This window comes from Pseudomonas sp. S37 (genome assembly GCF_016658545.1).
Lineage (GTDB): Bacteria > Pseudomonadota > Gammaproteobacteria > Pseudomonadales > Pseudomonadaceae > Aquipseudomonas.
In genome coordinates, this window is record NZ_JACVZC010000030.1 from 1 (window position 1) to 51,723 (window position 51,723).

The window sequence follows — 51,723 nt, forward strand, 5'->3', positions numbered from 1 at the left end:
GTAGGAGCGGCTTTAGCCGCGAAGCGCCGCGCGGGCGGCGCTCGATCTCACTGGCGCTGAAAATGCTCCGGCGAACGCTTCGGCGCTCGATCTCGCAGGCGCTAAATATGTCGAGGCGAACGCTTCGGCGCTCGATCTCACAGGCGCTGAAAATGCTTCGGCGAACACCTGCCAGCCCTTAAACCACCTCAAGCCGAATCTTGTACTGATTGAGTAACTGGGTAAGGGCAGGCGTCGGCGTCTGGTCGGTGACCAGGCAATCGACCAAACTGATCGACCCCAGGCGCACCATGGCGTTGCGCCCGAACTTGCTGGAGTCGGCGGCAAGAATCACTTGCCGGGCGTTGGCGATGATCGCCTGGGACACCCGTACTTCCTGGTAGTCGAAGTCGAGCAGGCTGCCGTCTTCGTCAATACCGCTGATACCGACCAGTGCAAAATCGACCTTGAACTGGTTGATGAAATCGACGCTCGCCTGGCCCACCACGCCGCCATCACGGCGCACGGTGCCGCCGGCCACCAGCACTTCGAAATCATCCTTGGCCGCGAGAATGGCGGCCACGTGCAGGTTATTGGTGATGACCTTCAGGTGGTTGTGGTTGAGCAGTGCCCGGGCAATGGATTCGGTGGTGGTACCAATGTTGATGAACACCGAGGCATGGTCAGGAATCTGCCGGGCCACGGCTTCGGCGATGCGTTGCTTTTCGTCGCGCATCTGATCGGCGCGCATGGCGTAGGCGGTATTTTCGACACTCGAGTCATAAGCCGCACCACCGTGGTAGCGACGCAGCAGGTTGAGCTCGGCCAACTGGTTGATGTCACGGCGGATGGTTTGTGGCGTCACGACGAACAGCTGCGCCATTTCTTCGATACTGACATAACCGCGCTCGCGCACCAGTTCGAGGATTTGTTGTTGGCGTGGGGGCAGATTCATGGGCGGTCCTTTGGGGCTGCCGGACAAATTCTGCAATGATGCCGTAGGAAGGGGACTACGGCCAGTAGACGATGGCGCATTGGCGCGCACGTCGGGGGCAACTTTCTTGTGCTGCCTGAACTGGCCTCATCGCCGGCAAGCCGGCTCCCACAGGTTTTGCGTTGCCTTCAGGTTGGCGCGGTCCCTGTAGGAGCGGCTTTAGCCGCGAACACCGGCGTAGCCGGTGCCATCCACCGAGTCGCCAGCAGTATTGCTCAGGCGTTTCAGGCCTCGTGATCTTCCCAGTCACGAGTACGTTCGACCGCCTTCTTCCAGCCGGCATACAGCTTTTCTTTCTGCGACTCATCCAGCTGCGGGCTGAACTCACGCTCGATGATCGCCTTGTCACGCAGCTCGTCCAGGCCACTCCAGAAGCCACAGGCCAGGCCCGCCAGGTAGGCGGCACCCAGCGCCGTGGTTTCGCGCATTTTCGGCCGCTCCACGCAGGTGCCGAGGATGTCGGCCTGGAACTGCATGAGGAAGTTGTTGGCTACCGCACCGCCATCCACGCGCAGTTCGGACAGGCGCTGGCCACAGTCCTGTTGCATGGCATCGAGCACATCGCGAGTCTGGTAGGCAATCGACTCCAGTGCGGCGCGGATGATGTGGTCCACCTTCACGCCCCGGGTCAGCCCGAACAGCGCGCCACGGGCATACGGGTCCCAGTACGGCGCACCCAGGCCGGTAAAGGCTGGCACCAGGTACACACCGTTGCTGTCTTTGACCTTGCTGGCAAAGTACTCGGTGTCCAGGGCGTCGTTGACGATCTTCAGCTCGTCACGCAGCCACTGCACGGTGGAACCACCGTTGAACACAGCACCTTCCAAGGCATAGGCCACTTCGCCGCGGGGGCCGCAGGCGATGGTGGTGAGCAGGCCGTGGGACGACTTTACCGCCTGGTCGCCAGTGTTCATCAACAGGAAGCAGCCGGTGCCATAGGTGTTCTTGGCCTGGCCAGGCTCCACGCACATCTGCCCGAACAGGGCCGACTGCTGGTCACCGGCGATACCGGCGATGGCGATGCCGCTCTTGGTGTGGCCATACACTTCAGACGACGGGCGCACCTCCGGCAGCATCTGCCGCGGGATACCGAGGATTTCCAGCAGCTTGTCGTCCCACTGCAGGCTGTGGATGTTGAACATCAGCGTGCGCGAGGCGTTGGTGTAGTCGGTGACGTGCACCTTGCCGCCGGAGAATTTCCAGATCAGCCAGGTGTCGATGGTGCCGAACAGCAACTCGCCACGCTCGGCGCGCTCACGGGCACCTTCGACGTTGTCGAGGATCCACTTCAGCTTGGTACCCGAAAAGTACGGGTCGGTGACCAGGCCCGTGGTTTCGCGAATGTAGTCTTCATGGCCGTCACGCTTGAGCTGGGCACAGATCTCGGTGCTGCGGCGGCATTGCCAGACAATTGCGTTGTACACCGGGCGGCCGGTTTCCTTGTCCCACACCACCGTGGTTTCACGCTGGTTGGTGATGCCCAGCGCAGCGACCTGAGCGTGGCTGATACCCGCCTGGGCCAAGGCTTCGACCATGGTCGCGCTCTGCGTGGCAAAGATCTCCATCGGGTCGTGTTCAACCCAGCCCGCCTGCGGGTAATGCTGGGCGAACTCGCGCTGGGAGGTGCCCACCACATTGGCGTCACGATCGAAGATGATCGCTCGCGAACTGGTGGTGCCCTGGTCCAGGGCGATGATGTAGTTCTTATCCTGGGTGTCTGTCATGGTCGTAGGCCTTGCAAGAATAGGGGTCAGGGCTGGGCGTGATGCCGGCATCAATTGGCTTGAGTATCGCCCTGGCGATTGTCATTTGTCTCAGGGTTTGTGGCGGCTGCCGTTGGCAGGTTGCGGGCAATCAGGCCGCGATAGGTCGCGGCACCCACACAGGCGCCAAGGATCGGTGCGAACACCGGAACCAGGAAATACGGAATGTCCCGTCCGCCAGTGAAGGCGATTTCGCCCCAACCGGCCAGGAAGGTCATGAGTTTCGGCCCGAAATCGCGCGCCGGGTTCATCGCAAAGCCGGTCAGCGGGCCCATGGCACTGCCGATCACGGCGATCAGCAGGCCGATCAGCAGCGGTGCCATGGCGCCGCGTGGCAGGCCGTTGTTGTCGTCTGTCAGGGCCATGATCACCGCCATCAGGATCGCGGTAATCACCACTTCCACCAGAAAGGCCTGGCCGGTGGACAGCGAAGGGTGCGGGTAGGTGGAGAACACTGAGGCCAGCTCCAGGCTTGCTTCACTTCCGCGTAGCATGGCGTGGGCTTGTTCGAAATCGAAGAACAGGTTGCTGTACAGCGTGTAGACCAGCGCCGCGCCACAAAATGCGCCGCACACCTGGGCCAGCATGTAGAACGGCAGCTTGCGCTTGTCGAACCCGGCGAACAGGGTGAGGGCGATGCTTACGGCCGGGTTCAGGTGCGCGCCGGAAACACCGGCGCTGAGGTAGATGGCCATGCTCACACCTACGCCCCAGATGATACTGATTTCCCACAGGCCGAAGCTGGCGCCTGCAACCTTGAGTGCAGCGACGCAGCCGGTGCCGAAGAAGATCAGCAGGGCAGTACCGAGGAACTCGGCCAGGCATTGGCTGGACAGCGTGGGTTGGCGTAGAGCAGTCGTCATGTATGACCTCGTTTTTTTTGTTGTGAGGCGCGTGGCGCTCGACAGCAAAGCCCGGTGTCGATCCCCATTGACCCCGGGCAGATGTTGGAAATGCACCTTAAAAGGGCACCATTTATTCAGAAACGAAAAAATATAGACAAGAAACGCTGATGTCAAAGGTCGAAAGTGAACGACCAGTCACGAAATGGTCGCTAAAATCAGCCGGGGATGCCCGTGGTAGAGGTGCGCGATTGCGGTGCGCTGGCTGCGATGTGGGAATTGTCCTAAAGTAGCCGCCGAGCCGTCCCAGACCGGAGCCCTTGCATGACCCCCGCCCTAGATCTGTTGAAAAAGCACCGCGCCGAGCACCGCGTGCACAGTTATGAGCATGACCCCAAGTCGGCGTCGTATGGCCTGGAGGCGGCGGAGAAGCTCGGGCTTGACCCGCAGCAGGTGTTCAAGACCTTGCTGGCGAGCAGCGAAAAGGGTGAGTTGCTGGTGGCGGTGGTGCCGGTAGTGGGCACGCTGGACCTCAAGGCTTTGGCACATGCGGCCGGGGTGAAGAAGTGCGAGATGGCCGACCCGGCGGCGGCGCAGCGCGCTACGGGTTACCTGGTGGGTGGGATCAGCCCGCTGGGGCAGAAGAAGCGCCTGCGCACCTTCATCGATGATTCGGCGCAGAATTTTGCGACCATCCATGTCAGTGCGGGGCGGCGAGGGCTGGAAGTGGAGTTGGCGGCGGCGGTGCTGGCCGAGCATACCCAAGGTAAATTTGCCGGAATTGGTAGGGGCTGAGATTGTTGGGGCTGCTTTGCAGCCCATCGCGACACAAGGCCGCTCCTACAGGAGAGCGCGATCCATGTAGGAGCGGCCTTGTGTCGCGATCGGGCCGCAACGCGGCCCCAAGATTTTGGGTCAGGTCGCCGAACTGTACCGACGAACACCATTCTCCTGCCGCGCCAACTGCGCCGCCACACTGCCCGGCACCGCGAACAGCACCAGGTGGTCGGCCTTCACCGCAATCCCCACATCCTCACCCACCTGATGGTCGTTATGGCTCGGGAAGATCGCTTCCAGCTGACTACCGGTCGGCAACTGCAGGCGGTACAAGGTCGAAGCGCCAAGGAAACTCTTGCCTACAACGTTCGCCCGCAGAGGGCTGTCTGGCGCATGCACGATATCGTCCGGGCGCAGCAGCACGTCCACCGAGCTGCCCGGCGCCATGATGTACGCACGGTTACCGCGCAGTTCACCCAGTTCGGTATTGACCGCCTCATGGCTGCTCATCTGGCCGCGGATGAAGTAACCCTGGCCAATGAAGCTGGCCACGAACGGCGTCTGCGGCTCATGGTACAGGTTGTACGGCGTGTCCCACTGCTCCAGGCGGCCTTCCTTGAACACACCGACCTGGTCGCTGACGGCAAAGGCTTCTTCCTGGTCATGGGTGACCAGGATGGCACTGGTGCCACGGCTCTTGAGAATATCGCGCACCTCATGGCTCAGGCGCCGACGCAGCTCCACGTCGAGGTTTGAGAACGGCTCGTCGAGCAGCAGCAGCTGTGGCTCGGGCGCCAGTGCACGGGCCAGGGCGACCCGTTGCTGCTGGCCACCGGACAATTCATGCGGATAACGCCCGCCCAGGCCGCCCAGCTTGACCAGCTCGAGCATCTCTTCGATGACAGCGGCCTGGCGTGGGTGCTTGGCGATGCCGAAGGCGATGTTCTGTGCCACGGTCAGGTGCGGGAACAGTGCGTAATCCTGGAACACCATGCCGATCCGGCGCTTCTCCGGGGCCAGGGTGAAGCCGGCGCGGGAGATGACTTCACCGGCCAGCTGGATTTCACCGTCGTGCACCGGCTCGAAACCGGCAATGGCGCGCAGGGTGGTGGTTTTGCCGCAACCAGATGAACCCAGCAGGCAACCAATGTCGCCTGCATTCAGGTGCAGGTTGAGGTTCTGGACGATGCGCTGGTCGCCGTAGCCGCAGGCGAGGTTGCGCAGGTTGAGCAGTAGGGGTTGACTCATGCGTGGTGGTAAGCCGGTTCTACAAGGAATTCGAGAAGCGCCTTCTGTGCATGCAGGCGGTTTTCAGCCTCGTCCCAGGCGACCGAACGTGGGTCGTCGAGCAGGTCCTGGCTGATTTCCTCGCCACGATGGGCAGGCAGGCAGTGCATGAAGAGGACATCGGGTGCCGCCAGGTCGAGCAGTTCGCGGGTGACCTGGTAAGGCGCGAAATGCGCCAGGCGCCGTGCAGTTTCCTCCTCTTGGCCCATGGAAGTCCAGACATCGGTGACCACAAGGTGTGCATCACGCACTGCTTCCTTGGCGTCGCGGATGATCTGCACGCGGTCACCACCCAGCGCCATGAAACGCTGATCCGGCTCGTAGCCTTCAGGGCAAGCTATGCGCAGCTGGAAGTCGAACTGCCTGGCGGCCTCGATATAGGAGTTGCACATGTTGAAACCATCGCCGATCCAGGTCACGGTCTTGCCCTGGATCGAGCCGCGGTGCTCAAGGAAGGTCTGCATGTCGGCCAGCAGCTGGCACGGGTGCGATTCGTCGGACAGGCCGTTGATTACCGGCACGCGCGATTTGGCGGCGAACTCGGTCAGGGTGCTGTGGGCGTGGGTACGGATCATCACCACGTCGAGCATGCTCGACAACACGATGGCGCTGTCGCCGATCGGCTCGCCACGGCCCAGCTGGGTGTCGCGCGGCGACAGGAAGATGGCCTGGCCACCGAGCTGGATCATGCCGGCCTCGAACGACACGCGGGTACGGGTCGAGGACTTTTCGAAGATCATGCCCAGCACCCGGTTCTTCAGGGGTTCGAACAGCACGCCTCGTTTGCGCAGGTCCTTCAGCTCGATGCCGCGGCGGATCACCCCGAGCAATTCGTCGGTGGTGAAGTCCAGCAGGGAGAGAAAGTGCCTAGCGCTCATGATTGACTACCTTATCTGCAACGGTATGCAGGTCGACCGTATGGTTTTTTTTGACAACGGGAGTGACCTGCGGCGTAAGCCGCACGGGGCGGACGAAATAGGGAAAGGCGCAATACTATAAGTAAATGTCGCCTGAAGCCAAGGGGGGAAACAGCGGGCGGATCGCAAAGGGTGTTGCAAAGGGTGTCTTTACCCGTCGGGCCGTGCTGTTTTTTATTTGCTACACAGGGTTGTACACGGCTTGCTGGCGATTTGGCAAATGGCCGTCGCAAATCGTGCGCCTGATGTCGGTGGATTCACGCGGCGAAGCGCGCTGGCAGGGGGGAGGGGCGAGGCGCATAGTCACCGTTCCACTCCTCACCATAACAACGCAGAGGCGGCCATGACCAAGACCCTGCATCACCGTGCCTGTCACCTGTGCGAAGCGATCTGCGGGTTGAGCATCGAAGTCAGCCACGAAGACGACGGGCGGGCGCTGATCAGTTCGATCAAGGGTGACCCCCAGGACCCGTTCAGCCGTGGCCATGTCTGCCCCAAGGCGGTGGCCTTGCAGGATATCCAGAACGACCCTGATCGCCTGCGCCAGCCGTACAAACGTACAGGTGAGCAATGGCAGGCCATTGGCTGGGATGAGGCCTTCGCCCTGGCTGCCGAAAAGTTGTGGGCGGTTCAGCAAGCCCATGGGCGCAACGCCGTGGCGGTGTACCAAGGTAACCCGAGCGTGCACAACTATGGGTTGATGACCCACAGCAACTACTTTCTCGGCCTGTTGAAAACCCGTAATCGCTTCTCGGCCACTTCCGTGGACCAGCTGCCGCAACACCTGGTCAGCCACCTGATGTATGGCCACGGCCTGCTGCTGCCGATTCCGGACATCGACCATACCGACTTCATGCTGATCCTTGGTGGCAACCCGCTGGCCTCCAACGGCAGCATCATGACCGTGCCAGACGTGGAAAAGCGCCTCAAGGCCCTGCGTGCGCGGGGCGGGCGGCTGCTGGTGGTTGACCCTCGGCGTAGCGAAACGGCGGCCATGGCAGACAGCCATCTGTTCATCCGCCCCGGTGGCGATGCGGCACTGTTGTGCGGCCTGCTCAACACGTTGTTCGCAGAAGGCTTGGCGCGTGACTCGCACTTGTCCGTCAGTGGGCTGCAGCAGGTACGGGAGGCCATTGCGCCATTCAGCGCCGATGCCATGAGTGCGCATTGTGGCATCGCAGCCGCTGAGATCCGCCAGTTGGCACGGGATTTTGCCGCTGCCGACAAGGCCGTGTGCTATGGGCGCATGGGCATCTCGACCCAGGCGTTCGGCACCCTGTGTCATTGGCTGGTGCAACTGATCAACCTGGTGACCGGCAACCTCGACTGTGAAGGTGGCGCGTTGTGCACGGAACCTGCTGTCGACCTGGTGGCGACCACCTCAGGTGGCCACTTCAACGCCTGGCAGAGCCGCGTATCGGGCTTGCCCGAATACGGCGGCGAGCTGCCGGTGGCCGCGCTCGCCGAGGAAATGCTCACTCCCGGCGAGGGGCAGGTACGCGCGCTGGTGACCGTGGCCGGCAACCCGGTGCTGTCCACGCCTAACGGCCGCCAACTGGATGCTGCGCTGGAGGGGCTGGAATTCATGCTCAGCATCGACCTCTACATCAACGAAACCACCCGCCACGCAGACCTGATCCTGCCCTCCACCTCGGCGCTGGAAAACGACCACTACGACAGCACCTTCAACCTGCTGGCCGTGCGTAACGTCACACGCTTCAACCGGGCGATCCTGGCCAAGCCGCCAGGGGCGCTGCACGACTGGGAGATCTTCGTCGGCCTGGCGCAAGCGTTCGCCAAGCGTGCCGAACTGGAATTGAAACCGACCTGGGCGCCGGCGCAGATGATCGATCTGGCACTGCGCAAAGGGCGCTACGGTGAGGCAACGCCGTGGCAACTTTCGCTGGCAACCCTGGACGGCTACCCCCACGGTCTGGACCTCGGGCCGTTACGCGCCAACCTCGCTGCACGGCTGGCCACCGCCAGCCGGGCCGTCGAAGCGGCGCCCCAGGTGCTGCTGGATGACCTGCAGCGCCTGGCACAACAAGCACCACCGGTGCCGGGCGAACTGCTGCTGATCGGTCGTCGCCATGTGCGCAGCAACAACTCGTGGATGCACAACTTCCACCGCCTGGTCAAAGGCAAGCCGCGCCACCAATTGTTGATGCACCCGCAAGACCTCCAGCAGCGGCAGTTGCAGGACGGCCAGCGGGTGCGTATCCGCTCGCGAACGGGCGACCTGGAAGTGGAGGTGCAGGCCTGCGAGGACATGATGCCGGGAGTGGTCAGCCTGCCCCATGGGTTCGGCCATGCTCGTCACGGTGTGCACATGCAGATCGCCCAGGCGCAGCCGGGCATCAGTGCCAACGACCTCACCGATGAGCGCCTGCGCGACCGGGTTTCCGGCAACGCTGCGCTCAATGGCGTGCCCGTGCAGGTAGAGGCCGCGTGAGGAACGGTAAGGCCGAGCATGCTGCTCGGCTTTCCGTTACAATGCGTCACCGTGCCGACGACCGCGTCGGAAAGTTCAGCTGAGGTGCTAGATGGATATCATCGATACGATCAAAGAGCAGATTGCCAACAACACCATTCTGCTTTACATGAAAGGCTCGCCGAATGCCCCGCAGTGCGGGTTCTCGGCCAAGGCATCGCAGGCTGTGATGGGTTGTGGCGAAAAGTTCGCCTACGTCGACATCCTGCAGAACCCGGAAATTCGCGCCAACCTGCCAAAGTACGCCAACTGGCCGACCTTCCCGCAGCTGTGGGTAGCCGGTGAACTGGTTGGCGGCAGCGACATCATGCTGGAAATGTTCCAGAACGGCGAGCTACAGACCCTGATCAAGGACGCTGCTGCCAAGGCCAAGGCTTCCGAAGCCTGATCTTCTGGCAAGCATAAAAAAACCCGCTGATCGCGGGTTTTTTTATGTGGCGAATATTTATTCTTCGCCCATCTGCGACTGCAGGTAGTTCTCGATACCGATCTTGTCGATCAGCCCCAACTGGGTTTCCAGCCAGTCGATGTGCTCTTCCTCGGATTCGAGGATATCTTCAAGCATGTCACGCGAGCCGAAGTCGCCAGCGGTTTCGCAATGCGCGATGGCAGCCTTGAGGTCGGCCAGGCCTTTCTTCTCGAGTTTCAGGTCGCACTCGAGCATTTCCTTGGTGTGCTCGCCGATCAGCAGCTTACCCAGGTCCTGCACGTTGGGGATGCCTTCGAGGAAGAGAATACGCTTGATCAATTTGTCAGCGTGTTTCATCTCGTCGATCGATTCCTTGTACTCGTGCTTGCCGAGTTTGTTCAGGCCCCAATCTTCGTACATGCGTGCGTGCAGGAAGTACTGGTTGATCGCGACCAGCTCGTTTCCGAGGATCTTGTTGAGATGCTGGATGACGCTTACGTCGCCTTTCATGTGGGTTCCTGCCCTGTAGAAGTGTGCCAATACAGAGAAGTTTGAGCCTGATACTTAAGTGTGTCAAACCTAAGTTATTGAATAATAAGTGAAAATTAATAGGAATAAGAATGTTTGTGAACCGCGTTGGAGCGCTAACTTGTTGAATTTCGGGCATAAAAAAACCGGACACTAGGTCCGGTTCTTCAAATTCTGGCTTTCAGGCGGCGGTAAATTCTACAGGGTAGGGCAGGGCTGCCTGGCTGACCTGAAGCTCGGTCAGGGTCTCGCGGACCACCTGCTTGGCCACGCAGGCGCATTTGCCACACTGGCTGGCGACGTTGGTGGCGGCTCGCACTTCCTTGTAACTGCAGCATCCTTCATAGATCGCATCGCGGATCTGTCCGTCGGTAACGCCGACACAAAGACACACATACATAAGGGCTGACCATCGCTGGTTTAAGTCGATGGGTGGAGCTTAATGTTAATGAGAATGCTTGTCAAAGGACTTTCTGGAAGGGCCGAGCTTGAGCGACCGGCGGTTGCCCGATTGTTGGATTCGGCCTGTCATCAGAAGCCGTGTATGATGGTCGGCCTTTGTTGGATGTCGGGCAAGCCCGTCTGGCCCGGCAAACGGTTTTTCACCCTCATCAGGAGATTACAATGAGCGTACTCGTTGGTAAGAAAGCCCCCGATTTCACCGTCCCGGCCGTGCTGGGCAATGGCGAGATCGTCGACAGCTTCAACCTGGCCTCGGCCATCAAGGGCAAGTACGGCCTGGTGTTCTTCTACCCGCTGGACTTCACCTTCGTCTGCCCGTCCGAGCTGATTGCCCTGGACAACCGCATTCCTGACTTCCAGGCGCGCAACGTTGAAGTGATCGGCGTGTCGATCGACTCGCACTTCACCCACAACGCCTGGCGTAACACCCCGGTCAACAACGGCGGTATCGGCCAGGTGAAATACACCCTGGCTGCCGACATGACCCACGAAATCTGCAAAGCCTACGACGTAGAGTCCGAAGGCGGCGTAGCCTTCCGTGGCGCCTTCCTGATCGACACCAACGGTGTTGTGCGTTCGCAGATCATCAACGACCTGCCACTGGGCCGTAACATGGACGAGCTGCTGCGCCTGGTCGACGCCCTGCAATTCCACGAAGAGCACGGCGAAGTCTGCCCTGCCAACTGGAAAAAAGGCGACAAAGGCATGAACGCTTCGCCAGAAGGCGTTGCTGCTTACCTGAGCGAGAACGCTGGCAAGCTGTAATTGCCACGCGCATAAAAAAACCGGCCCTGGTGGCCGGTTTTTTTGTGCTTGTCATTTGAGGCTTGCAGCGCCTGTTCAGGCCTCTTCGCGGGTAAACCCGCTCCCACAGTGATTGCACAATAGCTGAGGCCAGCAGGGAACCTGTGGGAGCGGGTTTACCCGCGAATGGTTTAGCAACTCAGTCGTTGAAGTCGCGCCAGCCGCCCATCTCTTTCCAACGGTTGACGATGCCGCAGAACAGCTCGGCCGTTTTCTCGGTGTCGTAACGCGCCGAGTGCGCCTCACGCCCGTCGAAGTCGATGTCGGCGCTCTGGCAGGCCCGCGCCAGCACGGTCTGGCCATAGGCCAGGCCGGCCAGGGTGGCAGTGTCGAAGCTGGAGAACGGGTGGAACGGGTTGCGCTTCAGGTCATTGCGCGCCACGGCGGCATTGAGGAAGCCCAGGTCGAAGCTGCTGTTGTGGCCGACCAGAATCGCCCGCTTGCAGCCATTGGCCTTGAGCGCCTTGCGCACGCCACGGAAGATGTCGGTCAGCGCGCTTTCCTCACTGACTGCCATGCGCAGCGGGTGGTCCAGCTTGATCCCGGTGAATTCCAGCGCGGCCTGCTCGATGTTGGCACCCTCGAATGGCTCCACCCGGTGGAAGTAGGTGTGCTCGGGGAACAGGAAGCCTTTCTCGTCCATGCCGATGGTGACGGCGGCAATTTCAAGCAAGGCATCAGTGGCGCTGTTGAAGCCACCGGTCTCCACATCCACCACTACCGGCAGGTAGCCACGGAAGCGCTCGGCCATCGGGTGGCGTGAACCGCTGTTGCCCTGGGTGTCCAGGTCGTCTTCGTAGAGGTCTTCGCTCACGCGTTTTCCTCCAGCAGGCGCCAGCGCAGTTTTTCCCCGGCGCGCAGCGGAACTACGGTCTGCTCGCCAAATGGCAGGCTGTCCGGAGCGGTCCACTCTTCGCGGACCAGGGTGATGGTGTCGGTGTTGGCCGGCAGGCCGTAGAAGGCCGGGCCGTGCAGGCTGGCAAAACCTTCCAGCTTGTCCAGCGCGTTACGCTGCTCGAACGCTTCTGCGTACATCTCGATGGCCGCGTAGGCGGTGTAGCAGCCGGCGCAACCGCAGGCGGCTTCCTTGGCGTGACGGGCGTGCGGCGCCGAGTCGGTGCCGAGGAAGAATTTCGGGTTACCGCTGGTGGCCGCGTCCAGCAGCGCCACCTGGTGGGTGTTGCGCTTGAGGATCGGCAGGCAGTAGAAGTGCGGGCGAATGCCGCCAACCAGCATGTGGTTGCGGTTGTACAGCAAGTGCTGGGCGGTGATGGTCGCGCCGACATTGGCCGGAGCCTCGGTCACGAACTGCGCAGCATCGCTGGTGGTGATGTGTTCGAACACCACCTTCAGCGTCGGGAAGCGCTCGACCACACGGCGCATATGTTCGTCGATGAAGCGCTTCTCGCGGTCGAACACGTCGATCTCGCTGCGCGTCACTTCACCATGCACCAGCAGAGGCATACCAACTTGCGCCAGTGCCTCGATGGCCGGGAAGATGTTGTCGATACTGGTCACGCCCGAATCGGAGTTGGTCGTGGCGCCGGCCGGGTACAGCTTGGCGGCGTAAACGAAGCCGCTGGCCTTGGCCGCGCGGACGTCCTCGGGGCTGGTGCGGTCGGTGAGGTACAGCACCATCAGCGGCTCGAAACGGCTGCCGGCCGGGCGGGCGGCGAGGATGCGCTCACGGTAGGCGCCGGCTTCGGCGGCATTGCGCACCGGTGGCACCAGGTTGGGCATGATGATGGCACGGGCGAAGGTGCGCGCCACGTCGGCAACGGTGTGGGGCAGGACGGCACCATCGCGCAGATGGATGTGCCAGTCGTCGGGGCGCAGGAGGGTCAGGCGATCGGACATTGGGGATTCCAGGCGGGTCGAACTCAAGCGCCAATACTACCGGAAAACCCAAGGGCGAGTGCGGCTATCAAGTTTTCCGGGCGGCGTCCGATAGCCTGCAGGTAAGCCGTCAGAATTTGTGGAGCCGCCTGTGCGCCAGCGTTACCTAGCCCTGTTGACCCTGTTCGCCAGCCTGCCGGCCGGTGCACTGACTTTCCAGACGCGCATGGAGAACATTGCCTGGAAAGTCGAGGGTGACCAGTTCGAATGCCGCCTGATCCAGCCGATCGACGGTTTCGGTAGTGGTGAGTTCGTGCGCCGGGCGGGCGAGCAGCCGGTGTTCCAGCTGCGCTCGGCCAGCAATGTGCTGGGGGGCGGCAGCGCCAGCCTGCTGGCGGCAGCAGCGCCTTGGCAGCCTGGGCGTGGCGATATCAACCTGGGCAGCGTGCGCCTGGCCCGCACCGGTGTGCTGTTCAGCTCGTCCCAAGGCCAGGCCAGCCGCCTGATCAATGGCTTGCTCGATGGCCGCAGCACGGTGGTGCGCAACTACACCGGCGAGGCAGGCAGGCCGATGGAAGTCCGGGTGTTGCCGGTCAGCTTCGCCAAGGCCTACAGCGACTACCAGGTGTGTGCCGCCAAGCTGCTGCCGATGAACTACGACCAGGTACGCCAGACCCAGGTCGGCTTCCCGGGGGGCGGAATCGAGCTGGATGACGCGGCCAAGGCAAGGCTGGACGTGATCCTTGATTACATGAAGGCCGACCCGACGGTTAACCATATCGAGCTTAATGGCCATTCCGACAACAGTGGTAACCGGCTGACCAACCGCGACCTGTCGCGCCGCCGAGCGTTGTCGGTAGCCGATTACCTCAAGGCTCATGGGGTGGCGGACGAGCAGATTACCGTGCGCTTCCATGGTGAGCGGTATCCGTTGGCGAAGAACAACAGTGCGGCGAACCGGGCGCGGAATCGGCGGGTGAATATTGAGCTGGAGCGGGTGGTGGTGGCGCAGAAACCGGTGGAGCAGGCGGCGCCGGCTGTGGCTCCGGTGCCAGCGGCTGCTCCAGCGGCAGCTCCAGCTCCAGGTCCAGCCGGTTCGCAAGCTGCTCCGACCTCGGGCGTGCCGGGGGCGAAGGCGCCCTGAGGTCTGGTTGGTTTGTTTGTTGGTGGTGCATGCCTTGAGGTTGCATCAAGGCGAACAGGTGTTTGCCACAACATTTTCAGCGCCTGTGAAATCGAGCGCCGCAGGTGTTCACCGAAACATTTTCAGCGCCTATGAAAATGTTTCGGTGAACATCTGCGGCGCTCGATTTCACAGGCGCTGAAAATGTTGCGGTGAACCCTGTTGCCCTGATGCAACCTCAACACATGCACTTCCCCCGACCGCCCGTCGCCCCTACGAAAGTTCTTGTCGCTTTGTCGTCAGAAGCTGTCGCCCCACTGTAAATTTATCCGCAACGTCGTTAGAATCGATCCCTTTCCGTACAACCCCGTGGAGTGATGGCATGGCGGACGTAAAAAAGGTCGTACTGGCGTATTCCGGCGGCCTTGATACTTCGGTGATTCTCAAGTGGCTGCAGGATACCTACAACTGCGAAGTGGTGACCTTCACCGCTGACCTGGGTCAGGGCGAAGAGGTCGAGCCGGCCCGTGCCAAGGCCCAGGCAATGGGCGTTAAAGAGATCTACATCGACGACCTGCGCGAAGAATTCGTGCGTGATTTCGTGTTCCCGATGTTCCGCGCCAACACCGTCTACGAAGGCGAGTACCTGCTGGGTACTTCCATCGCCCGTCCGCTGATCGCCAAGCGCCTGATTGAAATCGCCAATGAAACCGGCGCTGATGCCATTTCCCATGGTGCCACCGGCAAAGGCAACGACCAGGTGCGCTTCGAGCTGGGCGCCTACGCCCTGAAGCCAGGCGTGAAAGTGATCGCGCCATGGCGTGAGTGGGACCTGCTGTCCCGCGAAAAGCTGATGGACTATGCCGAGAAGCACGGTATTCCGATCGAGCGCCACGGCAAGAAGAAGTCGCCGTACTCGATGGACGCCAACCTGCTGCACATTTCCTACGAAGGCGGTGTCCTGGAAGATACCTGGACCGAGCACGAAGAAGACATGTGGAAGTGGAGCGTCTCGCCTGAGAACGCCCCGGACCAGGCCACCTACATCGAGCTCACCTACCGCAACGGTGACATCGTTGCCATCGATGGCGTAGAGAAGTCCCCGGCCACCGTCCTGGCCGACCTGAACCGCATCGGTGGTGCTAACGGCATCGGCCGCCTGGATATCGTCGAAAACCGTTACGTCGGCATGAAGTCGCGTGGCTGCTACGAAACTCCAGGCGGTACCATCATGCTCAAGGCACACCGTGCCATCGAGTCGATCACCCTGGACCGTGAAGTCGCTCACCTGAAAGATGAGCTGATGCCGAAGTACGCCAGCCTGATCTACACCGGCTACTGGTGGAGCCCGGAGCGCGTGATGCTGCAGCAGATGATCGATGCTTCGCAGGTCAACGTGAATGGCGTGGTGCGCCTGAAACTGTACAAGGGCAATGTCACCGTGGTCGGCCGCAAGTCGGACGATTCGCTGTTCGATGCCAACATCGCTACCTTCGAAGAAGATGGCGGCGCCTACAACCAGGCAGACGCGGCTGGCTTCATCAAGCTCAACGCTCTGCGTATGCGCATTGCTGCCAACAAGGGCCGTTCGCTGCTCTGATTGCTGGTTTGTGCAATAAAAAACCCGGCGCATGCCGGGTTTTTTATTGCCTGCTTGAAATCAAAGGCGTTCAACTGGACTGGGTGATGCCATCGCTCTCAAGAGCACTGATCGACAACTGCGCACATTGACGTTTCTCCAGGTTGCAAAATCGCCAGATACGCGAGGGCACGGGCGGTTGGGCAAGCGCAAGCAAGAGCTGCTTTTCCATCATGCGATAGGCGTCGGGGCCAGAGAACATGAAGGTGACGGGGTCGCCCGACAGCCCCGCGTGGGCCATGTCAGGAGTGGCCACACTGTTCGGGGTTGTCGCACCGTCATCTGCCGTTTCGCCCGGTGCTGGGCTGTAGAACGACTTGTAATTGAAGTTGAGTGTAAGAAAAAACAGCGCTGTAAGGAAAAACGGAAAGCCTACCAGGAACCAGGTGTAGAGCTTTTGGCTGGACTCACTGAGAAACGGCAGTGTGGCAAGGGCGGAGGCTTCGATAATCCCCGCGAAGATGGCAATGATCGTCAGCGGGGCAACAGGTTGTGCTTGGGTCATGGGGGCCATCTCCAGCGGTTTTGCCCATCTTTACCCTACAACGGTACTCAACTAAAACTGGACTGCTTTCCAGGTGAGGAGTAACCGCCAGTAAATCATGTGGCCTTGCCTTTTCAACCCGCTTGAGTCGGACATTTCTGCAACTGACGTTCATTTATCAACTGGCGACCTTTCGCAGGCAAGTGATACCGTGAATTCGGTAATAAAGAAGTGACTTGTTACAACGATAGTAATGATGCGTAGGAAATTTCTGCAAATGTTGTAGGTTTTGTCTGCGTATGAGTTTCGTCGGCAAATCGCCGCGCCAGCGGGCCTTCTGTCGGTTATCTTGGCGGGCCAAGGCCACAACAATGAATGAATGGATATCGCATGAATAAAGTGCTTATCGTGGATGATCATCCGGTCATACGCCTTGCCGTACGCATGCTGATGGAGCGGCATGGGTATGACGTCGTGGCGGAGACCGACAACGGGGTGGCGGCGCTGCAGCTGACACGGCAACACCTGCCGGATATTGTGGTACTGGATATCGGTATCCCGAAACTGGATGGCCTGGAGGTGATTGCCCGCATGGCAGCGTTCAGCCCGCGCAGCAAGGTACTGGTGCTGACATCTCAGGCCCCGGGCAACTTTTCGATGCGCTGCATGCAGGCGGGGGCGGCGGGTTACGTGTGCAAGCAGCAGGAACTTACCGAGCTGCTGAGTGCAATCAAGGCAGTGTTGTCGGGTTACAGCTACTTCCCCAACCAGGCCATGCATGCGTCACGCGGCAGGAACGCAGGTAGCGAAGTGGATATGGTCAACCGCCTTTCGGCACGGGAAATGACGGTACTGCAACAACTGGCGCGCGGGCGTTCGAACAAGGAAATAGCCGACAGCATGTACCTCAGTAACAAGACGGTGAGTACCTACAAGTCGCGCCTGTTGCTCAAACTCAATGCGCGGTCGCTGGTCGACCTGATCGAGCTGGCACAACGACAAGGCCTGAGCTGAGCGCCAAGCCTTGTAGCCTCCGCGCAGGGGGCTTAGCCCAGATAACGGGGTGAGCGTTACAGGTCGTAGTCGAAGTCGGCCAGCTGCTTCTGCAGGCGCCGTTCTTCCAGCATGTTGTCGATGGTGCGGCGTTTGCTCAGGTTGGTCTTTGCGGTTTCTACCTGGGGCTCTGCGTCATCGTCTGCGGCAACAAAATCATCTTCGATCGACAGGTCGTCTTTATCGGTACTCATGAGTCGCTCCAAGGCAAGGGGCCATTGGCCGTCCTTATAACCAGAAAGCAGACGCTGGTAAAAAAGATTTTTTCAATCGCGCAGAGCGGTTTTCAGCTATCGCCTCAATCATCGGAGGTTTTGTGCTTGTACTCGCACAAATCTTCGATCCTGCAGCTGCCGCACCTTGGCTTGCGTGCTTGGCACACATAGCGCCCGTGCAGGATCAGCCAGTGGTGGGCGTCTAGCAGGTAGTCTTTTGGTACGAACTTGACCAGTTTCTTTTCCACTTCCAGTACTGTTTTGCCGGGCGCGATGCCTGTGCGGTTACTCACCCTGAAGATATGCGTATCCACCGCCATGGTCGGTTGGCGGAACGCTGTATTGAGCACCACATTGGCAGTCTTGCGACCAACACCCGGCAGCGCCTCCAGGGCTTCGCGGGTTTGTGGCACCTGGCTGTCGTGCAGCTCGATCAACAACCGGCAGGCTTCGATGACGTTTTTGGCCTTGCTGTTGTACAGGCCGATGGTCTTGATGTACTCGCTAAGGCCTTCGACACCCAGGGCATAGATAGCCTCCGGGGTATTGGCGACGGGGAACAGGCGGGCGGTGGCCTTGTTGACCCCGACGTCGGTGGATTGCGCGGACAGTGTGACCGCCACCAGCAGTTCGAACGGTGTGGTGTAGGCCAGTTCAGTCTTGGGGTCGGGGTTGTCTTCATGCAGCCTGCGAAAAATCTCCAGGCGTTTGGCGGCATTCATGAAATCAGAGCTTTCCTTGACGACGTGGGTGGGCAGGGCCCGGACGCAGGCGATTGTACAAGGCCAACAGCAGTCCGAGCAGTAGCAGCGCACCGGGCGCAAGGCTGGCCAGGTGCAGGCCGGCAATCTCGCCTAGCCATTGGCGGCTGGCACCGAGCAGCAGGCAGCTTGCAAAAAAGGCGCAAAGGTATCCTGCAAGCAGGCGCCAGCGGCCTTGGCGGGGCAGCAAGTGGTCGCAGGCAAGGCATTGCAGGCACAACAATGCGGGGTAGTGGCCAAGGGCAAGCGCCATAGGCAACCACCAGGCATGCAGGGCCATTTGCAAGCAGCTGGCCAGGGCTGCTAGCAGTATCAGGCTGGCCAGCACATAGGCCCAACTGGCCAGGCGCTGACGCAGGGACGCCAGTAACAGTTGGTGCAGGCCGACTGTGACTAGCGCACACAGGCCGATGGTGGCGCCCTCACGCACCGTGCGGGTGGCACCCAGCAGGGGGATCAGGCTAGCTGCCAGCAGGTAGAACCTATTCATGTGCGCTGCCTTCCAGCAGTACGCTGCGTTGCTCATCAAAATAGCCCAGCGCCTCCTGCAAGGCGGTGATGACGGCGCGCGAGGTCACGGTTGCGCCGGCCAACTGGTCAAAGTCACCCTGGTCTCGCTTCAGTGCCCAGTGATCACCCAACTGATGGTTGGCGAACTGCCCCAGCCATTTCAGTTGCGGGTCACCCAGGCGTGCGCCCAGCCCCGGGCTTTCCTGTTGCTCGACCACTTGGCTGCCGATCAGTCGACCGTCATTGGCGATGGCGACACTGAGCACGATCGGGCCGCTATAGCCTGGCGTCTGAGTGACCAGAATGATGGCGCTTGGCTTGCCCGCCAGCGTGGCACGGTAAGCTGCCAGGATACGGCTGTTGGGCCGTTGTGCGGCGGGCCTTGGCAACGGCCTGTCCAGCGGCTGGTTGTCATAACTGCCTGCGGGCAGCACAGCGAGTCTTTGGCGGCTTTGCAGTTGCGTCTCGGCGCTGGCAATGGCCGGGCTGGTCCATTGCCGCCATGCCAAGGTGGCCGCTATTGCCAGTACCGCTGTCAGCAGCAGCAGGCCTACATCACGTGTCGGGTGTCTCATCGGGCGGCCTGCAGGCGCCGCAGGGCGAGGCGATCGAGAGTCGGTGTCGCCAGGTTCATCAACAGGATGGCGAACGCGGTACCATCCGGGTAGCTGCCCCATGTGCGAATCAGGTAAATCAGTAGCCCGGCGCCAAGGCCGAAGCACAGCCTGGCCCATGCGCTTCTGGGGCCGGATACCGGCTCGGTGGCAATGAAGAACGCGGCCAGCATGGTCGAACCGGAGAACAGGTGCAGCAGGGGTGAGCCGTTCGAGTCCGAGCCCGATCCGTTCCAGCCCATCAGGCTGAACACGAACAGCCCTGCCAGCACGCCCAGCGGCGCATGCCAGCTGATCACCTTGCGCTGCAGCAGGAACAGGCCGCCCAGCAGAAATGCCAGGTTGACCCATTCACTATCGCGCCCACCCATGTTGCCGAAGCCAGGGTGGCTGGCGAACAGCTCGTCAATGGTAAGGCTGCGGTTGTGGCGCAGGCCGTCGAGCAACGTCGGCCGGGCCCAGGCGTCGATCTGATCGCCGCCAGCGAACACCTGCTGAACGCTGTCGAGCAGGCCAGGTACCGGCCCTGGCCAATGGTTCATCTGTAGCGGAAAACTCAGCAGCACAAAGGCATAACCGACCATGGCCGGGTTGAACAGGTTGCGCCCGACACCGCCGAAGGCCTGCTTGCCGATGCCGATGGCCACGCCTGTCGCGACCACTGGCAGCCACCAGGGGGCGAGTGTGGGAAGGGAGGCGGCCAGCAACACGGCAGTTACCAGAGCGCTGCCGTCATTCAGCGTTGCGTTCAAGGGTTGGGCGCGCAGTTTCAAGAGTGCGGCTTCACACAGCAGCGCCGCACTGGCGCACAACAACAGGTTCAGCAGCACCCCCCAGCCATGTAGCCACAGCAGGGCAAGCAGGCCAGGCAAACAGGCCAGCAGGACCAGGCCCATGGTAGTGCGTAGTCGCGGGTCGGGTTGGGCGATCATTGGGTGAACAGCCCGTTGAAACCGGAAAATGCCATCGCCATCACGCCGGCATCGATCAGTTCGATGGGCAGGCCGCGCAGTGCGGCAGGGACGTCGGCATGCTCAGTGCGCTGGCGCAGGTCGGCGAACAAAGCCAGTGCCAACCAGAAGCCGGCGCCGGCCAGCAGGCCTTGCAGCAGTGTGGTTTGCCATGGGCTGTCATCGCTGGCCAGCTGCAAGGCAAGCCCCAGCGCTACGGCGTTGCTTGACAGCAGTGCTGGCAACCCCGCTACGGGCCAGGCCGGTCGCCATTTGGCCAGGAGCCATGGCATGCCCCAGGCGAGCAGTGCCAGCCAGGGCAACAACAGGAACAGGGCAAGGTCCTGGATATGCAACGGGGCAAGCACCCTTTGAGCCAGCAGCTGAGCGCCGATCACACCCAGGGCAATGCACAGGGCGCAGGTCAAACCGTGCACATGCAGTTGCAGCCTGGGCAGTGGCTGTTGGTGTAGGCACAGATGATTGACCAGCGCGGCGCTGATCAGTACCAGGATGTAGTCATTCATGAGATGACGATAGCCGGGAATCGGGGCGATTGTCCGGGTTTGCTTTGAGGGCCTTGGGGCCGCTTTGCGGCCCTATCGCGACACAAGGCCGCTCCTACATGGGATCACGGTTCCCTGTAGGAGCGGCCTTGTGTCGCGATAGGGCTGCAGAGCAGCCCCCGGCAAGGTCTGTTACTTGATACGCTGCCCTGGCTTGGCGCCGCTGTCCGGGCTCAGCAGGTAGATCTCTTCGCCACCAGGGCCGGCTGCCATGACCATGCCCTCGGACACGCCAAAGCGCATCTTCCGTGGCTTGAGGTTGGCCACCATCATGGTCAGGCGGCCTTCCAGCTTGGACGGGTCAGGGTAGGCCGACTTGATGCCGGAAAACACGTTGCGGCGCTCGTCACCAATGTCCAGGGTCAGTTGCAGCAGCTTGTCGGCGCCTGGTACGGCTTCGGCCTTGACGATCAGCGCCACGCGCAGGTCGACGGCCGCGAAGGTGTCGAACTCGATTTCCGCCGACAGCGGGTCCTTGGTCAGCTCGCCATTGCCGGCCGGGGCCTTGGCTTCGGCCGCCAGCAGGTCTTCTTTACTGGCGGCGACCATGGCTTCGACCTTGGCTGGCTCGATGCGGCTCATCAGTGCCTTGAACGGGTTCAGCTGGTGGTTTTCCAGGCGCGACTGGTGGTCGTTCCAGGTCAGCGGGGCAACGTTGAGGAAGGCCTCGGCGTCGGCCGCCAGCAGCGGCAGTACCGGCTTGAGGAAAATCACCAGCTGGCGGAACAGGTTGATGCCCTGGGCGCAGATGGCCTGTACTTCGTCCTGCTTGCCTTCCTGCTTGGCCAGCGACCACGGCGCCTTGTCGGCGATCCAGGCGTTGGCGCGGTCGGCCAAGGCCATGATTTCGCGCATGGCACGGCCGAAGTCGCGGCCCTCGTAGGCTTCGGCGATGGATGGCGCCGCCGCCAGGAAGGCCTCGGTCAGCTCAGGCGCGGCATCACCGCTTACCATCACACCTTCATTGCCCTTATGGATGAAGCCGGCACAGCGGCTGGCGATGTTGACCACTTTGCCCACCAGGTCAGAGTTGACCTTCTGCACGAAGTCTTCCAGGTTCAGGTCCAGGTCGTCGACGCCACGGCCCAGCTTGGCCGCGTAGTAGTAACGCAGGTACTCCGGCTGCAGGTGGTCCAGGTAGGTGCGGGCCTTGATGAAGGTGCCGCGCGACTTGGACATCTTCGCGCCGTTGACGGTCAGGTAGCCGTGCACGTTGACGGCGGTCGGCTTGCGGAAGCCGGCGCCTTCGAGCATGGCTGGCCAGAACAGGGCGTGGAAGTTGACGATGTCCTTGCCGATGAAGTGGTACAGCTCGGCCTTGGAGCCTTCGTTCCAGAATGCGTCGAAGTCCAGCTCCGGACGGCGGGCGCAAAGGTTCTTGAAGCTGGCCATGTAGCCGATTGGCGCATCCAGCCACACGTAGAAGTACTTGCCTGGCTCACCCGGGATTTCGAAGCCGAAGTACGGCGCGTCGCGGGAGATGTCCCACTCTTGCAAGCCCGAGTCCAGCCATTCGGCCAGCTTGTTGGCGACCGCATCCTGCAGGGTGCCGCTGCGGGTCCACTGCTGCAGCATGGCCTGGAAGTCCGGCAGCTTGAAGAAGAAGTGCTGCGAATCACGCAGTACCGGGGTGGCACCGGAGATGGCCGACTTGGGGTTCTTCAGCTCGGTAGGCGCGTAGGTGGCGCCGCATTTTTCGCAGTTGTCGCCGTACTGGTCTTCGGCCGCGCACTTGGGGCAGGTGCCTTTGATGAAGCGGTCGGCCAGGAACATGCCCTTTTCCGGGTCGAAGTACTGGGTCACCGAACGGGTGGCAATGTGTCCGGCATCACGCAGGCGCGAGTAGATCAGGCTCGACAGTTCGCGGTTTTCTTCGCTGTGGGTGGAGTGGAAGTTGTCGAAGTCCACCAGGAAGTCGGCGAAGTCGCTGCTGTGCTCGGCCTGGACATTGGCGATCAGCTGTTCCGGGGTGATTCCTTCCTTTTCGGCGCGCAGCATGATGGCCGAACCGTGGGCGTCGTCGGCGCAGACGTAGATGCACTGGTTGCCGCGTAGCTTCTGGAAGCGCACCCACATGTCCGTCTGGATGTACTCCAGCATATGGCCAAGGTGGATCGATCCATTGGCATAGGGCAGGGCGCTGGTGACGAGAATCTGACGTGGCTCGGACATGGTGGCTCGGCTACTTATCTGGCTCGGGGTAAAAATGAGGGTGATCGGCCACTATAAAGGGCTGGCGAAGATATTTCACCCCGCAAGCGCATCTGCTGACGATTGACGGGTTAGGATAGGCGCCTGTTTTACATTCAGTTTGCCAATGGGAGTCTCCATGAGTGCCGTCACCCGTGCCGCCGTCGAAGGCGTGCTTCGCCAGTACACCGACCCCTACCTGAACCAGGACCCGGTCAGCGCCGGTTGTGTGCGCGCCATCGATATCCAGGGCGGGCAGGTCAACGTGCAGTTGCAGTTGGGGTATGCCGCCGGGCTGTTCAAGAACGGCTGGGCCCAGGTGCTGCAGACCGCCATCGGCAACCTCGAGGGTGTCAGTGGCGCCCAGGTGTCGATCGACTGCGTGGTGGCGGCGCACAAGGCCCAGGCCCAGGTGCCGGCCATGGCCAACGTCAAGAACATCATTGCCGTGGCCTCGGGCAAGGGCGGCGTCGGTAAGTCGACCACCGCAGCCAACCTGGCCCTGGCGCTGGCCCGCGAAGGTGCGCGGGTCGGTATTCTTGATGCCGATATCTACGGCCCCAGCCAGGGCGTGATGTTCGGTATCGCTGAAGGCACCCGCCCGCAGATTCGCGAGCAGAAGTGGTTCGTACCGATCAAGGCCCATGGTGTGGAAGTCATGTCCATGGCGTTTCTCACCGACGACAATACGCCGATGGTCTGGCGTGGCCCGATGGTCTCCGGCGCACTGCTGCAGCTGGTGACGCAAACGGCCTGGGATGACCTGGATTACCTGGTGATCGACATGCCACCGGGTACCGGCGACATCCAGCTGACCCTGGCGCAGAAGGTGCCGGTGGCCGGTTCGGTAATTGTTACCACGCCGCAGGACCTGGCCTTGCTGGATGCCAAGAAGGGCGTGGAGATGTTCCGCAAGGTCAACATCCCGGTGCTGGGCGTGGTCGAGAACATGGCTGTGCACATCTGTTCGAACTGCGGCCATGCCGAGCACCTGTTCGGTGAAGGCGGTGGCGAGAAGCTGGCCAGCCAGTATGGCGTCGATCTGCTGGCATCGCTGCCACTGTCGATGCTGATCCGCGAGCAGGCCGACAGCGGCAAGCCCACGGCGATTGCCGAGCCGGAAAGCCAGATTGCCATGGTCTATCAGGAACTGGCCCGCCAGGTGGGCGCGCGGATCGTGCTGCAGGAAGCTGCGGCGCCGGCGATGCCGAGCATTACCATCAGCGAGGACTGAAGTTCGCGTGGGCTTCTTCGCGGGTGAACCCGCTCCCACAGGTACAGCACAAGCTTCAAGTCCTGTGCAGTCCTTGTGGGAGCGGGTTCACCCGCGAAGAAGTCATCACCGGTTTTTCCGTCAGGCATAAAAAAACCCGCCAGAAGGCGGGTTTTTTGAAAGCTAAAAAGCTAGATCGACTTAGGCGATCTGAACTTCTTCAGCCTGCATGCCTTTCTGGCCGCGGGTAGCGACGAAAGTAACAGCCTGGCCTTCTTTCAGGGTTTTGAAGCCGTCAGCTTGGATGGCTTTGAAGTGCACGAACAGGTCGTCGCCCGACTGAGGGGTGATGAAGCCGTAGCCTTTCTCATCGTTGAACCACTTAACAACACCGGATTGACGGTTGGACATTTTTCTGTCTCCTTGGACAATTTGATAACGGTCAGGAAAAACCCTGCCCGGGACTGAGCGCAAAGAGAGCAGAAAATTCAGCGATGGGCCGATCAGGATCGTGCATCAAACTAGAGATTCTCGGTGTCACGTGCAGCACAGTGGCGCCACCTTACCCCACTTTCCGCAACCTGCCAATGGTCTGAAGGCGCTTTACGCAAATTCGGATCGGCGGCGGCTGCAGCCCCCGCCCGGCGCGGGATGTGGCATGGAACTTTAACCTGGGCGCCGGGACCGGTAAGATGCGCAGCACGATTTTTACCCCGCAACTCTCTCAGGACACCCGCCATGAGCATCAAATCGGACAAGTGGATTCGCCGCATGGCGCAGGAACACGGCATGATCGAGCCGTTCGTCGAGCGGCAGGTGCGCGGCGAGCAAGACAGCCGGGTCATCTCCTTCGGCGTTTCCAGCTACGGCTACGACGTGCGCTGCGCCGACGAATTCAAGGTGTTCACCAATATCAATTCGGCCACCGTCGACCCGAAAAACTTCGATGCCGGCAGCTTCGTCGACATCAAGAGCGACGTGTGCATCATTCCGCCAAACTCGTTCGCCCTGGCCCGCACCGTCGAGTATTTCCGAATTCCGCGTGACGTGCTGACCATCTGCCTGGGCAAGAGCACCTACGCCCGTTGCGGCATCATCGTCAACGTCACCCCACTGGAACCCGAGTGGGAGGGCCACGTGACACTGGAGTTCTCCAACACCACCACGCTGCCGGCAAAGATCTACGCCAACGAAGGCGTGGCCCAGATGCTGTTCCTGCAGTCCGACGAAGAGTGTGAAGTGTCGTACAAGGACCGCGGCGGCAAGTACCAGGGCCAGCGCGGCGTCACCCTGCCGCGTACCTGAGCCGACAAGCGCGGGGAATTACCCGCGCCTTTGGCACTCCAACGGAGTAACGCTGGTGCGCATGATGCGCATCGGCCCCGTCAGGAGCAGCCAATGAAACTCCATCCCGCAATCAGTGCCAAGCTGGCAGGCCTGCAGCCCAACCACATCGGGTTGTTGCCCTGGTCACTGCTGGCGCACCCGCTGCCGATGCAGGCGGGGGGCGTGCCCCACCAGCCTGGTCCCGATACCCCACAACCGCCGCAACCGGGTGAAACACCGCCCATGGAGCCCGGCGAGCCGACCTTGCCGGACGAGCCACCTCCCGCGCCTGTCGCCTGAGCGCTGTTACAGCGGCCAGACCCGGTCGGCACCGGTCAGGTACACCTGGCTGGTGTTGCTGGGGGTGATTTCCCAGCCACCGGTGAATTCACCGAATGCCGGGAGCAGGCTGACGTGCCCATCGATCAGGAAGCAAGGCAGGCGCAAGCGCTGGCGCGCCTTGCCGCGCAGGACGAAGACCGGGTGCACATGGCCCGCCAGTACGGGGTGTGTCGGGTGAGGTGCGGGTTCATGCTGCAGGGCAAACGGGCCTGACAGCCACGGTTCGTCCTTGACTTCGATACCGAGCGAGGCGGGTGGATCGCCGGCGTTGCGATCATGATTGCCGCGTATCAGCACGATTTCCAGGTGTTCATGCCGTTCCCGCCAGGCGTGCAATCGGGCCATTGTTGCGGGCGCCCTGGCTGTGCGTGCATGCAGGAAGTCGCCCAGCACGATCAGCTGTTCGCAGTCATATCGGCCCAGCAGGGTATCCAGGCGGGCGAGGGTGGCCTCGGTGGTGCCCCGTGGCACGGGTTGGTGCAGCGCGCGGTAGCTGGCGGCTTTGCCGATGTGCACGTCGGCTACCAGCAGTGCGCGGCGGGCGGGCCAGTAGATGGCTTTGTCAGGGAGCAGCCAGAGCGTCTGGCCGCAGTGCTCAATGGACTGGTAATTCATGCAGCCTCAACCCCCTGGATCCGGGGCCGCTTTGCGGCCCTTTCGCGACGCAAGGCCGCTCCTACAGGGACGCGCGTACCCATGGCGATGCGCGGTCGCCTGTAGGAGCGGCCTTGCGTCGCGAAAGGGCTGCAAAGCAGCCCCAAAAACCCCAAAAGCATCACGTCATCCCCCACCCGCCGCATGCTCCAGCTCCGCCACCATCCGCGCAATCCGGTCCGCCAGCTTCTCGGTACTCAACGTCTCGCGCATCCCCTCCACCAGCAAGGCAAACGCCAGCGGCCCTGGCCGTTTCAGCTCGCGCAGATCCAGCCGCAACCCAGCCATTTCCAGCAGCTGCCGGCGCAGCCGCTCAATCTCCAGCTCCTCGCTCAACACCTCATCCCGCGCCTGGCCAAGCAGCAGGTTGCCGGCATCGTGCTTGCGAAACACCTCATAGAACAGCCCACTCGACGCCTGGATCTGTCGGGTGCTCTTCTGCGCCGCCGGGTAGCCACCAAACACCAGCCCGGCAATCTGGGCGATCTCGCGGAAGCGTCGCAATGCCATCTCGCCTGCGTTCAGGCTGGCCAGCACATCCTCCAGCAGATGCTCGGTGCCCAGTGCCCGTGGCAAGTGCGTCGCCCAGTCCACATTGCCAGGGCTGAGCAGCTCGAACCCGTAGTCATTGACGGCAATCGACACTGACAGAGGCTGCTCCCGGCTGACCCGCCAGGCAACAAGGTTGGCCAAGCCCAGGTTGGCCATGCGCCCGGCGAACGGGTACAGGAACAAGTGCCAGCCCTGACGGGATTTGTAAGTCTCGGCCAGTAACGTGCCGGTGGTGGGTATGGCCGACCACAGTGCCTGCAAGGCCAGTAACGGTCGCACCGCGCGCATTTCCGGGCCGTCGAAACGGTCATGCGCCGCGGCATCGAGTTGCTCCACCACGGCATCGGCCAACTCGCCGGACAGCGGCATGCGCCCGCCGTTCCAGCGTGCCACCGCCGCTTTGCGGGCCGTGCTGCGACGCACGTAGGCAGTCATGTTCTCTACCCGCACCAACTCCAGTACCCGCCCGGCAAACACCAGCGTATCGCCTGGCCGCAGGCGGGCGATGAACGCTTCTTCGACACTGCCCAGCGTCTTGCCTCCACCCCCCTTGCTCCAGAACTTCAATTGCAGGTTGGCATCGCTGACGATGGTGCCGATGGCCATGCGGTGGCGCCGTGCGAGGCGTTCGCTGGCCACGCGGTACACGCCGTCGGCCTGGCGTTCAACGCGCTGGTAGTCCGGGTAGGCAGTAAGCGAACTGCCACCGTGGCAGACGAAATCCAGTGCCCACTGCCATTGGCTGTCGCGCAACCCGGCAAAAGCCCAGGTGCTGCGCACTTCGGCCAGCAATTGCTCGGGGCGAAAGCCATTGCCCAAGGCCATGCTGACCAGGTGCTGCACCAGCACGTCCATGCACAGCCGTGGTGAGACGCGCGCTTCAATATGCCCGGCTTGCAGTGCCTGGCGAGCCGCTGCGGCTTCCACCAACTCCAGGCTGTGCGTGGGGACCAGGGTGATCCGCGAGCGCCGCCCTGGCGCGTGCCCTGAGCGACCGGCACGTTGCATCAGGCGGGCAATGCCCTTGGCCGAGCCAATTTGCAGCACCCGTTCCACCGGCAGGAAGTCCACGCCCAGGTCCAGGCTGGAGGTGCACACCACCGCCTTCAGGCTGCCCTGCTTGAGGCTGCGCTCGACCCAGTCGCGGGTAGCCCGGGCCAACGAGGCATGGTGCAAGGCAATCAGCCCGGCCCAGTCCGGGCGGGCTTCAAGCAGGGCCTGATACCACAGTTCGGCTTGGGCACGGGTATTGGTGAATACCAGGCAGCTGGCACTGGCATCGACTTCCTGGCTGACCTGGGCGAGCATTTTCAGGCCCATGTGCCCGGCCCACGGGAAGCGCTCGATCGCTGCCGGCAGCAAGGTGTCGACCTGCAGCGCCTTGTCCTGCCGGCCCTGTACCAGCTGGCCGCCTTGCGGCAGCAGCACATCCAGCGCGTGCTGCAGGTTGCCGAGGGTGGCGGAAAGGCCCCAGGTCATCAGGCCGGGTTGCCACTGGCGCAGGTGGGCAAGGGCCAATTGCAGTTGCACCCCGCGTTTGTTGCCAAGCAACTCGTGCCATTCGTCCACCACCACCAGGCGCAGCGTGGCGAAATCCTCGTGTGCCTGGGCCCGGGTCAGCAGCAAGGTCAGGCTCTCGGGCGTGGTGACCAGCACGCTGGGCAGGCGCCGGGCTTGCCGGGCGCGCTCGGCACTGCCGGTGTCGCCGCTACGCACACCCACGCTCCAGGTCAGCGCCAGTTCATCGAGCGGCACCTGCAAGGCGCGGGCGGTGTCGGCGGCCAGCGCGCGCATGGGCGTAACCCACACCACCTGCAACGGCGCAGGCTGGCGCCCCTGAGGCAGGGCCTTGAATGCCCGGATTGCGGCCAGCCATACCGCGTAGGTCTTGCCGGCACCGGTGCTGGCATGCAGCAGGCCGGATTCGCCACGCTCTACGGCCGCCCATACGCGGCGCTGGAAGGCGAAAGGTTTCCAGCCACGTTTGGCGAACCAGGCATTGGCGAGGTCGGTGAAGGGGGGCATAAAGCGGGCAGTCCCTCAAAGGCTGTGCTTCTACAGACCGCCCGCTGCCGGCAATGGTTTTACCGGATCAATTGCCCAGCAGGTAGCCGCTGCGGCAAACCTGGTCGCCGGCCACATGGGCGATGACCATCCCGGCAGTGGCCATGCGCCGTACGCTGCGCGCGTACAACAGGCCGGGCTGGCTGTTATGCACGGCAGTTACCCGGTCGCTGAGCGGGTCGATGACTTCGGCGATCAACTGGCCGGCCTCCAGGCGCTGGCCGGGTTTGGCGTGGTACACCAGCAACCCGCCCAAGGGGGTCGCCACCGGCTCCACGGCGGCCAGCGGTGTGGCCGGGTAGGGCAAGGCGGGCAAGGCGGGGCTGGTGCCCTCGATAACGCCTGCATGGGTCAGGAAGTCGAGGATGGCTTGGCAGTCCTTGCTGGCCAGGCCGTGGCTGACGTCGGCCTGGCCGCGTAACTCGACGGTGACCGAGCAGCAGCCCAGCGGGATCGGGAAGCGCTTGCCAAAACGTTGCTGCAACTGCCACCAGACCAGGCTGAAGCATTCATCGAACGACTGCCCGCCCGAATCGGTGGCAAGCAGGCTGGCCTGGGCGCCCAGGTAGCGGGCCAGCGGTTCGATCTGTGGCCAGGCGTCTGGCGTGGTGTACAGGTGCTCGACCGCTTCGAAGTCGCAGTGCAGGTCCAGCACCAGGTCGGCATCGCAGGCCAGGCGTTGCAAAATCAGGCGTTGGGCCTGCAGCGGCGTGCGTGCCGGGTGCGCGTCCAGCCCCCGGCGCAGGTATTCGCGGATCAGGGCAATGTTGTGTACCGGGTCCTGGCTCAGGTGTTCTTCGATCTGGTCGCCAATGCTGTCTGAAAGGTCGACGAAATTGCGGTTGAAGTTCTCGCCGCTTTGCAGCTCGAAGCGCCCCAGTGGCGCATCCAGCAGCACCTGTTCCAGGCCAACCGGGTTGGCCACGGGTACCAGGATGATCTCGCGCTGCAGGCGGCCCTGCTGTTCCAGTTCTGCCAGGCGGCGCTTGAGGTGCCAGGCCACCAGCATGCCAGGCAGCTCGTCGGCGTGCAGCGAGGCCTGGATGTAGACCTTGCCGCCACCGCGGGGGCCGAAGTGGAAACTGTGCAGTTGGCGGGTAATGCCCGGAACGGGTGAGAGCAGGTCGTGGGTTGAATGGTGCATGGTGGTCCTGGCTGCGTGGCGAAAACGGTCTGCGACACGGGTCGGCACACAGATAGAAGCACAGTTTTTGGTCTTGCGCCTCCATCGGTGTCGCCTTGGCCACCGAGTTGGCTTCTTCGCGGGTAAACCCGCTCCCACAGGGACCACACAGGATTAGGCTTTTGTGCATGACCTGTGGGAGCGGGTTTACCCGCGAAGAAGCCAACTCGCTCCCGAACTTGTCTCAGGCCAGCAATGCTTGCAGGGTCGCCAGGTCATCCGCCTCTTCCACCGGTTTGTCCAGCCGCCAGCGCAGCATGCGTGGAAAGCGCACGGCAATACCGCTCTTGTGGCGGCGGGACAAAGCGATGCCTTCGAAGCCCAACTCGAACACCAGTGTGGGTGTCACGCTGCGCACCGGGCCAAAGGTTTCCACAGTAGTCTTGCGGATAATGCCATCGACCTTGCGCATTTCTTCGTCACTGAGCCCGGAATAGGCCTTGGCAAAGGGCACCAGTGCCCGCCCCGGCGTGCCGGCCGGCGCATCCCACACGGCGAAGGTGTAGTCGCTGTACAGGCTGGCCCGACGGCCGTGGCCGCGTTGGGCATAGATCAGCACGGCATCGACGCTGAACGGGTCGATCTTCCATTTCCACCAGGTGCCCATGTCCTTGGTGCGGCCCACGCCATACAGGGCTTCGCGCTGCTTCAGCATCAGGCCTTCGACGCCCAGGCTGCGCGACCGCTCGCGCTGGCGGGCAAGGTCGGCCCAGTTCGGGCCTTCGAGCAGCGGCGAGAGCAGCACCGGGGCCAGCGGGTGCTCATCCACCAGGCGTTCCAGTTGGCTGCGGCGCTCATGTTGAGGCCGACTGCGCCAGTCCTCGCCTTGCCACTCCAGCAGGTCGTAGGCCTGCAGCACCACCGGCGCATCGTTCAGCAGCTTTTTGCCCAGCGTTTTGCGCCCGATGCGCTGCTGCAGCAAGGCAAACGGCTGTACGGCCAGTTCAGCCCCCGCATTCCCTGGTTTCCACACCAGAATTTCCCCGTCGAGCACCACGCCATCGGGCAACGTCTGCGCCAGGCTGTGCAGTTCGGGGAAACGGTCAGTCACCAGTTCCTCGCCACGCGACCACACCCATAGCTGGCCTTCGCGCTTGACCACCTGGGCGCGAATGCCGTCCCACTTCCATTCGATCTGCCAGGCACTTGGCGGCCCGAGCAAGGCATCGAACTGCTCGCTTGGCGCCTGCAGCGGGTGGGCCAGGAAGAAGGGGTAGGGCTGGCCGCCACGCTGGCTGTGCTCATCGGCGGACTCCGCGGCGATCAGCTTCTGGTAGCTGGCGGCCGTGGGGCGATGGCTGATATCGGTGTAGCCGACCAGGCGCTGGGCCACGCGTTTGGCGTCCAGCCCGGCCAGCTGCGCCAAGGCGCGGGTGACCAGCAATTTGGACACGCCCACGCGAAAGCTGCCGGTGATCAGCTTCAGGCACAGCATCAGGCTGGGCCGGTCCAGCTGTGCCCAGAGCGCTGGCAGGCGCTGCTGGATCTGCTCGGGCGGCAGCCCGCGCAAGGGCAGCAAGTGTTGTTCAACCCAGGTGGCCAGGCCTTCTTCGCTGCCTTCGGCGTGCCGCGGCAGCAGCAGCGAAATGGTCTCGGCCAGGTCGCCCACGGCCTGGTAGCTTTCCTCGAACAGCCAGTCCGGCAGGCCGGCCAGGGCCGTGGCCAGTTCGCGCAAAAGGCGCGTAGGGACCAATTGGCGCGGGCGCCCGCCGGCCAGGAAGTACACCGCCCAGGCGGCATCTTCGGCGGGGGCCGTGCTGAAGTAATCGCGTAGCGCTTCGAGCTTGGCGTTGCTGGAGGTGGTCGCGTCCAGGCGCAGGTACAACGCGGCGAAAGCTTTCATGGCGAAGGCTCGGTGTTCGGCACGTCGTCCTCTTCACCGTACTCGGTGACGAAGGCCCGGGCATCCAGGTCTTGTTCATTGAGGTAGCGCACCAGCACGTTGACCGAGCCATGGGTGACCATCACCCGTTCGGCGCCGGTCTGGCCGATGGCCCACAGCAAGCCGGGCCAGTCGGCGTGGTCGGAAAGCACGAAGCCCCGGTCCACGCCACGGCGTCGGCGGGTGCCGCGCAGCAGCATCCAGCCACTGGCAAAGGCATCGCTGTAATCGCCAAAGCGGCGCATCCAGCTACTGCCGCCCGCCGACGGCGGGGCCAGCACCAACGCCTGGCGCAGCAAGGGGTCATTGCGCGGGATGTCGCCGGCATAGCGGGTTTGCGGCAGGTAGACCCCGGCATCCCGGTAAACCCGGTTAAGCGGCTCGACGGCGCCGTGCACCAGGATCGGGCCGATGCTGGCGTCCAGCCCGTGCAGAATTCGCTGTGCCTTGCCGAAGGCATAGCAGAATAGCACGCTGGCTTTGCCCTGCTCGCAGTTGGCCCGCCACCAGGCATTGATGCCGGCGAAGATTTCGCTTTGGCTGGGCCAGCGGTAAATCGGCAGGCCGAAGGTCGATTCGGTAATGAATGTATGGCAAGGCACCGGTTCGAAGGGCGTACAGGTGCCATCGGGCTCTACCTTGTAGTCACCAGAGGCGACCCACACTTCACCCTGGTACTCCAGGCGCACCTGCGCCGAGCCCAGTACATGCCCGGCCGGGTGCAGGCTAAGGGTGACGCCGTGGTGCAGCAGGCGCTCGCCGTAGGGCAGGGTCTGCAAATCGATGTCCTGGCCCAGGCGGCTGCGCAGGATCCCGGCGCCGGGGCTGGCGGTCAGGTAATGGCCGTTGCCGGTACGCGCGTGGTCGCCGTGGCCATGGGTGATCACGGCGCGCTCCACGGGCCGCCACGGGTCGATATAGAAATCACCAGGCGGGCAGTACAGGCCTTCGGGGCGGGCGATTACGAGGTCCATGGCACAACGTCTGGCGGAGGGCTTGTTAGCTCAGAGCGCGGCAGTTGCCAGGAAGTTCGAATCGCTGGAGGCAGCCCTGCGAGGGGCTGCCGGGGCTTGCATCAGGAAATGGCAATTTTCCAGCCCGACTGCCTGGCTTCTTCGATGCTCACTTTGGCCAGGCGCGCGATGTTGAGGCGCTTGCCGTTGTGCATCAGGTAGGGGGAGGTGCGCAGGTAATTCCACGCAGTGGCCGAATCGGACTGCAGGTCTTCGCTGTCGTAGGTCAGTTCCAGGGTGGCTGGCGAAGTAGCGGCAGGTGCGCAGATGTCACCGTCGCTGATCATGCGGTAATCGGCAGTTTCAGTGCCAACCCAGACCTGCGCGTTGACGGTGGCACCTTCCGGCACTTCGATGCTGGCGGGCCAGGAAATTTCGATTTTCAGAGTTTCGGTAGCCATGGTAGTGCTCCTTTGTCTTGAGGGTCGCACTCGTCGGGGTGACGAGTGCGGGACGAGGAGCTTATTCAGTGGCCCGGCCACCCGGCAGAGGGAAGGCCAGCCGCTAGCGGCCCGGGGTCAGGGTGAGCCGCTGGTTGCCATACGCGCGCCCAAAGTTCTGCTGTTGCAGCGGCAGGCTCATGAAGCGGCCTTTGAACCAGGCATCCAGCCCGTCGCTGTAATGCGCGCTGGCCGGGTTGCCGGACTGGCCGCTGCTGGTCAGGACCTGCAGCGGTTCGGCCTGGCCGAAGTCGACGATCATCCGCGCCGAGGCCGGCAGGTGGGTGTCGAAATTACTGCCCCAGGCGTACGGCGTCAGGGCCAGGGTGGTGAAGTCGCCACCTGCGGCGAGCGGCGAACGGCTGAGGGCATCGCCCAGGCCATGGTAGGCCGGTGCTGGCCAGCGGTACTGGTGCAGCTTGCCCCACTGCCAGGCGCGGCGGTCAGCGCCCAGCTGGGCGGTGCCGGCATTCATTGCGCCAGCCAGGCTGCGGGCGAGGATGGCCGGCTTGTCTTCTTTCTGCGGGGTGTTGCGGTCATCCCAGAACGGGCTGTCATCGCGCCCCAGCAGGTGATCGGCCTGTGCCGAGAACGACAACTGCGCATTGCTGACAAAGGCCTGCCAGGCTGGGCCGGACTCCGGGCCCAAGTCATCGAGGAAGGTCTGCCGCGCCACTTCCTGCAGGAACAGCTCGTACAGTGCGGCATCCGCCGACACCGGGCTTAGGCGGCCATCGAACGCCTTGAGCCGGGCCAGTGCCTCACGGGCCTTGTCGCGCTGTGCGGCTGGCAGGGCATCGATTGCCTGCTGCAGCGGCTGGGCCATGCCGGGGGCGTCGAACATCTGCTTTAGCTTGTCGGCCAGCAGGGTCACCTGGTCGTTCTGCAGGGCCATCAGGCTGCGGCTGTCATGGCGGCCATTGCCGGCCAGCTGGGCCAGGCGCTCGGCGCGCTCGGGGTAATACCAGCTGCTGGACAGCTGCATGCCGTAACCACGCGGCTGGCTGCGCTGGTTGGCGTGGCCGATCCAGCCGGCGGGTGGGTCCTGGTCGTACGGGTGCAGCATCGGGTCGGCATAGCCGTCCCAGTCATAGCGCCCGTCCCAGCCCGGCGAGGGCAGCAGGCCCTGGCCTTCGCGGCGGTTGGGGTAGCGGCCACTGACTTGCCAGCCGATGTGCTCGGGCTCGGCGAACACGAAATTAAGGGCTGCAGCGGTCACTTCACGGGTGCTGTCGAAGGCCCGCTCCAGGTTGCTGGCGCGGGTCAGGTCGAACAGTGCATCCAGGCTGCGGTCGCCCTTGAACTGCGGCAGGTTCAGTGCCAGGCCCAGGCTGGCGTTGTCGGGCTGGGCCAACAGGGTGCCGTGGCGAGTGTCATACATCACTTCACGCAGTGGCCGCTGGCCACGCACGAAGAAGGTTTCGCTACGGGCACGGGCGGGCAGCCATTTGCCGTCTGCCAGGTAGCTCAGCTGGCTGCCCTGGCGGCGCAGTTGTTCGAGGAACAGGTCCTGATTGTCGGCCATGACCGCGCTGCTGCTCCAGGCCAGTTTACCGTTGTAGCCGGCCAGCACGATCGGCAGGCCGGGTAATGACAGGCCGGCAACCTGGTACTTGCTGGTATGGATCTGTACCGGGCTCAGGGCCCAGGCGGCGCGGCTGTCGCTGGCCAGCAGGCTCTTGCCGCTGCGGCTGCGTTGCGGGCCCAGTGCCAGGTTGGCCGAACCCGGGCTGCCGAGCAGGTTGAGGTCGGCCAGCTTCTGGCTGGCAGCCGCCAGGGCAGGCAGCCCCGGTAACTGGCTGGCCAGGTTCAGGCCCTTGAGCTTGTCCACTTCGCTTTCAGCCAATGGCTCATCCGGGGCGCCGGGCAGCAGCCAGGCCAGCTTGTCGCTGCCGGCCTTTTGCGCCAGGGTCAGTGCGCTGAGTTCTTCCTGCAGGTTCACCGACTGGCTGAACGCGTACAGGCAGAAGACCAGCGCCGAGTCTTCAGGCTTCCAGTACTCCGGGCGATAGCCACTGTTGGCCAGGTCGGCTGGCAACTTGTCGCGGTAGCGGAACAGGTAGGCGTTGACCCCGCGCGCGTACACTTCAAAGAAGCGCTTGAGCCGTGGCGAGGCGTCGGCGTACTGCTGGGCGGCACTCTGCTTGAGGTTGGCGGCACGCATCAGGCGGTCGATGTCCAGCGCTTCGCTGCCGGCCAACTCGGCCAGGCGACCCTGGGCCAGCAGGCGCATGGCCAGCATCTGCTCGATGCGGTCGCCGGCGTGCACATAGCCCAGGCTGAACAGCGCGTCATGGAAGCTGCTGCTTTCGATCAGCGGTGCCCCCATGGCGTTGCGCCGTACCGAAACGTTCTGCGCCAGGCCCTTGAGCGGCTGTACGCCGCTGGTCGGTGGCACGCTGTCCTGGTAGCCGCCCGTCTGGCAGCCGGCCAGCCCGAGCATGCCGAGCAGCGTGGCAGCGGTTACGAACCGCGGGCGGAAGGGAGGAAAGGCGGGGGCGGCCATGACAAGGGCTCCTGCAAGGCGAGGCTGGTGTGGAAAGGCGCTAAGGTAGTAAGCGCGCAGGCGCCATGCAAGGTCCCAGGTCGGTTTATTTACCTGCGGCAGGTCAAACGTCGAAATGGTCGGCCAGGGTGTCGGAAAAATGCGTGCAGTTGATACGAGCGTAGCGCCGGTAGTCACGGGTAACCGCAAATGCAGAACCGGGCATCAGCAGGATCTTGTGTTGCTCCAGTTTGCGTATCAAGGGGTGCAGGTCGGGCAGGTCCGGGTGGTAGACCCACAGGAACATACCCCCCTGTGGCGCAATCTCGAACTGCCAGCCGCGTTCCAGCAACAAGCGCTGGGTCTGCACTTGCTGGCGAATCAGGCGCTGCTGCACATCCTTCATGTGCCGGGCATAGGTGCCATCCGACAATATGGTATTGACGAAGCGCTCGCAGAACGCCGGGACGGCAACGCACGTCAGCAGTTTCAGGCGGGTCAGCGGTTCGATCAGGTCTTGCGAGCAGGCAATGAACCCCACGCGCAGCGAGGCCGACAGGCATTTGGAGAAGCTGCCGATGTAGATGACCCGGTCCAGGTTGTCCAGCTCGGCAAAGGTCTGGCGCACGGCCGGGCTGAAGTCGCCATACACATCGTCCTCGACCACGTAGAATTCATGTTCCACCGCCAGGCGCAGCACACTGAAGGCATTGTGCGGGCTGATGTTGCTGCCGGTCGGGTTGTGAAAGGTGCTGTTGCAGAAGAACGCCCTGACCTTGTGCCTGGCCAGGTAGTTGCGCATTTCTTCCACGTCCGGCCCGTCCTGAGTGCGCCGGATGCCCACCACGTGGCCACCGGCCAGCTGGATCAGCTTGATCAGGTTGCCATTGCCCGGCTCGTCGACAAACACGTGGTCGCCCGGCTTGATCAGTAACCGTGCAACCAGGTCCAGGCCTTGGGTGGCGCCCAGCGTGGTCAGCAGCTGGTTGGGGCGGGCTTCAACCCGGGTCAGCCGTTTCATGTGCACACACAGCTGTTTGCGCATGGGCAGATAGCCCTGGATATCGCCGTACTCCGCCAGCGAGCTTTGCTCCAGCCGCGCCGTGCGCCGAATCGCCTTGGCCAGTAGTTCGGTGTCGCGCCACGCCGGTGGCAGCCAGCCACTGCCCAGTTTGGTGTAGTGCTGGCCGCCCTGCAGCAGCCGGAACAGCGGGTCGCCCGCCATGCACTCGGGTTCGTGGATCACGCTTGCTTGCCGGCTGCGGGTGGCGACGAAGTAGCCGCGCCCGGGTGAAGCTGTCAGCACCCCTTCGCTGACCAGTTGGGCATAGGTCGACACCACGTCGTGGTAACTGAAATCGACTGCAGCCGTCAGCTTGCGGATGGAAGGCATGCGTTGCCCAGGCAACCACTCACCTGCATCCAGGCGTTGCTTGAGCAGTTGATGAAGGCTGCAGGTGCTCATGGCAGGTCTCAAACCGTTAGAAAAAAAAGCCTAACAGTTAACGGAAATGCTTGTCGACTGTTCGTTTGCAAATGGCCATTACCTGCCACTATCCCCTTGTCGGAACTTTCGGCTGCCAGCAAAGGCAGCACTTTTAGCGTCTGTGCAAACCAGACAACTGGATAACGAGCCCTGCACCTATGGACATGCAATCAGCCGTCATTGCCAGGCTTCCTGTGCCTGATGAACTGGAGTCATACAAAGTTGTAAAAAACCTTGTGACCTCTGCGTTACTGGAGTGCTGTTCAATTGAAGAATTCGAAACGCTGAAAAATACAGATGTCATTGAAAGTGTCACCGGGCAGGCGCATGCCGACTTGCTGGCGTTTGCCACCAAAGACCCGGCGGCCGGCCGCGACCTGGTATTCATTGCCAGAACTTACACTTCTTATTCGGCGGTTTTGCATTATCGACTTGCCCATTGGGTGTACAGCAATAGTGCTGCGGTATACGGGGCCGGCGGCCAATGCCTGGCGGCCATGATTTCCCGGCGCGGGAAGATGCTCTCGGGGGCAGAAATCCATTTCCGCAGCAGCATCGGCGCGCGCTTCATCATCGATCACGGCATGGGTACCGTCATCGGTGAAACCTCGACCATTGGCGACGACTGCTACGTGCTTGGCGGCGTCACCCTAGGCGCCCGCGGTATCAGCGACAACCCGTCGAGTGCCCGGCACCCGACCCTCGGCAACCGCGTACAGATAGGCGCTTTCGCCAGTGTACTGGGTGCAATCCATATCGGTGACGGCGCCTTTATCGGGCCGGGCTGCATTGTTACCAAAGACGTTCCTGCCGCCGCCAGGGTGCAGGTTAAAACATCATTGCAGGTGGTACTTGAATCATGAACGCTCTGAACTATGAAGTTTTGCGCAATACCGAGAAGCTGTATTACAAAGACCAATACCTGGCCGGTGCCAATACGCAAGTAACACGGGTGCACAGTGATGGCATCGAGTTGCAAAGTACCGTGGCCTATCCGGAAGGCGGCGGTCAGGAAGCTGACTTCGGCACAATTGAATTACCGATCGGCACTGTGCGCTTTGTCTGGGTGAAAAAACTGTACGGCAGTCCCATTCGCCTGGAAGGTTTCAAAGGCGGAAAACTGGGCGGCATCATTATTCACAGCCTGCACCCGGACGACCTGCACTTGCTGGACGATGTCACCGTCGGCATGCCGGCCCGCGTCACCATCGATATCGAACGGCGCGAACGGCTAACACTGTCGCACAGTGCCAGTCACTTCCTGTATGCCGCTGCCGTCGGGCTGCGTGAAGAACTGAAGCAATGGACCATCGGCTGCCATATCAAGGAGGACACGGCACGTTTCGACTTCCTGGTCGAGGACGCCTTCACGGCCGAAGAGGTGGTTGAAATAGAGCGGCGGGCGAATGAGCTGATCGGCTGCGATGCGCCCATCGAGCATTACGCGGTCGAGGGGCTGGAAGACGCGCGTTTGTGGACTTACGACGGCATCGAGATCCCGTGCGGTGGCACGCACCTCGATTCACCGCGGCGCATCGGGCGCCTGAGCGTCAGGCGCAAACGCCTGGGCAAAGGCAAGGAACGGCTGATCTGCGTGTTCCCCGAGGCCGAAATCGACCTGTCCACCTACCACGAGCACTCACTATGAGCAGCACCCTGCCGCGGCGCACGTATCTGTATTTCACCGCACAGTCGATCAACCTGACTACAGCCGTCATGTCGGTGACCATGGCTGCCATCGTCGGCGCTGCCCTGGCGCCGGACGCCGCATGGTCCACGGTGCCCTACGGGTTTCAGTTCCTGTGCCTGATGCTGGCAACCTATCCGGTTTCCAGGCTGATGAGCCGCATCGGCCGCAAGAAGGCCTTCATGCTGGGCGCGATCCCCCTGGCACTGTCTGGCGTCAGCGGCTTTCTGGCGGTGGAGCACCAGCATTTCGCAACCTTGGTATTCAGCCATTCGGCGTTGGGCGTTTACATCGCCTTCGCCAACTTCAACCGCTTTGCGGCCACCGACAACCTTTCCCAGGCGTTGAAGCCCAAAGCCCTTTCGCTGGTCGTGGCCGGCGGTGTGATTGCCGCCGTGGTCGGGCCGACGCTCACCGAGTGGTTACGTGACGTAGGCGGTTACCCCCTGTTTTCGCTGTGTTATGCCGCGTTTGTCGGCCTGGCGCTGCTGTCACTGCTGATTGCCCTGTGCCTGCCCAACGATACCGGCATGGCCAGTGCAGCCAACAGCACCGCCAGGTCGACCAGTACTCGCAACGAGCCGTTAAGCCCGAGCGTTATCGTGGCAATGGCTGTCGCGGCGCTGGGCTACGGCATCATGAACCTGCTGATGATTCAGGCCTCGATGCACATGAAACACATGCATGAGGACTTCACTGATGTGCGCCTGGCGATCCAGTGGCATGTGATAGCCATGTTCGCGCCCTCGTTCTTCACCGGCGCGATCATCCAGCGTCTGGGCATTCGTACCACCATCTGTGCGGGCCTGGCGCTTTTGATCGGCTGTTCGGCGCTGAATATCTGGTCGCACAGCTACGCCATGATGACCTTGGCACTGGTTGCCCTGGGGCTGGGCTGGAACCTGACCTATGTCGGTGGCGGCGCGTTGCTGGCCCAGTCGCTGCAGAACAGCCCGGCAGCGATGCAGATGCAGGGCAAGAACGACCTGGGCATTGCCATCTTCGCCACCATCGGTGCGTTCAGCCCTTCGCTGTTGCTGAGCACGGTCGGTTGGGACGGCACCAATGCCATCTGCATGGCCCTGTGCATCGGGCTGCTGGTTGCCACTGCTGGCCTGCTGCAGAACAAGGCCTGCCTGCAAACCTCTATGGAAGGTAGCCGCAAATGAGCGAGCTCATCAGCGTCAGCGATCGTATCTACACCAAGCTGGAAATGAACAACCCGGGCGGCAGCCACAAATACCGGGCGGCCCGGCGCATCGTCGAACATGCTGTGCGCAATGGCGACATCATTCCCGGGGTGACAACCGTCATCGAAAAAACCGGAGGCAGTTTTGGCTTCGGCTTGCTGGCGGCCTGCCACAAGTACCAGGTGGCGGTAGAGCTGGCGGTAGGGCTGAGTTTCAGCCAGACCAAGCGGGACTTGCTGGAGTGTTTCGGTGCCCGGCTGATTGGCAAGGAAATGCTGATGGCCGGTGCCACCCCCAAGGATGTGGTAATGCACCATCTGGAGCACCAGGCCGAGCTGGGCAAGTCATACTTCTACACCGACCAGTTCAACAACCCGGTGGGTATCGAAGCCCACCGTTACCAGACAGCCAGCGAGCTGGCGCTGCAGTTGACCAATGCCGGGGCCGGCAAGGAAATCCTGTTTGTCGGTTGCGCGGGAACGGGTGCCAGTTTTACGGGGATCACCCTGGGGCTGAAGGACCATGGCTTCGAGGTGTCTACGGTGCTGGTCGACCCCAGTGGCTGTGACTCGAGGGCTGGCGTGTTCACCGATCACCGTTTTGAGGGCATGGCGGTGGGCGTGTGCCCGCCGTTCATGGACTGGTCGCTGGTGGATGAGCGGGCGCAGGTGCAACACCCGGAGATGCTGGCTGCGCAGCGCTGGTTCTACATGCAAAGTGGCATTTTTGTCGGTAATACCGCTGCGGCCTGCCTCGCGGTTGCCCAGCGCATGGCCCAGCACCCGCGCTATGTCGGTACCACGCTGGTGACCATCGCCTATGACGCCGGCCTGTGGTACCAGGATTTGCTCGGCGCGAACCGGCGCAAGGCGGCGTAGGAGCGGGTTTACCCGCGAAGAATGCGACGCGGTGTATGGCACCGGCTTTGCCGGTGTTCGCGGCTAAAGCCGCTCCTACAGGGACCGCGCAGCCTGAGGCTTGTACCCTACCTGTGGGAGCGGGTTCACCCGCGAAGAATCGAGTGCGGTGTATGGCACCGGCATAGCCGGTGTTCGCGGCTGAGGCCGCTCCTACAGGGACCGCGCCAGCCTGAGGCTTGTACCCTAGCTGTGGGAGCGGGCGTGCCCGCGAAGAATGCGACGCGGTGGATGGCACCGGCATAGCCGGTGTTCGCGGCTGAAGCCGCTCCTACAGGGACCGCGCTAGCCTGAGGCCTTTACCCTACCTGTGGGAGCGGGTTCACCCGCGAAGAATGCGACGCGGTGGATGGCACCGGCGTAGCCGGTGTTCGCGGCTAAAGCCGCTCCTACAGCCTCTCCTGCAAAAAGCAGCCGGTCAGGCGCCGTGGCACTTCTTGAACTTTTTCTCGCTGCCGCACGGGCACGGGTCGTTACGGCCAACGTCCTTCAGGGCGTTGCGTACCGGCTCCTGATGGCCGTGGTTGCAGTGCGGGCCGTGCACATGGCCGTGATCGTGATCATGGTGGTGGTCATGGTCGTGGTTGCAGTCAGGGCCATGAACGTGGGGTTGTTGGGACATTGCAGGGTTACTCCGGGAAGTGATCGCCGGGGATTATCTCACCACTGCGCGATAAGTGCAGGTCTCGATGAATCAGTAGCCCTGTCGCCAGTTCGGCCTGAAGGGTGTAATGCAGCGGTTGCCCGCTTTTCAGCAGCTTGGCCAGGGGTTTCAGTTGCTGCCACAGGTTGGTCCGCGCGGTGATCTTGAAGGTGCGCCGGGCATGCCCGCCCACGCTGCGCCAAAGGCTTTCTTCATCCTGCACCAGCAGCAGGTCGTTGAGGCGTACGGTATACGACAGGCTGCGGATGAACAGGCGGCTGTCATTGGGGTTGTCGACCTGTACGTGCAGTACGAACTCTTGTTGCAGCAACCTGGCCTTGACCGTTTCGACCTCGACCAGGTGCACTTCAGGTTCACGCCAGTCATCACCGCCCCAGCTGGCGCAGCCCGTCAACCACGCCATCAGCGTACCGAGTAGCAGCAGACGGGCGTGTTGGATCATGCTCAGTTCTCCATGTAACTGGCGCAGCACTTCTTGAATTTCTGCCCGCTGGCGCAGGGGCAAGGGTCGTTGCGCCCGGCCTTCAGGCCGACCGTAGGGTCGATGAAGTACCAGCGCCCGGCGTGCTGCACGAACGCGGAGCGCTCGCGGTGCTGGTGGTCGCCGTCCGTGTCGTGCCAGCGCGCGGTGAAGGTGACAAAAGCGTGCTCCGGCTGGCCACCCAGCACCTCTGCGCTTTCCACTTCCAGGCCCAGCCAGGTGCTCTGGGCGCTCCAGGTGGCCATGGCGGCGCGGTCCAGGCCGGCTTGCTGGGCCGGCAGGGTGGTGGCCACCAGGTAGTCGACCAGGCCCAGTACGTAGGCACTGTAGCGCGAGCGCATCAGCGTCTGGGCATCCGGTGCCGGGGTACCGGCATGGTAATGCCCGCAGCAGGCGTCAAGCAGGTTGCCACTGCCGCAAGGGCAGACCGAGACACTCATCATTACCACCAGTACTTGCCGAAGTTTTCAGGGTTGGCCCAGAACCGGGCGTTGAGCCAGTCCGGGACCTGCTTGTAATCATGTAGATCATAGGTGAACAGGCTCAAGACCTGCTGGTCGCGGCAGAATTTCTCGCTGGCCGACAGGGCCAGGGCAAAAAAGTCGGTGTCCTGCCAGCCGCAGGCGGCCAGGTCGGCCAGCACGGCAACCCGGCTGGCATTGAGGTTGCGGATGCCGCCCAGCAGCTCCAGGCCGGTGCGTTTGGGCAGGTGTTCCAGGCAGTCCACCAGCACCGCCAGGTCGAAACGCTGGGCCGCCAGCTCGGCTGGCAGCGGGCCCGGGGCCGCGCTGGCGATGGTCACTTGCGGGTGCGCCTGGGCGAAGGCGTCCAGCGCCGGGAAGCGCGTGCCCACCAGCAGCAGGCGTTGCGGGGTAAAGCGTTCGAGCAGGGCCGCCAGGGCCTGCTGCGGGGTGCGTTGGGAAAAACCGTCGGTCATTGCCAATCCTCGTTCAAGTCGTCCAAGACTAGCGGGCCGCGGCTTGCGGGCAAAGAGGCATGTGACCGCGTCGTGGCTTATTGCTGGCAGCATTGGAATGCGCGGTCTTTACTCCCAGAGATCGGCCTTATGCCGATTCCCCCTAGGAGAAGCAATGAAATGAGCATAGTACGCACAGCGTTACCCCTGGTACTGCTCACCAGTGTGTTGACTGGTTGTGCAGGTTTGCAAAAAACCGACTGGCCGAAATGTGCCGCCGTCGGGGGTGTAGGCGGCGCTGCCCTGGGCGCCATCGAAAGTTCCAGCTGGGCTGGCTGGGGCGCGTTGCTCGGCGGTGGCCTGGCGGCGGGCTATTGCTGGGCCCATGGTGATGGCGACGAGGATGGCGATGGCGTGCCGGACAGCCGTGACAAGTGCCCAGGCACCCCGCGCGGTGTGCAGGTTGATGCCGATGGCTGCCCGCCACCTGCGCCTGCGGTGGTCGAGGAAGTGGTGGTGCAGAAGGAAGAAGTCATCGTCATCCGCGATGTGCACTTCGAATTCGACTCTGCGCGCCTGACCGCCAGCGACAAGCAACGCCTCAATACCATTGCCACGCGCCTGAAACAGGAAGCGCCCTCTGCCCGCCTGAGCGTCAGCGGCCATACCGACAGCGTCGGCTCCGACAGCTACAACCAGAAACTGTCCGAGCGCCGTGCCCATTCGGTAACCGATTACCTGGTCGAGGAAGGGGTTCCGCGCAGCAGCTTCATTTCGGTGATCGGTGCCGGTGAAACCCAACCGGTGGCAGACAATGCCACGGCTGAAGGGCGTGCCATGAACCGTCGTACCGAGATCAAGATCCAGCGTTGAAACGGCGTATGCCCGTGCCTTGAGCAGTGGCACGGGCGCGCATTGAAGCCGGTCCGCCGTTTATGGCCAATGACACAGGAGCATTCAGCATGAGTGTGACGTCGAAGGCGGCTCTGCCGCTGTTGGTGGCTACCAGCCTGCTCGCGGGCTGCGCCACGCACAGCGATGGCAGCGCGCCCCTCAACCAAAGGACCTGGCCCATTTGCAGCGTGCTGGGCGGCTTGGTCGGTGGCGGCCTGGGCGCTGTCGAAAGTTCTGCCTGGGCTGCGGCTGGCGGTGCCTTGGGCGCCGTCGCCGGCGGGCTGATCTGCTTTGCCCAGGACGGTGACGAAGATGGCGATGGTATTTTTGATCGACGCGACTACTGCCCCGATACCCCCGCCAACACGGCGGTCGACCACATGGGCTGCCCGCTGAAGGAGTACCCGGCGACAGCACCTGCCACTGCTCCCGAGCCCTCGCCGGATGTGATCATCCTCGATGACAACGGCGCGGTGATGTTCGCTTTCGACTCCGCTGAGTTGACCCCGGCGGCCAAACAGCGCCTGCAAGGCCTGGTGGCGCAGCTCGATTCCCCGACGGTTGCCAAGGTCAGGGTGATCGGGCACACCGACAGCGTCGGGTCCGACAGTTACAACCAGGCGCTTTCCGAACGCCGCGCCAGTAGCGTGGCCGAGTACCTGATCGGCCAGGGCCTGGAGCCGGGCAAGGTCACCAGCCAGGGCCGCGGCGAAAGCGAACCGGTCACCGACAACGAAACCGAAGAGGGCCGCGCGCGCAACCGACGGGTGGAGCTGCACCTCAACTGAGCGGTGCTGGCGCCTGCCTTGGCATTGCAGTTAATGTTGGTCGCACGGCCCGCTCGCTCGGGCCGTCTCGACATAACAACACTATCTATAGGGGCGGGGTATGAAGTTCATCCTGGGCCTGGGCAAGGTCCTGACGGTCGCTTTCTGGGGTGTGGTGTTGTTCAATCAGCTGATGCCACAACCGCTGCCTTTCAATCTGTTGATCAATGCCGCTGGCATTTTCCTGCTGAGCCTGCATCTGCTTGAAGTGCTGTTCTTCAACGCCAGCTTGCGTGGGCGCAGCCATCGCTGGTTCGATCGCTTGCAGATCCTGTTGACGGGTATATTCCATGTCATGTCCATTCCCCGTGCGCAGGAGGCGCCACGAAATGCGTAATCTGATGTTGCTGGCCTTGTTGGCGGCCCCCCTTGCCCAGGCCGAGAGCCTGGAAGTTGCCGCCAATTCCATGCTGCGCCTGCCCGACAAGTCGGCCAGCGTCCACCTTACGCATTTGCGTGTTGCTGACGCGGCAACCCTGATGCTGCCTGCGTCACTCGCGCAATTGACCGTTGACCAGCTGGAGCTGGGGCGTGATGCGCGCATCGTTGTTGCGCCTTCCGATACCCCGCTGTTGATCGAGGCGCGCAGCGCGCGGCTGGGCGAGGGCAGTGAGTTCAGTGCCACCGGGGCGGCGGGTAGTTACCAGCGGGCAGCCCGTTCGGGCCGCAGCCTGGAGCTGAAACTGGCTGAACTGGATGCCGACCGGGTCGCAATCGATGCACGCGGTGGCGCGGGTGCGCCGGGTTACGTGGGGCTCGACGGTGGCAACGGCCAGGCCGGTGGCTGCACCTGGGGCCAGGCCAGCCGCGGTGCCAATGGCGATGATGGTGGCAACGGGCACGATGGTGCGCCGGGTGGGCGCGTTCGCCTGAGCGTGCCGCAGGGCTACCCGCAGGAGCGCATTATCGTGCGCCTGGATGGCGGGGCACCGGGCAAACCGGGTGCGGCAGGCAAGGCCGGCAAAGGTGGGGCTAGCAAGGGGTGCCTGGTGTACCGCACCGATGCCGGTGCCAATGGCCGGCCCGGGCAACCAGGCCAGCCTGGCTTGGCGGGGGCTGAGGGTGAGCTGATCCTGCAGCGCCTCTAAAACGTACTGCGATCCCTTGTAGGAGCGGCTTCAGCCGCGAACACCGGCAAAGCCGGTGCCATCCACCGCGCTGGATTCTTCGCGGGTAAACCCGCTCCTACAGGTACCGTGTAAAACCAGTCATATCATCAGCCGCGAACTGGCCACCACCACCACGGCCAGGCCCAGCAGCAGGTTGATGCCCACCATCCGCCGAATCCGCCCCAGCACTGCCGCACCTGCCGACCAGTTCTCGGCCTGCACCGCCGCTTTCAGCTCCGGCAGCAGCAACGCCTGAATGCGCATGAACAAGGCAAACATGGCGATCCCGCCGCCGATCATCACCTGGACATACTTAGGCGCGGTCTCGAACCCGCTGAAGCGCACGTGCAACATGCCGATACCACTGATCGCCAAAATCGCCACAGCCAGCCAGACCCAGCCGAAGAAACGTCGGAAAACTTCCACCCACAAGCGCAGGCGGGCAGGCCCTTCCAGGGCTGCAACCGTTGCCGGGCGCAGCACCAGCCAGGCGAAGAACATGCCGCCGACCCATACCAGGGCGGCCAGAACATGCAGTGTGTAGGGCAGGGCAAAGGCAAGCATCCGGATCTCCATGCGGCACAAAGGGCAATAGCGGGGTATGATAGCCGCCCCATGCGAAACACTGAAAATATATCCAGCCCTCCGGGCGCCTGCAGACCATGATCAGCAACGAACTCAAAGCCACCATCCAGGGCGCCTATACGCGTTTTCTCGAAGCCAAGAGCCTCAAGCCGCGCTATGGCCAGCGCCTGATGATCGCCGAAGTGGCCAAAGTGCTTGGCGACATCGCCTGCGACGATGAAGGCCGCCGTGCCGGCGAGCCTGCCGTGGTGGCGGTGGAGGCGGGCACCGGTACCGGTAAGACGGTCGCCTACGCGCTGGCCGCGATCCCGGCCGCCAAGGCAGCCGGCAAGCGCCTGGTGATCGCCACCGCGACGGTGGCCCTGCAAGAGCAGATCGTCATCAAGGACCTGCCCGACCTGATGCGCAACAGCGGCCTGAATTTCAGCTTCGCGCTGGCCAAAGGCCGTGGCCGCTACCTGTGCCTGTCAAAGCTCGACATCCTGTTGCAGGAGGGCCACGCCCAGTCGGCCACCGCCCAACTGTTCGAGGAAGAAGGCTTCCACATCGAAGTCGACGAGCGCAGCCAGAAGCTGTTCAACAGCATGATCGAGAAGCTCGCTGGCAACCGTTGGGACGGCGACCGCGACAGTTGGCCCGAGGCCCTGGAAGACCAGGACTGGGCCCGCCTGACCACCGACCACAGCCAGTGCACCGGCCGCCACTGCCCCAACTTCCAGCAGTGCGTGTTCTACAAGGCCCGCGAAGGCATGGGCAAGGTCGACGTGATCGTCACCAACCACGATATGGTGCTGGCCGACCTGGCCCTGGGCGGTGGTGCGGTTTTACCCGACCCGCGTGACACCATGTACGTGTTTGACGAGGGCCACCACCTACCGGACAAGGCCATCGGCCATTTCGCCCATTATTCGCGCCTGCGCTCCACTGCCGACTGGCTGGAGCAGACCGCCAAGAACCTGACCAAGCTGCTGGCCCAGCATCCGCTGCCCGGTGACCTGGGCAAGTACATCGAGCAGGTGCCAGAGCTGGCGCGTGAAGTGCGTACCCAGCAGCAATTCATGTTCACCCTGTGCGAGCAGGTGGCCGACTTCCGCCCGAGCGAAGACACCGAAGGCCGTGAACGCCCGCGTTACCGCTTTGAGGGGGGGGTGGTGCCAGAGCAGATCCGCGAAGTGGGCATCGAGCTGAAAAAAGGCTTTGCCCGCCTCAACGACCTGTTCACCCGCCTGGCCGACCTGCTCAAGGAAGGCATGGACGGTGAGGTCAGCATCGGCATTGCCAGCCACCAGGCCGAAGAGTGGTACCCGCTGTTCGGCAGCCTGGTCACACGTGCCCAAGGCAATTGGGAGCTGTGGACGGCTTTTACCGCCGAAGACCCGGAAGACAGCCCGCCGATGGCGCGCTGGCTGACATTGGCCGAGAGCGGTGCGCTGTTCGACATCGAAGTCAACGCCAGCCCCATCCTTGCCGCCGAAATGCTGCGTCGCAGCCTGTGGAGCGTGGCCCATGGTGCGCTGGTGACCTCGGCGACATTGACCGCGCTGGGCAAGTTCGACCGCTTCCGCATGCGCTCCGGGCTGCCGCGTGATGCGGTCACCTGCGTAGTGCCTAGCCCGTTCGTGCACGGCGATGCCGGCCTGCTGCGGGTCCCCGACCTGCAGGCCGACCCACGCGACGCGGCGGCGCACACGGCGGCGATCATCCGCGAGCTGCCGAATATCGTCGAAGATGCCCGCGGCGCGCTGGTGCTGTTCTCTTCGCGCAAGCAGATGCAGGACGTGTTCGACGGCCTGGACCGTGACTGGCGCAAGCTGGTGCTGATCCAGGGCAACCTGTCCAAGCAGGAAACCCTGAACAAGCACAAGGCGCGGGTCGACGATGGCCAGCACAGCGTGCTGTTCGGCCTGGCCAGCTTTGCCGAAGGCGTCGACTTGCCGGGGGCGTACTGCGAACACGTGGTCATCGCCAAGATTCCTTTCTCTGTGCCCGACGACCCGGTCGAAGCCGCCTTGTCGGAGTGGATCGAGGCCCGCGGCGGCAACCCGTTCATGGAAATTGCCGTGCCCGACGCCTCGCTCAAGTTGATCCAGGCCTGCGGTCGCCTGCTGCGTACCGAGCAGGATCGCGGCGTCATCACCTTGCTGGATCGGCGCCTGGTCACCCAGCGCTACGGCAAGGCTATTCTCAATGCGCTGCCGCCGTTCCGGCGGGAGATTTCCTGACCGCCGGAGCACTTGCTGCGGCGCGTTGTCCATTACTCAGTCCTGGGCCATGACGGCCCTGAAGGAGAGCCTCAGCCTTATGGTCCGCCGTACCTTGCCTGCCGTTTTCGCCCTGTTGTTCAGCTCGCCCTTGCTGGCCGGGCAACAGACGCTGTTCAGCTTCGTGCGCCCGGCCTCGGTGGTCAATGTGGCGACCGAGGATGCCGGCATGCCGCAGTACAACGCGGAGCAAACGGCTGAAGGCGAGGTGTTGCGGCGTGTGGTGTTCAACCCGGCCCAACGTCCAGTCCTGCGCCTGAGCCCGCAAGGTGGCGTATGGGACTGGTCCAGCGGGCGGTTCCTCACCTTGCGCCTACAAAGTGCCATGGACTGGGCGCTGACCGTGGATGTTACGGTGCAAGGCAGCGATGGCCGTACCTTGACCAGCCGTATCGACCTGCCGGCTGGCCCCGCGCAAACCGTGATGGTGCCGCTGACGGCCAGTTCGCCACTCAGCCAGGGCATGCGCGCCGGCCCGCCGATGCCCTGGAACCATGCTGGCCAGCGCCTGTTGCTGACCAGCAGTACTGGCGCGGTCGACCTCAAGCAGGTGGCCTCGATCAGCCTCAGCATCCCCAACCCGAAGGTGGCGCAGAACCTGCTGATCGAGCGGGTGGGTATTCAGGATGACGACCAGGCCTACCAGGCGGCCTATCACGAATTGATCGATGCTTACGGCCAATCCACGCGAGGTAACTGGCCCGAGAAGGTTGCCAATGACGACCAGCTCAAAGCAGCCGATAGCCGTGAACAGCAGCAGCTCAAGGGCTGGCTGGCAGAGCGTGGCAAGCAGCACCTGGATGCCTACGGTGGCTTGGTGGCCGGGCCGGCGTTTACGGCCAAGGGCTTCTTCCGTACTGAAAAGCGAGATGGCCGCTGGTACCTGGTAACGCCGGAGGGGCACCCGTTCTACTCGCTGGGGGTAAATGCCGTGGCAGCCGACGGCGGGCGTACCTACACCGCCGGGCGCGAAACCATGTTCAAGGCTTTGCCGGGTGAGGGCGATGCACTGGCCGCGTTCTATGGCGAAGGCAACAACGACGATGGCAATACCTCGTCGCAAGGGCGCAATTTCAAGAAAGGGCGCTGGTTCGACTTCTATGCCGCCAACCTGCAGCGTACCTATGGCAAACCCTGCCCGCCCCCTGCAGAAGGGCAGCCGGCCGCTTGCCCACCGCTGGCGCTGGATGCAGCACGCTGGCAAGCGCATGCACTTGACCGTTTGCAGGCATGGGGTTTCAACACGATCGGTAACTGGAGTGAGCCAGCCCTCGACCAGGCCAGGCGTATGCCATACACCTTGCCGCTGTCGATCGTTGGCGATTACGCCAGCATCAGCACTGGCATGGACTGGTGGGGCCGCATGCCCGACCCGTTCGACCCGCGCTTTGCCATGGCTACCGAACGTGCCGTGGCTATTGCCGCCCGCGATCACCGTGATGACCCTTGGCTGATTGGCTATTTCGCCGACAACGAGCTGGCCTGGGCTGCACCGGGTGACGACCCCAAGGCCCGTTACGGCCTGGCCTACGGCACCTTGCGCCTGACCACCGACGTGCCGGCCAAGCGCGCCTTCCTCAAGCAGTTGCGCGACAAGTACCGCAACCAGGAGGGGCTGTCCAAGGCCTGGGGCATCGAACTGACTGCCTGGGAACTGATGGAAGACCCAGGCTTCGAGGCGCCATTGCCCAACCCGGAGCATCCGGAAATCGAGCGTGACTACCAGCATTTCCAGCAGGTATTTGCCGAAACCTATTTCAAGACCATTTCCGATGCATTGAAGTGGCACGCGCCCAACCACCTGTTGCTGGGTGGCCGCTATGCCGTCAGCACGCCGGAGGCAGTCAAGGCCTGCGCCGAATTCTGCGATGTGCTCAGTTTCAACTTCTATACCCTCAAACCGCAGGACGGCTACGACTTCGCCCGTCTGGCCGAGCTGGACAAACCCGTGCTGGTGTCCGAGTTCCAGTTCGGCTCACGTGATCGCGGGCCCTTCTGGCCCGGGCCACTGGAGCTGGTGCGCGAAGAAGACCGGGGTCCGGCCTATGGCAATTTCCTCAAGGCGGCCCTTGAGCAGCCGATGATCGTCGGCGCGCACTGGTTCCAGTACCTCGACCAGCCGGCCAGCGGCCGCCTGCTCGACGGCGAGAACGGCCACCTGGGGCTGGTGGCGATCACCGATATGCCGTACCCGGGGTTTGTCGACGCGGTGCGCAAGAGCAATTTGCAAACCATGGCCCAGCTGCGGACCCAGCTGGAAAAACCAGCGCCCTGATTACAGGCTGACGCCGTTCGCTTTTGTGGGAGCGGCCTTGCCGGAGCGCCGGACCGGTCGGATTGGGCTGCGCAGCAGCCCCA

51 protein-coding genes are annotated in these 51,723 nt (G+C 62.8%); 20 read left to right on the forward strand and 31 right to left on the reverse strand.

Annotation, left to right across the window (positions count from 1 at the left end; genetic code table 11):
• Positions 1-178 precede the first annotated feature (178 nt).
• The 3 genes from glpR to IAE39_RS12375 form a co-directional block, all read right to left on the reverse strand.
• Complete coding sequence (gene glpR, locus IAE39_RS12365) at positions 179-934, reverse strand: DNA-binding transcriptional repressor GlpR (protein ID WP_201202717.1); 756 nt, start codon at positions 932-934, stop codon at positions 179-181.
• Between the two features lie 263 nt (positions 935-1,197).
• The gene (gene glpK / locus IAE39_RS12370; RefSeq protein WP_201202719.1) at positions 1,198-2,697 is read right to left on the reverse strand and encodes a glycerol kinase GlpK; all 1,500 of its coding nucleotides are present in this window, start codon (positions 2,695-2,697) and stop codon (positions 1,198-1,200) included.
• A 50-nt stretch (positions 2,698-2,747) separates the two neighbouring features.
• A complete protein-coding gene (locus IAE39_RS12375; protein WP_201202720.1) occupies positions 2,748-3,599 on the reverse strand; it encodes an MIP/aquaporin family protein in 852 nt (283 codons plus the stop codon).
• A 303-nt stretch (positions 3,600-3,902) separates the two neighbouring features.
• On the opposite strand from IAE39_RS12375, the gene ybaK reads away from it, so the two are divergent.
• Positions 3,903-4,373, forward strand: coding sequence for a Cys-tRNA(Pro) deacylase (gene ybaK, locus IAE39_RS12380; RefSeq protein WP_016488787.1), 471 nt, complete (start codon positions 3,903-3,905; stop codon positions 4,371-4,373).
• Positions 4,374-4,493: 120 nt separating this feature from the next.
• On the opposite strand, the gene IAE39_RS12385 is transcribed toward ybaK, so the two are convergent.
• The gene (locus IAE39_RS12385) at positions 4,494-5,603 is read right to left on the reverse strand and encodes an ABC transporter ATP-binding protein (protein ID WP_201202722.1); all 1,110 of its coding nucleotides are present in this window, start codon (positions 5,601-5,603) and stop codon (positions 4,494-4,496) included.
• Positions 5,600-6,520, reverse strand: a complete 921-nt coding sequence (gene argF / locus IAE39_RS12390; RefSeq protein WP_201202724.1) for an ornithine carbamoyltransferase — start codon at positions 6,518-6,520, stop codon at positions 5,600-5,602. Before argF ends, IAE39_RS12385 begins: the two co-directional genes overlap by 4 nt.
• A gap of 382 nt (positions 6,521-6,902) precedes the next feature.
• Here argF and IAE39_RS12395 point away from each other — a divergent pair, with 382 nt between their 5' ends.
• Both IAE39_RS12395 and grxD read left to right on the forward strand, forming a co-directional pair.
• The gene (locus tag IAE39_RS12395; RefSeq protein WP_201202729.1) at positions 6,903-9,011 is read left to right on the forward strand and encodes a molybdopterin-dependent oxidoreductase; all 2,109 of its coding nucleotides are present in this window, start codon (positions 6,903-6,905) and stop codon (positions 9,009-9,011) included.
• A 91-nt stretch (positions 9,012-9,102) separates the two neighbouring features.
• Positions 9,103-9,438, forward strand: coding sequence for a Grx4 family monothiol glutaredoxin (gene grxD / locus IAE39_RS12400; RefSeq protein ID WP_201202735.1), 336 nt, complete (start codon positions 9,103-9,105; stop codon positions 9,436-9,438).
• Positions 9,439-9,495: 57 nt separating this feature from the next.
• Here the strand turns inward: grxD and bfr are convergent, their stop codons facing one another.
• Both bfr and IAE39_RS12410 read right to left on the reverse strand, forming a co-directional pair.
• Positions 9,496-9,969 carry a bacterioferritin gene (bfr, locus tag IAE39_RS12405; protein ID WP_016488782.1) on the reverse strand — a complete coding sequence of 158 codons (474 nt, stop codon included), beginning with the start codon at positions 9,967-9,969 and terminating at the stop codon, positions 9,496-9,498.
• A 199-nt stretch (positions 9,970-10,168) separates the two neighbouring features.
• Positions 10,169-10,387 carry a bacterioferritin-associated ferredoxin gene (locus IAE39_RS12410; protein ID WP_003254947.1) on the reverse strand — a complete coding sequence of 73 codons (219 nt, stop codon included), beginning with the start codon at positions 10,385-10,387 and terminating at the stop codon, positions 10,169-10,171.
• A 224-nt stretch (positions 10,388-10,611) separates the two neighbouring features.
• Here IAE39_RS12410 and IAE39_RS12415 point away from each other — a divergent pair, with 224 nt between their 5' ends.
• Positions 10,612-11,214 (forward strand): peroxiredoxin, encoded by a 603-nt coding sequence (locus tag IAE39_RS12415; RefSeq protein WP_012273884.1) that lies wholly within the window; start codon positions 10,612-10,614, stop codon positions 11,212-11,214.
• Positions 11,215-11,392: 178 nt separating this feature from the next.
• Here the strand turns inward: IAE39_RS12415 and rnt are convergent, their stop codons facing one another.
• Positions 11,393-12,004: a ribonuclease T gene (rnt, locus tag IAE39_RS12420; protein ID WP_236548543.1), complete on the reverse strand. Its 612-nt coding sequence runs from the start codon at positions 12,002-12,004 to the stop codon at positions 11,393-11,395.
• A 59-nt stretch (positions 12,005-12,063) separates the two neighbouring features.
• On the reverse strand, positions 12,064-13,110 hold the full coding sequence (gene pyrC / locus IAE39_RS12425; protein WP_201202738.1) for a dihydroorotase: 1,047 nt from the start codon (positions 13,108-13,110) through the stop codon (positions 12,064-12,066).
• 130 nt (positions 13,111-13,240) lie between these two features.
• Here pyrC and IAE39_RS12430 point away from each other — a divergent pair, with 130 nt between their 5' ends.
• Both IAE39_RS12430 and IAE39_RS12435 read left to right on the forward strand, forming a co-directional pair.
• Positions 13,241-14,233, forward strand: coding sequence for a flagellar protein MotY (locus tag IAE39_RS12430; protein WP_201202740.1), 993 nt, complete (start codon positions 13,241-13,243; stop codon positions 14,231-14,233).
• Between the two features lie 361 nt (positions 14,234-14,594).
• Positions 14,595-15,812, forward strand: coding sequence for an argininosuccinate synthase (locus IAE39_RS12435; protein WP_201202741.1), 1,218 nt, complete (start codon positions 14,595-14,597; stop codon positions 15,810-15,812).
• Positions 15,813-15,882: 70 nt separating this feature from the next.
• Here IAE39_RS12435 and IAE39_RS12440 read toward each other — a convergent pair whose 3' ends face one another.
• Positions 15,883-16,356 carry a hypothetical protein gene (locus tag IAE39_RS12440; RefSeq protein ID WP_201202743.1) on the reverse strand — a complete coding sequence of 158 codons (474 nt, stop codon included), beginning with the start codon at positions 16,354-16,356 and terminating at the stop codon, positions 15,883-15,885.
• A gap of 369 nt (positions 16,357-16,725) precedes the next feature.
• On the opposite strand from IAE39_RS12440, the gene IAE39_RS12445 reads away from it, so the two are divergent.
• Complete coding sequence (locus IAE39_RS12445) at positions 16,726-17,349, forward strand: response regulator transcription factor (protein WP_201202744.1); 624 nt, start codon at positions 16,726-16,728, stop codon at positions 17,347-17,349.
• Positions 17,350-17,405: 56 nt separating this feature from the next.
• Here the strand turns inward: IAE39_RS12445 and IAE39_RS12450 are convergent, their stop codons facing one another.
• The 7 genes from IAE39_RS12450 to metG form a co-directional block, all read right to left on the reverse strand.
• Positions 17,406-17,582, reverse strand: a complete 177-nt coding sequence (locus IAE39_RS12450; RefSeq protein WP_012273877.1) for a PA3496 family putative envelope integrity protein — start codon at positions 17,580-17,582, stop codon at positions 17,406-17,408.
• A gap of 104 nt (positions 17,583-17,686) precedes the next feature.
• Complete coding sequence (gene nth / locus IAE39_RS12455; RefSeq protein WP_201202745.1) at positions 17,687-18,325, reverse strand: endonuclease III; 639 nt, start codon at positions 18,323-18,325, stop codon at positions 17,687-17,689.
• Positions 18,326-18,329: 4 nt separating this feature from the next.
• Positions 18,330-18,854 (reverse strand): Rnf-Nqr domain containing protein, encoded by a 525-nt coding sequence (locus IAE39_RS12460; protein ID WP_201202746.1) that lies wholly within the window; start codon positions 18,852-18,854, stop codon positions 18,330-18,332.
• Positions 18,847-19,449 carry an RnfABCDGE type electron transport complex subunit G gene (locus IAE39_RS12465; RefSeq protein ID WP_201202753.1) on the reverse strand — a complete coding sequence of 201 codons (603 nt, stop codon included), beginning with the start codon at positions 19,447-19,449 and terminating at the stop codon, positions 18,847-18,849. Before IAE39_RS12465 ends, IAE39_RS12460 begins: the two co-directional genes overlap by 8 nt.
• Complete coding sequence (locus tag IAE39_RS12470; RefSeq protein WP_201202758.1) at positions 19,446-20,420, reverse strand: RnfABCDGE type electron transport complex subunit D; 975 nt, start codon at positions 20,418-20,420, stop codon at positions 19,446-19,448. Before IAE39_RS12470 ends, IAE39_RS12465 begins: the two co-directional genes overlap by 4 nt.
• A complete protein-coding gene (locus IAE39_RS12475; RefSeq protein WP_201202759.1) occupies positions 20,417-20,965 on the reverse strand; it encodes an Rnf-Nqr domain containing protein in 549 nt (182 codons plus the stop codon). Before IAE39_RS12475 ends, IAE39_RS12470 begins: the two co-directional genes overlap by 4 nt.
• A gap of 171 nt (positions 20,966-21,136) precedes the next feature.
• The gene (gene metG, locus IAE39_RS12480) at positions 21,137-23,176 is read right to left on the reverse strand and encodes a methionine--tRNA ligase (RefSeq protein WP_201202762.1); all 2,040 of its coding nucleotides are present in this window, start codon (positions 23,174-23,176) and stop codon (positions 21,137-21,139) included.
• Positions 23,177-23,333: 157 nt separating this feature from the next.
• On the opposite strand from metG, the gene apbC reads away from it, so the two are divergent.
• Positions 23,334-24,428: an iron-sulfur cluster carrier protein ApbC gene (gene apbC, locus IAE39_RS12485; protein ID WP_201202764.1), complete on the forward strand. Its 1,095-nt coding sequence runs from the start codon at positions 23,334-23,336 to the stop codon at positions 24,426-24,428.
• Positions 24,429-24,608: 180 nt separating this feature from the next.
• On the opposite strand, the gene IAE39_RS12490 is transcribed toward apbC, so the two are convergent.
• Positions 24,609-24,818 (reverse strand): cold-shock protein, encoded by a 210-nt coding sequence (locus tag IAE39_RS12490; RefSeq protein ID WP_003254922.1) that lies wholly within the window; start codon positions 24,816-24,818, stop codon positions 24,609-24,611.
• A 327-nt stretch (positions 24,819-25,145) separates the two neighbouring features.
• Between IAE39_RS12490 and dcd the strand changes: the two genes are divergently transcribed.
• Together dcd and IAE39_RS12500 are read left to right on the forward strand one after the other, a co-directional pair.
• Complete coding sequence (gene dcd / locus IAE39_RS12495) at positions 25,146-25,712, forward strand: dCTP deaminase (protein WP_003258001.1); 567 nt, start codon at positions 25,146-25,148, stop codon at positions 25,710-25,712.
• 93 nt (positions 25,713-25,805) lie between these two features.
• Entirely contained in the window at positions 25,806-26,033 is a 228-nt protein-coding gene (locus IAE39_RS12500) for a hypothetical protein (protein ID WP_201202766.1), read from the forward strand.
• 6 nt (positions 26,034-26,039) lie between these two features.
• Here the strand turns inward: IAE39_RS12500 and pdeM are convergent, their stop codons facing one another.
• From pdeM to IAE39_RS12540, 8 genes are all read right to left on the reverse strand, one after another.
• Positions 26,040-26,690, reverse strand: coding sequence for a ligase-associated DNA damage response endonuclease PdeM (gene pdeM / locus IAE39_RS12505; RefSeq protein WP_201202768.1), 651 nt, complete (start codon positions 26,688-26,690; stop codon positions 26,040-26,042).
• A 165-nt stretch (positions 26,691-26,855) separates the two neighbouring features.
• The gene (locus IAE39_RS12510) at positions 26,856-29,306 is read right to left on the reverse strand and encodes a ligase-associated DNA damage response DEXH box helicase (protein ID WP_201202770.1); all 2,451 of its coding nucleotides are present in this window, start codon (positions 29,304-29,306) and stop codon (positions 26,856-26,858) included.
• Between the two features lie 67 nt (positions 29,307-29,373).
• Complete coding sequence (locus IAE39_RS12515; RefSeq protein WP_201202772.1) at positions 29,374-30,489, reverse strand: succinylglutamate desuccinylase/aspartoacylase family protein; 1,116 nt, start codon at positions 30,487-30,489, stop codon at positions 29,374-29,376.
• Positions 30,490-30,712: 223 nt separating this feature from the next.
• Entirely contained in the window at positions 30,713-32,371 is a 1,659-nt protein-coding gene (locus IAE39_RS12520) for an ATP-dependent DNA ligase (RefSeq protein WP_201202774.1), read from the reverse strand.
• Complete coding sequence (locus tag IAE39_RS12525; RefSeq protein ID WP_201202776.1) at positions 32,368-33,384, reverse strand: ligase-associated DNA damage response exonuclease; 1,017 nt, start codon at positions 33,382-33,384, stop codon at positions 32,368-32,370. Before IAE39_RS12525 ends, IAE39_RS12520 begins: the two co-directional genes overlap by 4 nt.
• A 101-nt stretch (positions 33,385-33,485) precedes the next feature.
• Complete coding sequence (locus IAE39_RS12530; protein WP_201202778.1) at positions 33,486-33,824, reverse strand: hypothetical protein; 339 nt, start codon at positions 33,822-33,824, stop codon at positions 33,486-33,488.
• Positions 33,825-33,927: 103 nt separating this feature from the next.
• The gene (locus IAE39_RS12535) at positions 33,928-36,369 is read right to left on the reverse strand and encodes a penicillin acylase family protein (protein WP_201202779.1); all 2,442 of its coding nucleotides are present in this window, start codon (positions 36,367-36,369) and stop codon (positions 33,928-33,930) included.
• Between the two features lie 103 nt (positions 36,370-36,472).
• Positions 36,473-37,813 carry an aminotransferase-like domain-containing protein gene (locus IAE39_RS12540; RefSeq protein WP_201202781.1) on the reverse strand — a complete coding sequence of 447 codons (1,341 nt, stop codon included), beginning with the start codon at positions 37,811-37,813 and terminating at the stop codon, positions 36,473-36,475.
• 179 nt (positions 37,814-37,992) lie between these two features.
• Here IAE39_RS12540 and IAE39_RS12545 point away from each other — a divergent pair, with 179 nt between their 5' ends.
• The 4 genes from IAE39_RS12545 to IAE39_RS12560 are packed head-to-tail and all read left to right on the forward strand — an operon-like array spanning position 37,993 to position 41,589.
• On the forward strand, positions 37,993-38,697 hold the full coding sequence (locus IAE39_RS12545; protein WP_201202783.1) for a serine O-acetyltransferase: 705 nt from the start codon (positions 37,993-37,995) through the stop codon (positions 38,695-38,697).
• Positions 38,694-39,482 (forward strand): alanyl-tRNA editing protein, encoded by a 789-nt coding sequence (locus IAE39_RS12550; protein ID WP_201202785.1) that lies wholly within the window; start codon positions 38,694-38,696, stop codon positions 39,480-39,482. Before IAE39_RS12545 ends, IAE39_RS12550 begins: the two co-directional genes overlap by 4 nt.
• Positions 39,479-40,690 carry an MFS transporter gene (locus tag IAE39_RS12555; RefSeq protein ID WP_201202786.1) on the forward strand — a complete coding sequence of 404 codons (1,212 nt, stop codon included), beginning with the start codon at positions 39,479-39,481 and terminating at the stop codon, positions 40,688-40,690. Before IAE39_RS12550 ends, IAE39_RS12555 begins: the two co-directional genes overlap by 4 nt.
• Positions 40,687-41,589 (forward strand): pyridoxal-phosphate dependent enzyme, encoded by a 903-nt coding sequence (locus tag IAE39_RS12560; protein WP_201202788.1) that lies wholly within the window; start codon positions 40,687-40,689, stop codon positions 41,587-41,589. The genes IAE39_RS12555 and IAE39_RS12560 overlap by 4 nt, the downstream gene beginning before the upstream one ends.
• A 457-nt stretch (positions 41,590-42,046) precedes the next feature.
• Here the strand turns inward: IAE39_RS12560 and IAE39_RS12565 are convergent, their stop codons facing one another.
• The 4 genes from IAE39_RS12565 to IAE39_RS12580 are packed head-to-tail and all read right to left on the reverse strand — an operon-like array spanning position 42,047 to position 43,710.
• Positions 42,047-42,250: an SEC-C metal-binding domain-containing protein gene (locus IAE39_RS12565; RefSeq protein WP_110679145.1), complete on the reverse strand. Its 204-nt coding sequence runs from the start codon at positions 42,248-42,250 to the stop codon at positions 42,047-42,049.
• 7 nt (positions 42,251-42,257) lie between these two features.
• Complete coding sequence (locus tag IAE39_RS12570; RefSeq protein ID WP_201202791.1) at positions 42,258-42,734, reverse strand: LEA type 2 family protein; 477 nt, start codon at positions 42,732-42,734, stop codon at positions 42,258-42,260.
• A gap of 2 nt (positions 42,735-42,736) precedes the next feature.
• Positions 42,737-43,213 carry a YchJ family protein gene (locus tag IAE39_RS12575; RefSeq protein ID WP_201202793.1) on the reverse strand — a complete coding sequence of 159 codons (477 nt, stop codon included), beginning with the start codon at positions 43,211-43,213 and terminating at the stop codon, positions 42,737-42,739.
• 2 nt (positions 43,214-43,215) lie between these two features.
• Positions 43,216-43,710, reverse strand: coding sequence for a DUF6231 family protein (locus IAE39_RS12580; RefSeq protein ID WP_201202794.1), 495 nt, complete (start codon positions 43,708-43,710; stop codon positions 43,216-43,218).
• 159 nt (positions 43,711-43,869) lie between these two features.
• Here IAE39_RS12580 and IAE39_RS12585 point away from each other — a divergent pair, with 159 nt between their 5' ends.
• From IAE39_RS12585 to IAE39_RS12600, 4 genes are all read left to right on the forward strand, one after another.
• A complete protein-coding gene (locus tag IAE39_RS12585) occupies positions 43,870-44,562 on the forward strand; it encodes an OmpA family protein (protein ID WP_201202796.1) in 693 nt (230 codons plus the stop codon).
• A gap of 89 nt (positions 44,563-44,651) precedes the next feature.
• The gene (locus IAE39_RS12590; protein WP_201202797.1) at positions 44,652-45,371 is read left to right on the forward strand and encodes an OmpA family protein; all 720 of its coding nucleotides are present in this window, start codon (positions 44,652-44,654) and stop codon (positions 45,369-45,371) included.
• A gap of 100 nt (positions 45,372-45,471) precedes the next feature.
• Positions 45,472-45,747 carry a DUF1145 domain-containing protein gene (locus IAE39_RS12595; protein WP_201202798.1) on the forward strand — a complete coding sequence of 92 codons (276 nt, stop codon included), beginning with the start codon at positions 45,472-45,474 and terminating at the stop codon, positions 45,745-45,747.
• The gene (locus IAE39_RS12600; RefSeq protein WP_201202799.1) at positions 45,740-46,498 is read left to right on the forward strand and encodes a collagen-like protein; all 759 of its coding nucleotides are present in this window, start codon (positions 45,740-45,742) and stop codon (positions 46,496-46,498) included. Before IAE39_RS12595 ends, IAE39_RS12600 begins: the two co-directional genes overlap by 8 nt.
• A gap of 120 nt (positions 46,499-46,618) precedes the next feature.
• Here the strand turns inward: IAE39_RS12600 and IAE39_RS12605 are convergent, their stop codons facing one another.
• Complete coding sequence (locus tag IAE39_RS12605) at positions 46,619-47,083, reverse strand: CopD family protein (RefSeq protein ID WP_201202800.1); 465 nt, start codon at positions 47,081-47,083, stop codon at positions 46,619-46,621.
• Positions 47,084-47,181: 98 nt separating this feature from the next.
• Between IAE39_RS12605 and dinG the strand changes: the two genes are divergently transcribed.
• Together dinG and IAE39_RS12615 are read left to right on the forward strand one after the other, a co-directional pair.
• A complete protein-coding gene (dinG, locus tag IAE39_RS12610) occupies positions 47,182-49,326 on the forward strand; it encodes an ATP-dependent DNA helicase DinG (protein ID WP_201202801.1) in 2,145 nt (714 codons plus the stop codon).
• A gap of 79 nt (positions 49,327-49,405) precedes the next feature.
• Entirely contained in the window at positions 49,406-51,640 is a 2,235-nt protein-coding gene (locus tag IAE39_RS12615; RefSeq protein ID WP_201202802.1) for a beta-galactosidase, read from the forward strand.
• Positions 51,641-51,723: the final 83 nt, after the last annotated feature.

Excerpts from the sequence above, each read along its gene's own strand:
- IAE39_RS12465 (WP_201202753.1), bottom strand. The coding sequence starts at position 19,449 with ATGAGACACCCGACACGTGATGTAGGCCTGCTGCTGCTGACAGCGGTA.
- IAE39_RS12395 (WP_201202729.1), top strand. The coding sequence starts at position 6,903 with ATGACCAAGACCCTGCATCACCGTGCCTGTCACCTGTGCGAAGCGATC.
- IAE39_RS12510 (WP_201202770.1), bottom strand. The coding sequence starts at position 29,306 with ATGCCCCCCTTCACCGACCTCGCCAATGCCTGGTTCGCCAAACGTGGC.
- IAE39_RS12575 (WP_201202793.1), bottom strand. The coding sequence starts at position 43,213 with ATGAGTGTCTCGGTCTGCCCTTGCGGCAGTGGCAACCTGCTTGACGCC.
- IAE39_RS12605 (WP_201202800.1), bottom strand. The coding sequence starts at position 47,083 with ATGCTTGCCTTTGCCCTGCCCTACACACTGCATGTTCTGGCCGCCCTG.
- IAE39_RS12560 (WP_201202788.1), top strand. The coding sequence starts at position 40,687 with ATGAGCGAGCTCATCAGCGTCAGCGATCGTATCTACACCAAGCTGGAA.
- IAE39_RS12550 (WP_201202785.1), top strand. The coding sequence starts at position 38,694 with ATGAACGCTCTGAACTATGAAGTTTTGCGCAATACCGAGAAGCTGTAT.
- pdeM (WP_201202768.1), bottom strand. The coding sequence starts at position 26,690 with ATGAATTACCAGTCCATTGAGCACTGCGGCCAGACGCTCTGGCTGCTC.
- pyrC (WP_201202738.1), bottom strand. The coding sequence starts at position 13,110 with ATGTCCGATCGCCTGACCCTCCTGCGCCCCGACGACTGGCACATCCAT.
- ybaK (WP_016488787.1), top strand. The coding sequence starts at position 3,903 with ATGACCCCCGCCCTAGATCTGTTGAAAAAGCACCGCGCCGAGCACCGC.
- nth (WP_201202745.1), bottom strand. The coding sequence starts at position 18,325 with ATGAATGCCGCCAAACGCCTGGAGATTTTTCGCAGGCTGCATGAAGAC.
- IAE39_RS12530 (WP_201202778.1), bottom strand. The coding sequence starts at position 33,824 with ATGGCTACCGAAACTCTGAAAATCGAAATTTCCTGGCCCGCCAGCATC.
- dcd (WP_003258001.1), top strand. The coding sequence starts at position 25,146 with ATGAGCATCAAATCGGACAAGTGGATTCGCCGCATGGCGCAGGAACAC.
- bfr (WP_016488782.1), bottom strand. The coding sequence starts at position 9,969 with ATGAAAGGCGACGTAAGCGTCATCCAGCATCTCAACAAGATCCTCGGA.
- glpK (WP_201202719.1), bottom strand. The coding sequence starts at position 2,697 with ATGACAGACACCCAGGATAAGAACTACATCATCGCCCTGGACCAGGGC.
- dinG (WP_201202801.1), top strand. The coding sequence starts at position 47,182 with ATGATCAGCAACGAACTCAAAGCCACCATCCAGGGCGCCTATACGCGT.
- IAE39_RS12490 (WP_003254922.1), bottom strand. The coding sequence starts at position 24,818 with ATGTCCAACCGTCAATCCGGTGTTGTTAAGTGGTTCAACGATGAGAAA.
- IAE39_RS12535 (WP_201202779.1), bottom strand. The coding sequence starts at position 36,369 with ATGGCCGCCCCCGCCTTTCCTCCCTTCCGCCCGCGGTTCGTAACCGCT.
- IAE39_RS12600 (WP_201202799.1), top strand. The coding sequence starts at position 45,740 with ATGCGTAATCTGATGTTGCTGGCCTTGTTGGCGGCCCCCCTTGCCCAG.
- IAE39_RS12520 (WP_201202774.1), bottom strand. The coding sequence starts at position 32,371 with ATGAAAGCTTTCGCCGCGTTGTACCTGCGCCTGGACGCGACCACCTCC.
- IAE39_RS12375 (WP_201202720.1), bottom strand. The coding sequence starts at position 3,599 with ATGACGACTGCTCTACGCCAACCCACGCTGTCCAGCCAATGCCTGGCC.
- IAE39_RS12445 (WP_201202744.1), top strand. The coding sequence starts at position 16,726 with ATGAATAAAGTGCTTATCGTGGATGATCATCCGGTCATACGCCTTGCC.
- IAE39_RS12415 (WP_012273884.1), top strand. The coding sequence starts at position 10,612 with ATGAGCGTACTCGTTGGTAAGAAAGCCCCCGATTTCACCGTCCCGGCC.
- apbC (WP_201202764.1), top strand. The coding sequence starts at position 23,334 with ATGAGTGCCGTCACCCGTGCCGCCGTCGAAGGCGTGCTTCGCCAGTAC.
- IAE39_RS12555 (WP_201202786.1), top strand. The coding sequence starts at position 39,479 with ATGAGCAGCACCCTGCCGCGGCGCACGTATCTGTATTTCACCGCACAG.
- rnt (WP_236548543.1), bottom strand. The coding sequence starts at position 12,004 with ATGGCCGAGCGCTTCCGTGGCTACCTGCCGGTAGTGGTGGATGTGGAG.
- IAE39_RS12500 (WP_201202766.1), top strand. The coding sequence starts at position 25,806 with ATGAAACTCCATCCCGCAATCAGTGCCAAGCTGGCAGGCCTGCAGCCC.
- IAE39_RS12565 (WP_110679145.1), bottom strand. The coding sequence starts at position 42,250 with ATGTCCCAACAACCCCACGTTCATGGCCCTGACTGCAACCACGACCAT.
- grxD (WP_201202735.1), top strand. The coding sequence starts at position 9,103 with ATGGATATCATCGATACGATCAAAGAGCAGATTGCCAACAACACCATT.
- IAE39_RS12470 (WP_201202758.1), bottom strand. The coding sequence starts at position 20,420 with ATGATCGCCCAACCCGACCCGCGACTACGCACTACCATGGGCCTGGTC.
- IAE39_RS12570 (WP_201202791.1), bottom strand. The coding sequence starts at position 42,734 with ATGATCCAACACGCCCGTCTGCTGCTACTCGGTACGCTGATGGCGTGG.
- IAE39_RS12410 (WP_003254947.1), bottom strand. The coding sequence starts at position 10,387 with ATGTATGTGTGTCTTTGTGTCGGCGTTACCGACGGACAGATCCGCGAT.
- IAE39_RS12385 (WP_201202722.1), bottom strand. The coding sequence starts at position 5,603 with ATGAGTCAACCCCTACTGCTCAACCTGCGCAACCTCGCCTGCGGCTAC.
- IAE39_RS12615 (WP_201202802.1), top strand. The coding sequence starts at position 49,406 with ATGGTCCGCCGTACCTTGCCTGCCGTTTTCGCCCTGTTGTTCAGCTCG.
- IAE39_RS12435 (WP_201202741.1), top strand. The coding sequence starts at position 14,595 with ATGGCGGACGTAAAAAAGGTCGTACTGGCGTATTCCGGCGGCCTTGAT.
- IAE39_RS12595 (WP_201202798.1), top strand. The coding sequence starts at position 45,472 with ATGAAGTTCATCCTGGGCCTGGGCAAGGTCCTGACGGTCGCTTTCTGG.
- IAE39_RS12540 (WP_201202781.1), bottom strand. The coding sequence starts at position 37,813 with ATGAGCACCTGCAGCCTTCATCAACTGCTCAAGCAACGCCTGGATGCA.
- IAE39_RS12450 (WP_012273877.1), bottom strand. The coding sequence starts at position 17,582 with ATGAGTACCGATAAAGACGACCTGTCGATCGAAGATGATTTTGTTGCC.
- metG (WP_201202762.1), bottom strand. The coding sequence starts at position 23,176 with ATGTCCGAGCCACGTCAGATTCTCGTCACCAGCGCCCTGCCCTATGCC.
- IAE39_RS12475 (WP_201202759.1), bottom strand. The coding sequence starts at position 20,965 with ATGAATGACTACATCCTGGTACTGATCAGCGCCGCGCTGGTCAATCAT.
- glpR (WP_201202717.1), bottom strand. The coding sequence starts at position 934 with ATGAATCTGCCCCCACGCCAACAACAAATCCTCGAACTGGTGCGCGAG.
- argF (WP_201202724.1), bottom strand. The coding sequence starts at position 6,520 with ATGAGCGCTAGGCACTTTCTCTCCCTGCTGGACTTCACCACCGACGAA.
- IAE39_RS12545 (WP_201202783.1), top strand. The coding sequence starts at position 37,993 with ATGGACATGCAATCAGCCGTCATTGCCAGGCTTCCTGTGCCTGATGAA.
- IAE39_RS12590 (WP_201202797.1), top strand. The coding sequence starts at position 44,652 with ATGAGTGTGACGTCGAAGGCGGCTCTGCCGCTGTTGGTGGCTACCAGC.
- IAE39_RS12515 (WP_201202772.1), bottom strand. The coding sequence starts at position 30,489 with ATGCACCATTCAACCCACGACCTGCTCTCACCCGTTCCGGGCATTACC.
- IAE39_RS12585 (WP_201202796.1), top strand. The coding sequence starts at position 43,870 with ATGAGCATAGTACGCACAGCGTTACCCCTGGTACTGCTCACCAGTGTG.
- IAE39_RS12460 (WP_201202746.1), bottom strand. The coding sequence starts at position 18,854 with ATGAATAGGTTCTACCTGCTGGCAGCTAGCCTGATCCCCCTGCTGGGT.
- IAE39_RS12440 (WP_201202743.1), bottom strand. The coding sequence starts at position 16,356 with ATGACCCAAGCACAACCTGTTGCCCCGCTGACGATCATTGCCATCTTC.
- IAE39_RS12580 (WP_201202794.1), bottom strand. The coding sequence starts at position 43,710 with ATGACCGACGGTTTTTCCCAACGCACCCCGCAGCAGGCCCTGGCGGCC.
- IAE39_RS12525 (WP_201202776.1), bottom strand. The coding sequence starts at position 33,384 with ATGGACCTCGTAATCGCCCGCCCCGAAGGCCTGTACTGCCCGCCTGGT.